We start from the raw sequence: 55,534 nt of genomic DNA, 5'->3' as shown, positions 1-55,534 counted from the left end.
TGCCGCAGGTTCTATGCCGCAGATAGTATAGACGTTCCTCGAACTCCATGATTCGGCCTCGTCGTACTCGCGCAACAGGTATCCCTTTCGATCGAGAGAGTCGAAGTGCTCCCTCATGATGTCCGGAGGGAATCCCGAGGCAGACGCGATCTCCTGAAAGGTCCCCGACCCCAGCTTGTTGATGACACGCATGATCTCGAGCTCGTACTTGTCCAGGCGATCGTTTCTGTAGACGCCGAGATAATGAGGAGCATCACTGGCCAGAACGTACCTGAGCCGCCCGCGAACAAACCTACCGAGGAGAATCTCGCCCTTCTTCCTCAGATCACCGAACTCCTCCATGTCGAAGTCCTGGACCCTCTGGAAGATGTCATAGATCATCCCAGCTTCTCCGAACTTCTCGAAATAGCCCTTGATGGAGCCTACCTTCGCGAACTGCTTCGCCTCGCTATAGGCCCTGACAGTCTCGCGGTCGAAGACCGGCTGGCCTTCCGACCTCAGACGGAGGTAGTCCTTGGCCAGCATGTACTGCTGTTGCTCGCCGACGATGAACCTCCCTGAGACGACGGTCTCATATGAGACTAGCTCGTGCAAGGTCTCCTCGGCCTCATGCTCCAATACGCCGACCTCGTACGCAACGTCTTCGACAGTGATCGGTGCGTGATAGGCGAGATGTCTCTCGATCGCCTCTCTGAGACAATCCCTGCGGGGCCTGAAACCTGTGTCCACCTTCGAGTAACGATAGGAATCACCCTTGACATCAGAGCGACATATCTGGCTGGCCGTCTCCAGGCGTCTGAGAGATTCGCGGACCGCTCCTCTGTCGAGGGCGAGCGCGCCTGCCAGCTCTTGGAGGTTCCCGTGGCTTTCCCCGAGGGCTGCCATGACCTTCTTCTCAACTGGGCCGTGGGTCAGGTCCTTGTGATGCAGGCACGAGTAGAGCTGGAAGTCCTCAGTCTCGATGTAAACGTCTTCGCCGATCCAGACCGAACGCACCTTTCCCTCCCGTAGAAGATCTCCAGCCCATGTTCTCAGCTCGTCAAATGGCTGCTGCGAGTGCGAGTATATGCTCTCGCCCTTCTCGCGGAAGAGATTCATCGGGCCTACCAGCTTGAGCGTGTCGAGTATGTCCTGCTTCGATGATATCTTCGGGAACTTGGCTGCGAAGTAACCCTCGACCTTCTCCGTGTCAAACTGATACTCCGTAATTGATTCCTCACCCAGAACCCTGGCGAGGACCTTCCTGTGCAGCTCCCTCAGGAGCATGCTCCTGTCCTCCATGAGCACGATGTCCGAGACTCCAACCAGGATTACATTGTGGGCGAAGGGAGAGGGCACGCCCGAGAACGGAAGATACTCTATCGTTCGCTCTCCCTTCTCTATGCTCTCCAGAACCTCCTTCGCATGTCCGAGGTCCATGACTTCAGTCAGTATTTCCTCGTACGTCTCGACCATAACGGGGAAGTCGTCGAGCTCGTGCAGCGCATCGAGGAGCCTGCTGGACCGCAGCTGCTGGCGGGCGACAGAGAGCTCCTTGCCCTTGTAGTTCCTTAGGACCATGAAGCTCCTGGTCGCGGTGTGCCTGAAGCGCTGGGAGAAGAGCTCGGAATCCCGGACCGCCTTCCTGAGGACCTTCTCCAGATCCTCGGACCTGAGCACGTCCCCGAGCTCCTCCAGCCTGAAACCTTTCGAGGCGGTCAGCATGAAGCTATCGTCCGTGACGGAGACCGTGACATTGCACTTCAGCTTCCCGGATAGAGAGAATGCGTATGCTCTGCTCATCGCGTCGTTGACCCGTCTGCCGAAAGGGAAATGGAATATTGCGCTCTTGTTCCCGGAGGCGTCGACATAGCCTTCGATTATTAGCCTTGTATCCGTCGGGATCTTCGCGACGATCCTTTGCTCTTTGAAGTAGTTGACGATGGTCGTCGCGGAACCCTCATCAACATCGAACTCCTCCATCAGCCAGGCTGCGATCTCTGACTCTGGCATCTTGCCCAGCCGTTGCTCCATCTCTTCTCGGAACCTGCCAATCATGACGGAAAGGTCGAAGCTCCTAGGCAACATCTCGCCCGTCCATGAAGGCACGGTAGGTTTCCTGCCGCTGGCGCTCTTCACGAAGGCCTTCGTGCCCTTCGACTTGATGAACTCGTAGCTCCTGCCCCCGAGCACGAATATGTCGCCCTGGGACAGCCGTTCCACGAACTTCTCGGAAAGGGACCCGACCGGCGACCCGCGCTCCGAGAACACCCTGTAGTCCGCCTCTTCGGGAATCGTCCCCTGGTTCAGATAGTATATCATCCTCGAGCCGCGCTTCTTCCCGAACGTCTGCTCCTTCTCGTCGTACCAGAGTTTCGAGTATATGCCCTGAAACTCGTTCTTCCCTCCTAAGAATCGGAGAACGCTCTCGAGCTGGCCCATTGTCAGGTCTTTGTAGTTATATGCCCGTTTTACCAGGGCGTAGGCCTCGTCTACCTTCCACTTGCGCTCGATCGACATACCGATGAGTGTCTGTGCAAGCACGTCCAGAGAGTTCATCGGGATGGTGACGCGGTCGATCGCCTTCCTATGGGCCGCACGGCACAGAACCGCGCACTCGACTAAGTCGTCACTCTCGAAGACGACAATCCTGCCCTTCGACGTGCCTCCATACTGGTGGCCTGCCCTGCCGACCCTCTGAAGACCTTTGGCGACGGACTTTGGAGAGCCAATCTGCACCACGAGGTCTATGGACCCTATGTCAATCCCGAGTTCAAGGGAGGTGGAGGAGACGACCGCCTGGAGCTCACCGTTTCGCAGGTTGCCCTCGACCTCCATCCTGGTCTCCCGGCTCAGGCTCCCGTGGTGTGTCCCTATATTCTCCAGGCCCCTCTCCTTGAGTTTGTACACAACGCTCTCGGTTCCGCTTCTGGTGTTTGTGAACACCAGAGTCGTCCTGTGCTGCTCGATCATCTCCTTGAGCAAATCGTACATCTTCGAGTTCACGACCTCGAACGACAGGGCCGTCATGTCCTTCGTCGGGCAGATGACTTGCAGGTCGAGGTCGCGCTGGGCGAAGACCTCGACGATGTTGACATCCCTCGGGCGTCCATCCTTAAGACCTGCGAGGTACTCGGCCACCTGCTCGAGAGGGGCCACGGTCGCAGACAGGCCTATCCTGACGAACTCTTTGGGACAGAAGCTCTGGAGGCGCTCAATCGCGACCGAGAGCGCGACGCCTCTTTTCGAGTCGCATATCTCATGGACCTCGTCCACTATCACGTAGTCGACATCCTCGAACTTCGTGCTGAAGACCGGCGTCGACAGCACGAGGGAGAGCGACTCTGGGGTTGTGATGAAGATGTGAGGAGGCACCCTTGCCTGCTTCTGTCTCTCGCTCGGGAGGGTGTCCCCCGTCCTTACCGCGACCTTGACCCCAGGCGGAGATAATCCTTTGACCCTGAACAGCTCGGATATCTCCGCCAAGGGCTTGATCAGGTTCTCGTTTATGTCGTTCGCCAGTGCCTTCAGGGGAGACACGTAGACCGCGTATATCCGGTCCTCGAGCGCGCCCTTCTCAGCCTGAAGGATGAGCTCGTTGAGAATGGATAGGAAGGCGGTGAGCGTCTTGCCCGATCCCGTGGGCGAGGACACCAACACATTCCTCCGCTCGTGAATCAATGGAACGGCCATGGACTGAGCTTCGGTCACATCGCCGAACTTCGTTCTGAACCACTCTGACACTATTGGGTGCATCAGGGACAGAACGCCCTCGGTTGACCGCTTATCTGTAGTCTTGGTAATCATGGTGCTTGACCGTCAATCTTGCTTCGTTATTCAGTGTTGATATTAAATGGTTGTCAGGGACTATGGAAAATGCGGGGACATCGGCAAACGTATTTATCTGAACTAGCCGATGAAGAACAAAAGTGGACCGAATGACTAGACGTGTGGTTTCAATGCTGGGCGCGCTGGCGCTTACGCTCGTCTTTCTGATGCTGTCGACAGCTTTGTTCTTCTCCTTCGACCCAGGAACAAACGAGGAGCCTGTGAAGAAGGCCGCAGCGATGCAGACCTGGCCTTCGGGGACACTCATAGTCAACGTCACAGACGATGTCGGGAGGCCATTGACCGGAGCGACCGTGAAGACATGGGGAGACGGCATATCGTGGCAGAACCTAACGGCAATCAACGGGACGGTCGCGCTGACGAACTTGACGGCCGGGGAGTCTGGGTCTCCTGTCACATACCAGCTTAACGCCAGTGCGGGCGGGTACAGGGATAGCTACCAGGCAACCGTCGACCTGATCGAGAACGAGACCGCATACATCGATCTCACGGTCTACGGCGGATTCATCCAAGGCACGGTCACGACCATCTCGGGAGGGTCGCCCAAACCAGTGACGGGAGCGAACGTGACCATAACCCCTCTCGGCTACTCGGCCGATGTTTCCCCCGCGGATGGGTTCTATCAACTCGCGGGAATACCCGCTAACACTTACTCCGTTACCGCGAATGCTTCTGGGTATGTCCCGAGCTCGCTCCAGGCCATCGTGGTCCCCCTGGGCGGTAGTGTCACGAAGCACTTCGTCCTGATATCCCAGAACGGGTCGATCTCAGGTCATGTCTACTGCGCCGACGATTTCTCCCCGCTCGACAACACGAATGTGTCAGTGCAGGTAGGGTCGGTCACCCTGACTGTCAGCAGCGGATCCGACGGCAGCTACAACATCACCAACATCCCTGAGGGCATCTACTCACTGACCGCGTCCAAGGACGGGTTCTTCTCCAATACCAGCGTCGACATCCGTGTGACAAGAGGGAATGTGACCGCGGGTGTAGACTTCAACCTCACCGAGAAACCGACGAGGCTCTACGGGATCGTCAAATCGGGCTCATTTCTCTTGGTAGGAGTGAACATTTCTGTCGTCGGAACCGAGTTCTACAGCATATCGGGTATCGATGGCAACTTCGCAATATGGAACCTCACGGCTGGAACATACACGGTCCTCGCCTCAAGAACTGGCTACTCCCCCAAGACTATCGAGGGAATCATGATCCCGGCGGGAGGGGAGACGCAGCTAGAGGTGAATCTAACCGCCATGCCCGGCTCCCTCCTCCAGGGCACCGTGATTGCGAGAGACTCCAATTCACCGCTCTCAGGCGTGTTGATCACGATTATCGCCGAGAACAAGAACACGCAGTCGACATACACGAACATCAATGGCGAATTCGTCTTCCCCGGACTCATGGACGGGAACTACACCATCCAGTTCGAGAAGGATGGTTACAGACCTCTCGAGATCGGTCAACTGGAGGTGAGAGAGAACGACACCACGAACCACAGGTTCTTCATGAATCCCCTCAGGAGGGGGGTGGGAGAGGGGTTCATCTTCGGATTCGACATGGCACACTCCATGATGATCCTGGCACTGTTCCTGACGATAGTGATTCTCGCAGTAGCGGTATACCTCAGGATACGCACCTTCCAAGCGCCTGAGTCCGCTCCCGCAGTCTACGATGAGGCTGAAGAGGAAGTGAAGAAGGAAGGTGAACAGACGGAGGACGCTGAGACAGCCGAGGAGTCCTCAGAAGCACCTGACTCGCAGGAAAAGAAAGTGAGGAAGATCAAGAAGGGCGGGGAGTAGGCCCGCTCGTCTGTCTGTATCTTCAGGCGAGGCCGAGCTTCGCACGGGCCTTCTTCTCGTTCTCTTTGACCTTCGCGTTGACATCTGCGAACAGGCTGTTGCCGCTCGCATCTATCGCAACGGTCAGTGGTCCGAAGTTCTCGGCGTTCAGGATCCAGATTGCCTCCGGCATCCCCAGCTCGAACCACTCGACGCCCTCCACGCTCTTGACACCCTTCGCGGCCAGAACGGCCGCCCCGCCGGTGATTGCGAGATACACAGCCCCGAACTTCTTCATGGCATCGACTGTCGGCTGTGACATGCCGCCCTTGCCTATGATCGCCCCGGGCCTGAACTTCTCTATGAACTGAGGTTCCAGAGAGTTCATCCTTGACGATGTCGTAGGACCTGCGGCGACTGCTTGCCACTCGTCCCCGACCTTCCTCATGATCGGACCACAGTGGAACAGCGCGGACCCTTTGAAGTCGACCGGGGGGTTCTTTCCCTTCTCCAGACCCTCGAGGGCATGTATGTGGACCTCATCCCTTCCTGTGTAGATGATGCCATCAAGATAGATGGTCTCTCCCAGCTTCAGCGCTCGGACATCGCTCTCCGTCAATGGGGTCTTCAACCTCTTTGGCATCTTGGATCACCTCTCATGGGTCGGGTAGGCGACTTTGCCGTCTGGATGTATCCTGACGGTGCCGCGTCTGCCGGCCCAGCACTGGACGTTCAAGCCAACGGGCAGGCTCGCCGTGTGGCAATACGCATATTCGATGTTCAGACCGAGGCACGTGGTCTTTCCACCAAGGCCCATCGGGCCGATGCCCAACATGTTGATGGCCTCGAGCAGTTCGCTCTCGAGCTTCGCGATCTCCGGGTCCTTGTGCCTCTCGTCGATCGGCCTCAGTAGCGCTTCCTTGGCGAGCTTCATCGCGATATCGGACGAGCCGCCTATTCCCACGCCCAGTATCGTAGGCGGGCACGGGTTGCTGCTGGCCCTCAGGACTGAGTTGAGGATGAACTCCTTGATCCCTTTGAGACCCTGGGTCGGCGTCAGCATCGCGAGCTGGCTCATGTTCTCTGAGCCTGCGCCTTTCGTCATCACCGTGATCTCGATGTAGTCCTTGTCGTGGATTTTCCAGTTGATGTAAGGGTGTCTCTCGCCAATGTTGTCGCCAGGGTTCTTCCTAGTGATCGGATGCACTGCGTTCGGCCTCAGCGGGACCTCCTTCGTGGCCTTCCTGACGCCCTCTACGATGCCCTTTGCGACATCGACCTTGCAGTCTTTGGGCAGCGTGGCGTAGAAGATCGTCACACCAGTGTCCTGACACATCGGGGTGTTCCCCTTGATCGCCATGTCCATGTTGTCCACGATCGCCTTGAGCTGCATCTTCGGTACCTCGTCGGTCTCAGCGGCGTAGGCCTTCCTGACGGCCGTCTCCACGTCCGCGGGGAGCTTGACGACTGTCTTCCGGAGCAGCTCGACGGTGGCATTCGAAACATCTGCTTCAGTAACCATAACTTGTCGGACCTCTCGGCCGGTGTATGAGACTAGATAATTAATGCCTTTTTGGTGGAACAAGTCAGAATCGAGACGATTACCAGCTGTCACTGATGGCGAACGTCCCGAGCTTCGTCTTCACGATCCTCACGTGTTCGCCTTTTCGAGAAAAGCCGATTGGCTTGCGCAAGTCGACAGGCGTGTTGGTCTCCGGGTCAAGGACCTGGAGCTCGCTCTCCCTCTCCACCAGCACGACTGCCTTCAGCACCTGAGCGCCGGTGCGGATCAGCGTGCAATCGTCTGCCTCCTTCATCCTGAGGGAGCGTTCCTCGCCCGTCTTGAGATCGACGCCGCGTATCATCCCTCTGGACATTCCGCGCACGAGGTATTCCCGTGACTGGTGCTCGACGATGTCGCCTCGGGAGAACCCTGGCAGCCGCACGAGGAAGGTCATCCTGTAGATCTCCTTGCCCAGGCGCCTGCCCCAGAGCTTCGATGATTCCTTGTACTCCGCGCAGAAGGACTCCCGTATCTCCTTCGCCAGGCTCCTAGCGGCAGGGCTGGTGCTGAAGTAGAAATCGAGCCCGCCCTTGACACGCTCGATCTTGCTGACGAATGCTCCTCTGCTTGACTTCCTCATTGTGGCGACCCTGTTCTGGACAAGGTTTTCGATGTCTTTCTGAGCGCTCTCTGTGAGATCACGACCCGGGCCCCTGACCTGGAGTATCGCCTCGTAGTAATTCCCCTGCTGTTTCGAGCACTCGGTGCAGGAACCGCGCTTCAACCTCACGATAGTGCCGAGCTCCCGCTCGAACTCATGGCCCAGAACGGTCAGCAGGACGCTCACCTTGGCATCCAGGTTCCTCTCGTCCTTCTCGCCGAGCTGCACGCGCATGTCCGAGAGCTTCGAATTCTTTGGGAGGACCAGCGCCTGCCTGAGAGCGCGCTCCGATGCCTCCTTGACGGAGCCGACATCCTCCCAGCCCTTCTCCGTCTGCATAGAGGAGCAGTGGGCGCAGAGCGTCACGTCGACATGGTCTGGCAGAGACGGCTGGACATGCCTTTTGGAATAGCACTCCTCGCATAGGGAGCCTATGAGCTCGCCTTCGCGGCCGCACTCGACGCAGAACAACTACATCATCCTCGCCATCTGCGCGTGCGGCACTCCTCCGATGACCAGGACGCTGGTAGGGTCGACGAACCCGTGCTTGATCGCTATCTCAAGGGTCTTCTCGCCGACGAGGTTGGCGATGGTCGCCATCTCGAGTCTGCTGACGAGCATGTTCTCGTCGCCCGTGTCGCCCTTGTAGAACCCTTCTGAGACATGTATCTTGAGGTCTTTGGACCTGAATGTCTTTCCAACTATGTCGGAGTCGCAGGCGGCAACGACAGTCTCAGTGCCCTGCATGTGGACCTTGATGCATATCATCCGATGCGCTCCTCGCTCGCCAGCTTGAAGTATCCTGGCTGAGGCGAATAGACTTCACCCGCATCGCTCAGCTTCTTCAGCAGCGCTCTCACTCTGTCCTCCGATATGTTCTCCGACCCGGCCTTCTGGACCAGCTCGGCCTCGCTCACGCCCCTCTTGGCATCTGCGAGCTGCTGCACGAGGTTCCTCAGCACATAGATCTGGTCCCTCTGAACCCTGCTCGTGCCTGTCGCGATGAGGTCTATGTCCCTCCTGCCGCCCTCGCTCGCAACCTTGCTGAGGTAGTACTCAACTATCTTGATCGCGCGATTCGCATCGTCCGTGTCGACGATCGTACTGAGCCTTGCCCTCGCGCTGGCTTCGGACATACGTATCAGCGCCTCTAGCTGCCTCGCGGTGATAGGCACGGAGGCCTCCTCGCCCTCGCCCAGCTTCCTGATGGAGACGTAATACCCCTGGAGCGTACGAATGGACTCGTCGCTCATGACGGGGGTGATGCGTTTGCTGTACGCGACGTACTTCCTAAGGAAGTCACGATCCATGGCCGGCACCAGGCCTGAGCTATCTCTGAGTATCTCAGCGACGTCAACATGTGTGATGCTCTCGGGCGACTCGTGCAGCATGACCTCGCCCCTCCTGTGCGCCTTGAGGATGTGTGCGGCCACTTTCTTGTCCTGCTCGGAATCCGGCCGGTCGGTCATTGTGAAGATGGCATCGAATCTGGACAGAAGTGCGGGCGGGAGGTCGATCTGCTCGGCCATGTTCCTGTTCGCATCGAACCTGCCGTACTTTGGGTTCGCTGCTCCGAGGACTGCGCACCTGGACTGAAGAGTGGCCGTGATCCCAGCCTTGGCCACTGAGATCGTGCCCTGCTCGAGGCTCTCGTGAATGGCGGACCTATCCTGGTCGTTCATCTTGTCGAGCTCGTCGATGCACGCGAGTCCTTTGTCCGCGATGACAAGAGCGCCCGCCTCGAGGGTCCACCTGCCTTCTCCGAATTCGTCCTTGACTGCAGCGGCAGTGAGGCCCGCTGCGGATGACGATTTCCCGGACGTATAGATGCCTCTGGGGGCAAGCTGCGCCATGTATCTCAGAATCTGCGACTTGGCAGTGCCTGGGTCACCGATGAGTGCGATGTGTATGTCCCCCCTGATCCTGGTGCCGTCATCCATCGTCTTTGGAACGCCCCCGAACAACTGCAGGGCTAGGCCCTCCTTCTCCTGATCGTAGCCGTAGATCGTGGGCGATATAGACGCTATGACCTTCTCGAAGATGTCCGGAGACTTCGCGAACTCGCGTATCTTCAGCTCGTCCTCGGGAGTGATAAGTATCTCCTCGTACTCGTGCTCCTCGTACTCCACCGAGTTGACATCCATGTGTATCTCGAACAGCGTCGATTTGACCTGCGTGCCCTTCTGCTGGCTTCTCAGGATCCCGTTGAGGATGACCCTGTCTCCGGGAGAGATACGACCCGAGAGGTCGTCCTCGATGTAGCCCACTAGCCTCTCGGGCTGAGCGCCTCCTCTCAGTCCTTCCGGTGGCTCCTGGGCCTCTATCTTCTGGGTGTCCACGAACTTGGACGGATCTGTGAGAAGCCTGAACTTCGTAGAGCCGGTGCCTCGGCCGCATCCGCCCTCTTCCTTGGAGCACTCGAGCGGCTCGTGAAAGAGCATGCCTTCCTGCTCGACCGTGATTTTGTGTCCGCACCTGGCGCACTCGAACTCCGCGATGGTCACCCTGGGCCTGACTTCCGTCGCCTTCCGCACCAGGCCCTCGATGGACACGAAACTCCCGAGGTGCTTTGCCCTCAGCTTTCTGACCTCTATGCGCGAATCGCGCGGAAGCCCGTTGATGCGGAAATGGACGAATGGGTTCGTGAGAGCATGTGAGACCATACGCTTGATGGCCTCCTCCGCCGAGCGCAGCGACAGGGTCGGATTCACGAGGGTGTAGTTGGCGAGGTCGGGATCGAACTTCTCAATGCTGGAGAAGTCCACGTATATGCTTCTAACATCGGGGTACAGGTCGGCGATAGTCGACACAAGGTGCCTCCGCTCCTGCCCTCCCAGGAACTCTTCCCAGATGGAGACTAGGTCTTCAGGAGTGTATTCTTTAGGCGTTCAGTTCCCCCCTCGAATCACGGTCGATGCTCTTGCCCTTCCCGATACTCTTGGCAAAAGGGGAGAGGGAATCGACCATGTGATACATAAGGCTACTCTGCTCGTGCATCTTTGTGCCTTTCGATTACCTTCAGTATTCTTGTCTGTGCCTCGACGACTTCCGCGCTCGTGTTCGCGGCCGCGTATGCCTCGAGCCGGTCCCTGTTGATCGAGATGAAGGTCTCTCCCCACTTGAACCTGCTCATGAGGTGCTCGGCCTGCTCCTTCTCTCCCAGGATGTACAGCGATGCGGAAAGGGCTTCCGCGGTTGAGAGCTTCTGCGCCTTGCCAAAGTTGGTCGGGTTCGCAGCGAGGAGGAATGGAAGGCCTCTGTGCCTCAGCCCCTTTCTCACCTTGGGGAACCTCGAGAGCTTGTTCCATGAACAGTCGAGCACTAGAATGCCCAGCTTCTTCGCCGAAGCGAGGTCCTCCCGCGAAAGCGCCTTCTCCGCCTCGGGGTCGAGGACCAGTGCACCCCTTGGGATCCGCCCGGCATGGATGACCTCCCGGACATCTCCCAGCCTGACCAGCTTTGCAGCGGTGCACTTCTTCGGGTCGTCCTCCCGCTCCATAAGAGCGAAGAGCCTTATCTCTGCCATCGCTTTGACCAGTAGTGCCAAGGCCAGCATAAAGTAATGGGCCTCGGCCGAGCGGACCTGGCCGATGGTTCTTAAGGCAGGGGATGCGATTATGCCCACGCCACGATGACGAGAACTTTCATGCTGACATGTGATGAAAGACGGGCGATCCGAGTGGCACCACGCTTTCCAGATGGAAAGTAATATACATGAGCGGGGCATCCGAGAAAGGAGGCTGATTTAGCATGGTAACAGGATTCGACTACCTGAGCCAGGACAAGGCGCTCCAGGAACACTGGGCCCGCAGGTTCGCGGCCATCATCATCGACGCGCTGATCATCTATGCACCAATTTCGATCCTTTTCCGGGTGCTGGGGACCCCTCTGTTTTACCCCTGGTTCTTCGCAGGAGGCCTGTTCTTCCTGTACTGCGCGCTCTTCGACGCTACGATAGGGGGAACGGTTGGCAAGATGCTGCTCCATCTGAAGACAGTTTCCACGACGGGGAAGGTGGATTTCGCCAAGGCGATTCTCAGGAACATATCCAAGATCTTCGTGGTACTCCTGCTCCTGGACTGGATCATCGGCATGGCTGTTGACACGAAGGACCCGAGGCAGAAGTGGACGGACCAGATCGCCAAGACCTCGGTCATGCTCTATTAGACCCGGACGTTCTCTTCGCTGTTCACTAGGGCACCCACCAGACCCAGCCTCGTTTCTCAATCGAGGCCTCGCCCTTGATCATGCCCTTCTTCCGCATCTTCGTCAAGAAAATGACCGTCTGGTCGGGACAACGCTTGTGCTCCTTGCGCGCGAGCTTCTCGATTTCCATTGTGCTGAGCGGGCCCCTCTGCCTGAGGAGCTCTATTACGAACGCCTCCGCCTCTGAGGCGTTCATGATGTCCAGACCAGGCCCTGGTGCGCTCACGCTCAGGCATATGCTAGATGGGCTGAAAAGCCTTGCTCGAGCTGCTCAGTCGCCCAGGAAGGGCATGGAGTCGATCAGGGACCCTGTCGGACCGTGCATCAGGAAGACCTCATAGGTCACCGCATTCGAGAAGTTCCCTCCGCTGGTAGTAAGCGAATATGAGTCTCCCTGGTTGGCGTAGCCGTTACCAGCGAGGTCCGTGACGTTCATGAACACCGTGAGCGAGCCAAGAGCCCGGCTGCCAAAGCTGACCGTTACCAAAGAACCCGTTGCCAGGGACTGTGTGGTCATGTTGTCGAAGGTCACGGTGTTTCCACTCCCGTCAACGAGGACAATGAACAGGTCGCCCCAGACCGTGTCCCTAGAAAAAGGTGTGAATGCGAACTTGAAGCCATCCGGAATTGATGACTTCGTGAAGCTCGCCACGGGAGGAGAGTTGGTCGAGTTGTTCCCGAATCCGAAGACCATGACGTACAGAGTAGCCGCCAAGACCACGGTAATGCCCACCAGCAAGATCGTTGCGATCACAGGCGAAACGCCTTCAGCATCGTACTTTCTCAACCAGCACTTCTTGCTCATGGAATCGAACCTTCCTGGAACGCGGGGCAGCGTCCCAACCCGTTCATAAACGCTTGTGAATATTAAAATGGTTGCATCAGGGATTCACTCGCTGGACGGCAGGTTCGAAAAGAAACGCTGAGAGATGAAATGCCGCCGCTACATGTTGAAGAATGAAAAGGGAAGGGAAAAGGTTTGATCGGTTTCTATCCACTTCAGATGCCCGCTCGTCTAGCCGTTGAAGCTGGCGTGGCATATCTCAGCGGACGATGGGTCGTGCATCACGGTCACTGTGTAGGTGACTGATGCTGAGTACGCGGTCCCAATTGTCTGGAAGGTGGCGAAATCACCCTGGTTCACGTAGCCGTTACCTGCAAGATCGGTGAACGTGCAGAACACGGTCAACGATCCCAATGCCTTGGACGTGCCATTCCAGACATCGGTAGTGCCGGCGTTCAGGTCCGTGGTCGCTGGCGCCCAGCTCTGTGTGTTGCCCGACTGGTCCTGGATGAGTAATGACACATCGCTCCATGGCGTGTCCTTGCTCATCGGGGCGAAGGTATACTTCACACCGTTGGTCACGGTCGACTTCGTTATGCTCGACGTTGGGGTTTGAGTAGTCGTCCCGCCAAATCCTAGGACCATGACATATAGCACGGCCGCTAGAACAACAGTGATCGCGACCATTAGGATGGTTGCGATGACTGGGGACACTGCCTCGGCATCCTTGCGGATTGCCCAGATCTTCTTCATTGTTTTGTCCTCCTGCAAGCCTTTCGGCCTGCGTGGAGACTAATACGACCGAACTGAGCTTAAATAGCTTTGCGGGTGATTATCAGGCGCGGTCGTTATCGGATTCGATAATTGCCGATTCGACACATCTGGCTATGTCGCATTATTCCTCGTAACAAGAAGACGTAGTCTTCTTTTCCACGTGAGTCAGTACGAAAACGACGACATTCACAGAAAGTGCGACCTGTCGAAGGACGCACTCATCCGGGCTTGATCCCAGTCTTGTCGAAGGTCGTGGGGATTATGCCCACCATTGCGGGCCTGTTCCTGACCTTCTGCACGATGATGAACTTCTTGAACTCGTGCCCGACCTTCTCCCTGTCCAGCTCGATTATGACATCCGCGAGGTCCTCGATGCTGCTCTGGATGCGCGAGTCGTGCACTCCCTTCAACATGGTCATCAGGGTGACGCTCTCGGAGTGCTGCGTGTGTGCCTTCACAGTGCGCATGGCCATGAGCACCTCGGAGCTGTCGTAGTTCTCGAGAAAGAAGTCGAGAGAGTTGATCACGACCCTGAACGGTGGCGTGAGCTTAGAGACCTCGTACGCAAGGAAAGTGAGGAAGTTCTCCTCTTTGGCGGCATCCTGCTCCCTAAAGCGTCTCACGTCGCCGAGGGTGATCCCTTCCTGCCTGAACCTGCTGATCTCCAGCTTCTTGGCGAGCACTCCCTCATAGTACTTGGTGCCCACGTTGATGATCCTCAGATCCGTCCTCCATCCGTATTCGCGCATGACCCCCAGAACGTCCTCGTCCCTCTCGGTGGATGTGAAGTAAGTGACGGTCTCGGTCCCCGCCGACGCGAACTGCTTGGCGAAGAACTCGGTCCCGGAGCCCGGGCTGCCCATGACGAGCACAGTGGAGCCCTTCTGAATGCCGCCACCCAGGTGTTCGTCCAGTGCCGGAATGCCGATCGTTGTGAGGTTCATCTCAACCCTCATGTTTCTTTCCCGCGTGTATGCCGTGATCGCACACGAGGTTGACCATGTTGTTTATGTCAGGGGTCGAGTGCTCCTCGACGGAGAGTATGATGGTGTACGCCTCCCTCGACCTTAGGCCCGAAACGAGTATGTGAAGGAACTCGGACAGGATCCAGTTGTTGTTGTGGATCGCGAGAGAGTTGATGGAGTCGATGACCACGAGCTTGTTCTTCGACTGGGACCTCCTGATCAGGTACTCGACCTTAAGCATCAAGTTCTCCAGCATGGTCGGGCTCTCGACGAGGGTCGTGTGTTCGTCCTGCCGCGCAGATTGAACGCCCATCATTATGTGGGATATGCAGTCCACGAAGTACACTCTGGAGGAGTCTATGTCCAGCGCTTCCAGCACCCTCTTGATGGCGTCGGACGATATCGTGGCTGTGACGTAGATCACATCCATGTCCTTCTTGTTGGCGAACAAGTCTATGACGCCCCTGATCACGTCCAGGTAGTTATCGACGCTCATCTGGAGCGACACGGCAGAGGCCGGAGGCGTCTCCGAGAGCTCATTGGCGATCTGCTGTGCGCTGATCATCTCCGGGCTCATCCAGTGCTACCTCCCTTAAGCAGTGGCACCAGGAGCACTCCCATCGGAGTAAGGTCCAGGACGTACTTGGCCCTCGAGTGCATCGTGCCCCGCATCTTGATCACTTGAAGCGTCCTGAGCAGATCGCCTCTCCGCTCCATGTTCGCCATCAGTATGATCCCGTCCGCGATGGCCTCCTCGACCCCGAAACTGGAGTAGGACGTCGATTCTGCGGGGACCTCGCCCACCAAGATCGACGTGCAGTTCAGGTCCGAGAGCGCCTTCCCGAGCTTCAGAATGAAGTCCCTGATCTTCTCAGATGTCTTGAGCTTGTAACAAACGGATGTTATCGAATCGATCACGAGCCTCTTGGTGCCGAGCTCTGCCGCCAAGTCGCTGATCGCGGTCGCGAGGAGGTCGATCTCCTCCATGCTCAGCTCGGCCTTCGTCATTCCCAGGCGCTCATACATGATTGGGAGATCGACGAATACCAGCCTTCCGGATTTGATGAGGTTCCTGTCGAAGAACTTGTACGGCATGATGTTTTGGAGAAGCTTCTCCGAGTTCTCCGTGACTGATATGAAAAGTGAGTTCTCGCCCTTGATCGCACCGTGTATGAGGAACTCGAGCGCCAGCGAGGTCTTGCCTGTGCCGCAGCTGCCTGTCAACAGGATCGTGTTGGCCCTGGGGATGCCGCCATATAGTATGGTGTCGAGGCCTTCCAGGCCCGTCGCGCACCTTTCCCTTTCACCCGGCTTCTGCACCATCTATTCTTGAGAATGACGTGAACCGCTTATTATTGTTTCTTTCTGGTTGCGGCAGAGAGAATGAGCCATCCTCTCCATCGATGATTCCTCGGGTGGTTCCGGCACTCGCAGGTCAGTACTGTCCCTTCGACAGGTTTTTACAGGTGGAATGAGGTGTTCGAACCGATGAAGCCAATCCTACAGGTCGCTCTCGACCTCGTGCATGGGGAACGTGCAATCCCGATAGCCACTGCCGCCGTCAAAGGAGGCGTTGACTGGATAGAGGCGGGAACGCCTCTGATCAAGAGCGAGGGCATGGAAATCGTCAGGCAACTGAAGAAGGCCTTCCCGACACACACAATCGTGGCCGACATGAAGACAATCGATGTCGGGGGAGCAGAAGTGGAGATAGCCGCGAAGTCTGGTGCAGATGTCGTCGTGATTCTTGGCGTGTCATCCGACCCTACGATCACGGAAGCCGTCCTGACCGCCCGCCAGTATGGTGCGAAGGTCATGGTCGACCTGTTCAATGTAAGAGATAAGGAGACTAGGGCCAAGGAGGTTGAACGCATGGGCGCGGACTACATCTGCGTCCATGTTGGCGTCGATGAGCAGATGGTTGGAGGCTCGCCGCTCTCCGAGCTGAAGGGGCTGGCCAAGGCCACCAAGCTTCCGATTGCCGTCGCTGGAGGCATAAACAGCGAGACTGCCCCCAGCATCGTGAAGGCAGGAGCATCGATAATCATCGTTGGCGGAGCCATAATCAAAGCGAAGGATGTGGCCGGGGCAGCCCGGAAGGTCAAGAGATCCATTTCCACGGGTAGGAAGGTCAGCACGGACCTGTTTAAGAAGTACCGCGAGGACGAGCTCTTCGTCGCGTTCTCCAAGGTGTCTTCACCCAACGTCGCAGACGCCCAGCACAAGAAAGGGGCGATGAAGAGGATCCATCCTAGGATCGAGCACGGTGTCAAGATGGTCGGACGCGCATTGACGGTTCACACCATCAACGGTGATTGGGCCAAGTCCGTCGAAGCGGTGGACCGGGCCAAACCCGGTGACGTTATCGTTGTCGACGCCGGCGGAGGCGAGATCGCTGTTTGGGGAGAACTCGCCTCCTGGAGCTGCAAGACCAAGAAGGTCGCCGGTGTAGTAGTCGACGGGGCGGTCAGAGACATCGAAGCTATCATCGACATGGGCTTCCCATGCTTCTCGAAACACATAGCATCCAATGCGGGGGAGCCGAAAGGCTACGGCGGCATCGGACACGAGATCCTCTGCGGTGGAGTAACTGTGAGGACCGGCGACTGGATAATCGGCGATGAGAATGGTGTTGTCGTCGTACCTCAGGAGAACGCAGTCGAGGTCGCGAACAGGGCCTTGGATGTCCTCGAGAAGGAGAACAGGCTGAGAGAGGAGATCAAGAAGGGCGGCACTCTGTCTAGCGTCATGAAGCTTGAGAAATGGGAAAAGATTGGCTGACGCCTGTGTGCACAAGCTTCTTCTTCGGGGAGTAGCTTTCTGAGGCGTGGTCGCTTTCAAATTCAGGGCCAAGGACGGCACGCGGGTTCTTTTCAGGGAGCCGAGGCCGAAGGACGCAGTCCAGCTGATGAGGTTCATTAACGCCTTAGTCGTGGAGAAGAGGTCTGGACTACTCATGAACACGAGTGTGGGCCTTGAAGATGAAAGAGCCTGGCTCAAATCGTGGCGGGCGGACATCAGAAGGAGGAAAGGGGTGATGCTCCTCGTCGAGGTCGACGGGAGGATCGTGGGCAACTGCACGGTCAGCCGTCTGCCCTGGAAGACTTCGCACGCAGCGGACGTCGGCATCGCCCTGAGCCGCGAGATGCGCGGCAAGGGGATCGGGGAGGCGTTGATGATCAATATCATCGAGCTTGCGCGCAGGCGCATGCGTGGCCTGGAGATGCTTCACCTCAAGACGTTAGACTACAACGAGAGGGCTCAGGCGCTCTACAAGAGGATCGGATTCATCGAAGTGGGCCGTATCCCGAAAGCCAACAAAGAGGGCAAGGAGTACCACGACGACGTGCTAATGGTCAAGTTCCTGCAAGAATGAATTGGAGAGCGAAGGAGGTTCCTTCAATCATCCTATGAACCCGGTCTTGTCCGCGAGGTCCTCGAGCCTCTTGACCCTCTTAGCGATCGGGGGGTGGGTCATGAACAGGGTAACGAAGGTCCCGCCCGTGAAAGGATTCACGATGAACAAGGATGATGACGAAGGGCTTCCCCTGGTCATCGGTCTCCGCCTGTTGCCCTCCTCCAGCTTCTCAAGAGCTCTGGCCAGGGCCAACGGCCTTTGGATCATGAGCGCGCCCTCCTTGTCCGCCTTGTACTCCCTGCTCCTAGATATCGCCAATCTCAGCAAGAGAGCGGCGAGTGGAGCGGTTATCGCGACAAGCAGAAGGATTAGAATGTTCCCATTACCCCTGCGGCTCCCCAGTGAGCTCCAGAGGGCCATCCTTGTGGCGAAGGATATCGCACCCGCTATCGTTGCTGCGACGGACATCAGCAGTATGTCCCGGTCCTTGATGTGAGCCATCTCGTGAGCTAGCACGCCCTCGAGCTCGTCGTCTGTCAGAAGGGACATGAGGCCCTCAGTGGCTGCTATGACCGCGTTGTTCTTGTTCCTCCCGGTCGCGAAGGCGTTTGGCGTCTGGGTCGGTATAATCGCAATCCTCGGCATTGGTAGATCGGCCTTGAGGCACACCTTGTTCACGATGCTATATAGCCTGGGTTGCTCGGCCTTAGAGGCTGGCTTTGCCCTATACGACCACAGGACGATCTTGTCGCTGAAGAAGTAGCTGATGAAGTTGATCAGACCAGCAAACACCAGGAACATGAGAGACCCCAATATCCAATCCCCGAAGAACACGGCCCCTAGCACGTAACCGATGGCGACGAATATCGCTGTCAGGGCCATGAACAGCGCCATCATTCTAAGTGTCGAATGCATTCTGTCTCCCCTCTCCCGACGCTATACGCGTCGTGCGTGGACTTCCACTCACTACCAAGCGAGATAAAAGGATTTCGCCGGGATGCCGTTTGGTTGTGATGCATCTAGTTGCCCTCTGTGAACAGACCAGGTGTTACACATCATAAAGGTTATTGGCAATGAGGGCTTACCTTGCCCAGGGGAGGACCGGCAGACCTCCCACTCATCGCATGCCAGTAGGTGTTAACGATGGAGACCACGGATGACAAGATGGAAAGAAGGCTCTACAGCCACGATCTCGCACCGCTTCCGAAAGAAATGGATCTCATTTTCAAGACCATGCCCGACCAGGTCGTAAGACCGGCGTACACGCAGGATGTCGTCCAGATCGTTAGGAAAGCCATCTCGACCAACAAACCAATAGTCCCGAGGGGGGCGGGTTCCTGGGGCCTTGGCGGTTCCGTCCCGGTCAAGGGCGGCATCACGATCGATATGACCGGAATGAACAAAATCATCTCTATCGATGAGACGAACCTCGTCGTGACGGTCCAAGCAGGTATCACTTGGAAGGCGCTGGCAGATGCGCTGGACGCCAAGGGCCTTTTCCTGCCATGCTACCCCAGTAGCGCGCCGTCTGCAACCTTGGGCGGATGGATCGGCACTGGCGGGACAGGCATAGGGGCGTTCAAGTACGGCAGCGCGGGCGACATTATCAGAGACCTGGAGATCGTACTGCCGACCACCGAGATAGTACACACTGGCGACAAGCTGGTCCCACAGAACGGTGCCGGTCCGAACCTGAACTGGCTGTTCGTCGGTTCGGAGGGCACGATGGGCATCGTGACTGAGGTCACGTTCTCCATCCTTCCCAAGCCTGAGGAGCTCAGGCCCGTCAGCTATTCGTTCGATGACATCATGAAATTCCAGCCGGCCCTCAAGAAGCTGGTGAGGTCCGGCGTTGCCCCGATGCACATTATGTTCGGCGACAGGCTGCACTTCGATTACCTGAGAGCAATTGGCAAGCACGCACCCGAGGTCGGGTGTATGGTGACCATGGCGCTCACTGGCACCAAGGCCCAGGTCGACTACGAGGAGAAGACCATCGACGACATATTCACCGCCGCAGGTGCCAAGAAGGAACCGAAGGAGACCGCCGAACACGAGTGGTCCGAGAGGAACTACGAGTTCAGAGTTAGAGAGCTTGGAGTGGGAGCAATCCCAGGCGAGATTCTTGTCCCGATCGACAGGATGAACGTCGTCCTCGAGGGCACGGCGAAGATCATCAAACAGCTCAAGATGAACGCGCCTCTGATAGGCACTGTCGCGGACAACAACACTGTCATGCTCATGCCATATTACCTGACGGATGAGCGCAAACTTGTGGCCTCAACCGCGGCAATGGGTTTCGCCAAGAGACTGGGCGATCTCGCGTTCGACAACGGCGGGAGGCCGGTTGGGCTCGGGATATTCTTCGCGGGCAACTTGGCCAAGGTCCGGGGGAAGGAGGGCGCGAAGCTGATAAGATCGCTCAAAGAGACGCTCGACCCGCATGGCATCATGAACCCCGGCAAGATGGTCGAGACCGGCACCAGATGGGGCATCTCGATGCCGGCCTTCCTGATGAACTTCGGCATGCAGATGATGGGCTCAGTCAAGAGGATTCTGCCCAGGGATAAGATAGGCGAGAAGGAGCTGTCGAAGCTCAAAAAGTAGAGAGCTCTTGCCCAGGCTCAGGGTGTCTTGGGACGCTGATTCCTGTACTGAGATATGGCTTGGGAGAGCGCAAGACCAATCAGGCCTCCAAAGAGCACCTGGCCGATGTTCAATGGCAGCTCTAGGGCTGCGTTGCCGAAGCCATACAAGACCCATTCGCCGACGAAGTATGTCGTGACCATGCATGAGCCGCCGGCCCAAATACCAAGAATCTTCATCCGTGTCGTTCCCCTGTAGGCCGGTCCGAGAAGACCCGCGACCAGCCCCTCGGAACCTTTTGCAACCAGTGTTATTGGAGCGAAGTATCCGAATCCGAGCAGAAGGTCCGCCGCCGCCGATCCAATGCCGCCACAGATCATACCTGCGCGCCAGCCAAAGGTGAAGGCGCTGAAGAAGACCATCGCATCTCCAATGTTGAAATAACCTCTGGTGGGGAGAGGAATAACAAGAGTCATCGTGACTGCGGTGGTCAGCGCGGTGAGGACAGCGTACAAGGCCACTGTTCTGGGCGAAACGAACTTCGCAGGTGTGGCCCCCACGGTCTTCGGGGGAGTCTGAGATTCCATGCTAACGCTTGCCAAGACTACTAACTCCTACTTATATTCTCCAGGGTTCGATAGCTGAATCATGTACATCACAGAGGAATTGAGAAGATGTACTTGGCGGTGACGGGTAATGCAAACACGGCGACTGCAATGAACAAGGCGACATAGTCGGCTGCGCGCATCTTCAGTTCGCGCATGTAGGTTCTGTCTGTTCTCGCACCGTACGCCCTTGATTGCAGGGCGAGGGAGAGCGTGTCAGCCATCTTCAATGCGGTGATGACGGTGGGAACCAGGACCGCCACATAGTCCCTAGCCCTTTTTCTGAAATTGCCCTTGTCCAGCTCCAGTCCTCTTGCACGCTGGGCATCTTTGATCGACGCCACTATTGCACTGAATGTAGGCAGGAACCTGAGAGCCATCGCGAGTGAAAGGCCGAAATCGAATCTCAGGCCCATTTTCACGAGGCCGCGAACGAGATCCCGCTGGGAGGTCGTGAACATCAGAAGGTACCATGCTGCGGCGAGACAGAAGATCCTGACTGCTGTGGCGATGCCGGCCAAGATGCCCGGCTCAGTTATCGTTATCGGCCCGAGCTCGAAGAGCACGGGAGTCCCGCCGGGGTTGAATAACGGCCACAGGACGACTATGAGCGCCATCACCCTGAAGACATAACTGAAGGCGAGCATCGTCTTCTTGAAGCTTGCCCTCCCGAAGAGGATCAGGACTACCATGACAGCCGCCAAGATCAGAAGGTAGGCGAGATGGCTCATGATGAGAGCTAGAAGGCTGAGCGTAGCCACGGCGACAATCTTCACCCTCGGGTCCATCCTGTGCAGGAACGTGCCAACCTCGGTGTAGAGGTCGATGAAGCCCGTCATTTGCCAGCACCTCGCCTGGACATGAGATGGAACACGAGCTCCTCTGGAGAGAGCACCTCCCTAGGCACTCCCAAGGAGGAGAGTCTGTGGGCCAGCTGAGCCACGGGAGGGGGTACGAGCTTGCTACGCAGCAGCAGCTCCAGGTCGGTGAAGACCCCTCCTGGGTCGGAGTCCAGGACTATCCTCCCCTCTGACATCACGACGACCCTCTTGGCGTGCTTCGCTACCAGTTTCATGTCATGGGTGATCAGCACCACCGTGTGGCCGTCGCGGTTTAGCCGATCTATGCAGTCCATAAAATCGTCAGTTTCGCGGGCGTCAAGACCGGTTGTCGGCTCATCCAGAATGAACACCTGAGGATCCATGGCCATTATGGATGCGATGGATACTCGCCGCCTCTCGCCCAGAGTCAGTGAGAACGGTGGCTGGTCCTTGACCGCCGATAGGCCCATCGCCTCGATCGAAAGCGCGGTCTTTTTCGCCACCTCCGCTTCAGGGAATCCGAGATTGAGCGGGCCGAACCTGACCTCCTCAACCACGGAAGAGCAGAACAACTGATGATCCGGGTTTTGGAAGGCGAATCCGATGACCTTCGCGAGCTCGGCCACCGTCAGCCCGGACGTTGAAATGCCATTGATGGTTACGCTCCCACTAGTAGGCCTGAGGAGCCCGATCAGGTTCTTCGCGAGGGTCGTCTTCCCAGAGCCGTTGCCTCCGACGATGGCCAGGTAGTCGCCCCTTCTGACATCTAGATTGATCCCTGCGAGTGCCTGCACGCCCCCGTCGTAGACGAACTTCAACCCGTGAACTGAAATGATCTTGTCCCGGTCCGCCGACGCGGGAGCTCTCGGGATCATGGTCCTCTCCCTCGCTTGCGATTCGTGAACTTCTCTTTGATCGAGCGTTCGGCCTCGTCAACACTGATGAATGAGAAATCCGAGCCTTTAAGGCGTTCTTTGAGGAGGGCAGAGACCTCGGACACTTGTGGAGGCACTACGCCGAGGGAGCGCAACCTCTCAGGGTCCTTGAGCACCTCACGTGGTGCCCCATATGAGATAACTCGACCATCCTTCATCAAAGCGGCCTTGTCAGAGTACTTGGCTGCCTCTTCTGAGTCGCACTCGGCCAGGAGCACGGTCATGCCATGCTGCTCCTTGAGCTGCATGAGAACTTGGTAGAGCTCCACCCTGCCAACCGGATCCAATGCGTACGCGGGTTCGTCGAGCACGAGCATGTCCGGACGCATCGAGAGGGCTGCGGCGATAGCCACGCGCTGCTTCTGGCCGCCGGAGAGGCTGAAAGGTGAACGATCGTTGTAACCTTTCATGCCCACGAGCTCCAGGGCCCATTCGACCCGCTCCCTGAGCTCCTCCCGAGGCACGGCAAGATTCTCTGGTCCGAATGCAACCTCTTCCTCGACGCTCATGCAGAACAGCTGGCTCTCTGGTTCCTGGAAGACTATCCCGACCTTCGTCGAGAATTCAGCGACCGAATGCTCCTTCACATCGAATCCGAAGATCTCGGCCTTGCCCTGCAGGTCGCCCGGGAGAGCGTGCGGTATGAGCCCGTTTGATAACATGCAGATGGTGGATTTGCCGGAACCGTTCGAGCCAAGGAGCGTGACGAACTCACCTTTCTCCACTTGGAGAGATACACCGTCAAGGGCCCAATGATCCGAACCCCTGTGCTTGAACCGTACATCCTGCAGATCGAACGCGCGCATCAGTCACCCTGTGAACGCCGCTCAATCGGGCAGTTCTCTATTAAACCTTTGGAACGATGGCCAGCATACTCGTCGAGGCGGCGGTTCATGTCTGAGAATAATACTCCTTCTTGGCCCTGAGCTCTTTCCGTATCTTCTCCTTCTTGATCAGGGCGTCGATGGCTTTCGCGAGCTGTTCCCTGGGCAATTTCGCGATCCTGACGAGGTCCTTTAAAGAGATGCCGTCCGAATTGATGGAGGCATAGACCCTCTCCTCGGCTTCGTCCTGGTCCATCGCGGGCACCACTTGCAGAGCCTTCCTCACGGGCGGTGCAGGCGGAGGTATCAGACAGTAGATTTCCACGGAATCCCGCTGAACACGCCGTGCGCTCTCGGACGAAATGAGCCGCCCGAGCGAGAGGGTGACCGTATCCTCCGAATAGCCCGTCACGGACATGATCTGCCTCAGGGTCTTCCCATTCTCATCAAGGAGAGCGAGAATCTCACCGTCGATCTGGTTGTCCGGGACACGCTTGTCCTTCACCACTGACAGGTGGTTCAGATGTGTCCTCAAGAATTCCTTGCTCGCAGCCTTGAAATGAGCGAGATCCTTCTCTAGGAGCTCCTCGAGCTCGGAGACATCGAGGCCCATGTCACGCCATCGTTCCAGCTTGGCCTTGTACAACGATTTCTTCAGCTCGATCGGCTTCTGGTCCACGTAGTGTATGATCTCGTGCCTGCTCCTGGCCACGGAGGCCGCTTCGGCATCGGTGCGGGTTGTGAGTGTGTATCTAACGTTCGAGCCTTTGAGCGCGAGATGTATCTCCTCGAGCTTGTCGAACAGCCTCTCATCATCTTCCAGATCCATCTCGAAATCGTAATCGCCTACGATGGGGACAGCACCCATCCTTCTCATCCGTTCGATGATCTGCTTGGGCGATTCTCCCTCGCTGCTCAGCTCGACGCGAATGTATGTCTTGATCATCAGATACCCACGCTGGCAACGCTGATGGAGCTGGGGCCTTTTTATTGTTTCTGATGCTATCGGATACGTGTAGTGGTCGGGCAGATGTGAGCTTAATATACAGGTCAGTCACATGACTCGGCAGGATGCCTTCGGACGAGTCAGTGCGATTCGTAATGGATAGGTTCTCCAAGTACTACAGGGAGACCGCGCTTTTCATGCCGGAGCGTTTCTCGAAAAGGGAATTCGGATTCATGTTCTTCGACAGGCAGTTCGTCATGAGGCACCTGGGTTTCCCGACAAGGGCTGCGCTCAAGAAATACCTAGTAGAGCAGGCGCCCTCACACGTCTACTACTCGTGTGCATACTATGAGAAACCGAACGCGCCGACCATGGTGGAGAAAAAGTGGCAAGGCGCAGACCTCATCTTCGACCTCGATGCGGACCACGTCGAGGGCGCCCAGAACCTTCCCTATGAAGAGATGCTGAAGAGGGTGAAGCAGGAAGTCATTCGGCTAATCGACGAGTTCCTTCTGGGCGATCTCGGATTCGACCACGACGAGCTAAGGATTGTCTTCTCCGGTGGTAGGGGCTATCATGTCCACATCAACAGCCCGAGGGTGATCAAGCTCTCGAGCCACGAGAGGAGGGAAATCGTGGACTACGTCACAGGGACCGACTTGGACATGGACTGGGTATTTCCGGCGACCGTGTTCGAGCTCGGGAGATTCAAGGACCGGGTGGGCTCAGATCACAAGCGGACCATGCCGGCTCTCGATGAGGGCGGGTGGAGGGCGCGGATAAGGAGGGGGATCGATGCGCTCTTGGTGGATCTTGAAAGCGTGCCTCGAGCAGATGCGACTTTGAGACTGCAGACCATGGTTTCGGAATCGAAGAGGGACATAGGCAAGAAGACGATTGATGGACTCTACAAGGACCTGTTCACCGGTCCTAAGGGGAAGCGAGGGGTTGACAGGATGCGTTCTGACAACACATTCGAGATATTTTCTGAGAAGAGGCATGCGGACGCGTTCATCGATATCGTAGAGATGAAGGTCAAGATGAAGATGAAGGGAGAGACCGACGAGCCAGTGACATCCGACATCAAGAGACTGATAAGATTGCCGAGCTCGCTCCACGGAAAGACGGGGTTCAAGGTCGTACCTCTTGAAAGGGAGGAGCTTGACAAGTTCGACCCCTTCAGAGATGCGGTCCCCGAAGCATTCGGCGATAGGGATGTCCATGTGATCCTCGAGAAGCCAGCTGAGCTCCGCCTCAGAGACCAGACGTTCTCTTTGGACGCCGGAAAGAGCGCAGTGCCCGAATTCGCAGCTGTCTACCTAGTGTGCAGACGGCTGGCTTCAATCGAGAACCACTAGCAAAACTATTTATCAAGACCTCGTCATTTAAACAATCGATGCCAGCATCAGGAAGGGTCCTCGAAGATTCTATCAGGCTAAGCAGGATCAGGAGGATCAAACTGACCCTTTACATCGTTCAGGCAGTGATGCTGATAGCCCTGGGGTTTCTCCTAATATTCGTGGTCGGTGGAGCGACCCTGAAGCCACATCTGTATGTGCCGCTCGACTCGTTCTTGGCGGTCCTTGTCCTTCTTCTGCTGATCATCTGTCTTGAGAGTTTCTTCTTCAGGATGCTGGAGATCAAGTTCGCGAGGAGCTCCAGCGCGCGGCACCTGATGGCCAAGAACTCGATGAAGAGGGCGGTCCTTATTGCAATAGTGGCGGGGATCGCTGCCATGGTTCTGGCGGTCCCTTCCATAGTGAATGCAGTCGAGAGCTCGGTCCAGCAGAGGATTGTAGTAAGCCCGGGCGTGGAACCTCCCAGTTTCTACTCATCCGATATCATGAATCTGGTCAAGACGAACGAGGTGGATGTGACTGCCGCGAAACAGGTCGAGGTCTATCTCCTGGAAGACAAGATCTTCTCAGACTATTGGGAGCCGAACAGTCCAGAATCGATGAACCTCATGTCCTCCTACCGGCTGAATAGAGAGAATTTCGAAGTCCTAGAGAACCAGGTTCTGGTGATCGAAGTGCCCTATTCTGGCTTTGTTTTGTACCACCTAGTTCTGAACGACATGGAAAACCCGAACACGAGCATCAGGGTGGATGTCGTGAAGGAGCTCTCGGGCACATTCACGGGAATCATCTCTCTGCTGATGAGCGCTTTCGTCGTGACCAACATCGCATGGGTCACCTATCTCATCCCCATCGAGCGCAAGTATGGGGCAAGCTCGATTTACAAATGAGATCAGACGAGCGAGCAGCAAACGGACCGCTTCTTGATGGTGTAGCCCCCACTCTTCAGTCTTTCGACGGTACTCGAAGCGGGCAACACGATCCCGTTCAGACCCGCCTCCACGAAATCGAACTCTGAGGACCTGTCAAGCTTGGACCGCATGCAGCCGAGCAACAGCTTCGTGTCGGGCAAGTCGGCCCTAGCCTTCCTGATTACGGACAGGACCATGTCCTTGCTGGGAGGAGAAACCGAGTCATACTCGGTGTCCTTGTTGGGGATGAGCGATATCAATATGAGGACATCTAGCTCGACTTTCTTCAGTCGCTCGATGGCCGCGTTCTCGCCCCCGAGACGACCACCATGGATGCCGACACATATGTGCGGAGCGACAACACTCGCTCCTGACCTTTGGAGGGCCTCAACGACTCCTATGTAGTCCTCCGGACAAGCGTTGAGCCCAAGCACTTCGTGGATGGTTTCCTCCGAGCCATATACATCTACGGAGAAGGAATCGATCCCGCACCTGACAAGCCGCTGGATCTCGTCAAGCGGCGTCAGCCCGATGTGCGCATTCACTCTGAGATCGGTCGTGCTCTTGATCTCTTCGATCGCCTCCGCGAAGTCGACCATTCTCACCTTGCCCGAGCTGTCGAATCCTCCACTGAGCAGGAAACCTTGCGCTCCGCGCTCGGCAAGCGCCTCGGCCACCTCCATCAACTCTCCGGGAGTTGTAGCCGAAACCATCCCCTCGAGATACTTTTTGGAGCAGTGTTTGCAGTTGAGGGCACACGACCGCCCGGTGACGGATATCGCCGGGAAGCTACTTCCTGGATAGAAACAGTCGATGGTCCTATGCACAAACAGTTCTCATTGTGGCCATCGGTTATGAAGGTTGCGCATCACCGGGTCAGCAGGCCGGTGTCCCGGCAAAAGCTTTATCTGAAGTGCTATCTCTAGGGCGGGCTGGTCCAAATGAAAGCTTTCGAAGTCAGCGGCGAATTCGTGATGTCGCGCCGCAAGTGGCAACCGTTCACGCTCGAGGTTGCAGCTGTGGATGAGAAGGCCGCTATCGAGAAGACTATGGCGCTGATAGGGAGCAGGCACAAGATGAAGCGCAAGTTCATCAAGATCTCCGGCGTGAAATCACTCAAGGCAGCAGAGGTCTCCGACCACGCGGTGAAACATCTGCTGGAGGCGAAGAAGTGAATCCGAAGCAGATGCCAACAGAGCAGGAACTCAGAGACAATTACGTCATGATGGAGACCGCTAAGGCCCAGCTTGAAGGACTGGCAAAACAGCAAGAGTTGATACAGCTGGCAGTAGAGGAGCACGTCCGGGCACGAGAGACCATCAAGCAGATGGCTCAGGGGAACCCCGGAGATGATATCCTTGTTCCGTTGGGGGCTGACTCTTACATTCATGCGAAGATATCGGACAACAGGGACGCCATCGTGGGCGCCGGCTCTGGTGTGTCGATCAAGAGGGAGCCCGACGAGGCAGAGAAGATACTTGACTCGAAGATCGATGATTTGTCCCGCGCGTTCAAGTCCATCTCAGACAAGGCCGCCGAGACGGAGGCATTGGTCCAGGAGCTCACACAAAGGGTCCAAGACCAGATGGAGCTTCTTCAGTCAGCTGGAAAGGCTTGAGGGCGATCATGTTCAAAGGTCTCAGAGAGAAGTTCTTCTCCGTTTCTCACGAGGCCAAAACCAAATCGATCGATTACATCTCAGAAGTTGTTGACGAGTCAGGGCGAAGGTTGAGGGAGGGAGTTCTGGACGGCCTCTTGCATGACCTGGAAATCGGACTTCTGGAAGCAGATGTTGCCCTTCCAGTCGCCGAGGAGCTCACCAAGAGCGTCAAGGAATACCTGCTTGGAAAGAGTATAGACAAGGCCTTCGACATCGAGGATGCCGTCAAACTAGCACTGAAGGCCGCGGTGAAGGGAGTGCTCGCTGGCCAGACTTTGGCTCTTACCGACAAGATCAAGTCGAAACCGCCGCCGTTCGTGATCATGTTCGTGGGCATCAACGGCGGAGGAAAGACGACGGCGATCGCCAAGTTGGCATACAGGATGCAGAAACATGGCCTGAGCTGCGTCCTCGCTGCAGGAGACACATTCAGAGCTGGAGCTATCGAACAGCTGACATTGCACTCAGAGAAGCTCGGGTGCAAGATCATCAAACACCAGGAGGGGAGCGACCCCGCAGCGGTCGCCTACGACGCCATAGAGCATGCCAAGGCTAGGAGGAAGGACATCGTGCTCATCGACACGGCGGGGCGCATGCAAACAAACACGAACCTGATGGACGAGATGAAGAAGATCCGGAGGGTCGCGAAACCGGACCTCGTATTCTTTGTGGGAGACGCTCTTGCCGGGTCCGACGCCGTCGAACAAGCGAAGAGGTTCGACGCCGCAGTTGGCATAGACGCTGTCATTCTCACGAAGATAGACGCGGATGCCAAGGGCGGTGCGGCATTGTCGATTGCGAAGACCATCGGGAAGCCAATAGCATATGTGAGCATCGGTCAGGAGTACGATGAATTCAGGAAGTTCGACCCCGACTGGATGGTGGAACGAATCTTCGGCGACAAGCAGTCGATGGCCGCCCAGGACCTCTAAACGTTCTTCACGTTCTTGCCTGCGAACAGAAGTGCATACACCTTCGTGTCGGCTACGAGGTCTTCGATCTTGGCGTATTCGTTCGCGTCGTGCGCAGTTCCGGGTATGGTCGACCAAACAACCGCATCGATCCCGGCTCGCCTGAACGGTGCTGCACATGTGCCTCCACCCACTCCAATCGGGTGCGGCTTGATGCCTCTGACCCTCTCTACGGCCTTTGAGAGCCTCTTGACGATCTCGGCATCGGTGGCCGTCCTCGGAGCGGCATCCGCCCTCTGAAGGAAGGATATGTTGATCTTCGCTCCTGTCGATTTCTCGAACTTCTTTGCGATGTGCCGAAGCTCCGACGAGACATCATCCAGACTGTATTCAGGCAGCACTCTGAAATCGAATGCAAACACCAGCTTCCCGGGGACAGTGTTGATGTTCAGGCCATTGGCTTCGCACTTCGTCGGAACGAACGTGCTCACCGGCGGCTCGAACAGCGGATTCTTGATAGGGAATCTCTTCCGAAGAGAATCGACCGCTGCGATCATATATCGGGCGGCGACCTCGAAGGCGTTTATGCCTTCGTCTGGGGTGCTGCTGTGCGTCTGCTTGCCGATGACTTCGACATTCAGCCATGCTATGCCCTTCTCAACGATGGATATCGCGTCTCCATCCGGCTCACCATGGTCGGGCACGACGACCAGGTCACCCTTCTTGAAAACTCTCTTGGGGATGAGGAAATCGATCCCATGTACGTTCCCATGCTCCTCGTCAGATACGAAGACCAAGCCTATGTTGCACTCGGGAGTCACGCCCTTCTTAACGAGGGTGGCGAGTCCGAACAGGGAAGCCATCAGTTCCTGTCCGTTGTCCTCGGAGCCTCTCCCGTAGATCCTGCCCTTGACGATCTTCGGTTCGTACGGAGGATATTTCCAGGCACTCAAATCCCCCTCTGGAACGGTGTCCATGTGGGTCACTACCCACATGTTCTTGGAGGTGGCTCCTTTCACCCGCACGATGATGTTCAGCCTCTTGCCCTTCAGGACGCTCGGGTCGCTCGATTCGAGAACCTCGATGTCTTTCAGGCCAAGGCCCCTCGCCAGGTTCACAAGGAATTTGCCTCTCTCTGCCTCACCTGGGCCGCCGTTCTCAGGTCCAACTGCAACATGCCTAATCATAGAGCAGAGGCTCTCGACGATCTTGCCCTTGTCCTCTGCGACGGCATCCATCAATTCCTTTGCGTCCATTGCATCATTCCGCGGATGATATGGGCGGGGGTAGACCGTTCCCCCATATGTTGGTTTTGAGTGGACCCTGATAGACTACCGCTCCACAAGCATCGCTACTGCGTTCCCGCCGCCGAGGCAGAGCGTGGCTATGCCGCGCCTTGAGCCGTGCGCGCGCATGGCGTAGATGAGGGTGGTGAGAACTCGCGCGCCGCTGCACCCTATCGGATGACCGAGGGCGACAGCGCCGCCGTTGACGTTGAACTTGTCCTCGGGGATCCCGAGGACCTTCATGATCGCAACTGATGCGGTAGAGAACGCCTCGTTGTGCTCCCAGAGGTCGATGTCCTTGACCTCGAGCCCGTTCCTCTCCAGTAGCTTCCTGACTGCGTGTATGGGCGCCTCCATCAGGAGCTCTGGCTTTACGCCTGAGGTGACGTAGTCCACGATCTTTACGAGAGGTTTGATCCCTCTCTCCTTCGCGAGCTCGGAGTCCATGACGACAACCGCTGATGCGCCATCATTGATGCTCGACGAGTTCCCGGCAGTGAGAACACCATCGTTCTTGAAGACGGGCTTCAGCTTGGCAAGGGCCTCAAGAGATGTGTCCTCTCTTGGACCCTCGTCGACTGAGAAGATCGAGACCTCCTTCTTCAAAGGAAGCTCGACATGAACAATCTCTTCCTTGAACGCCCCCGATTTGATCGCCGCAACGGACTTCTGGTGGCTCCACAGGGCGAACTTATCGGCATCGGCCCTTGTGACGCCGTTTCTCTGGGCGACGATCTCGCCCGTGTTGCCCATGTGATAGTTGTTGTAGACCTCCCAGAGGCCGTCCCTCACCATCGAATCCACGAGCGACGAGTCGAACAACTTGTAGCCGAACCGGGCTTTCTCTAGAAGATACGGAGCATTGGTCATGTTCTCCATGCCGCCCGCGACGATTGCCTTTTCCTTGCCCGCGAGTATCGCGTCCGCGGCGAGCATGACTGCCTTCAGACCGGAGCCGCAGACCTTGTTGATCGTCAGCGCCGCAACCTCATCCGTCAGGCCACCCCAAAGGGCCGCCTGTCGCGCGGGATTCTGTCCGAGCCCGGCAGTGATGACGTTTCCCATGATGCATTCTTCGATGTCCTTTGGTTCGATCCTAGCCCTTCGCACGGCTTCTCTGACGGCTATCGCACCGATCTTCGGGGCGCTCAGGTCCTTGAGGGCGCCGCCGAACTTGCCGACGGGCGTTCGGGTAGCGCTTACAATGACTGCTTCCTTCATCATCCATCACACGCCCAGCACCCGATAACCATGGTGCTGCCGATGCCTGGGCTGATGATTTGCCTGAGCGTATTTATAGATTGTCTATGTTCACCCTCGACATTCGCCGTAGTGGTTTGTGAAGGTGGCGACGCGAGGCGACAGGGGGCTCGAACCATCCTTTCCCGATCTTCCGATCGAACTTCTGGAACTTCGCAGCGGACTCACTAGCTTTCTCGCCACACCTCTTGCACCGGTAGCCTTGGCCTGAACCCATGGATCCCATGCTCTTCTTGCACTTCTTGCAAACGGGGTTGTGCACCTTCCTGACGTCTTGGACCAGTCGGTTCACGATCATCTTCTCCACATTCAGACTCCTGGGTTCCTTCCTCACAGATCCGAAGAGGACGACATCGTCACCTGGAATAAGCTCGCGAGCCACCTCTCTGAATCCCTTGGAGGGTTCGTAGAACGCGGCGTCCATCTCGTCGCCGTCCGAAACCCTCACGATCACGTGGCCTCCCGGGATAGTCACTGGGACTGCGGCCACGCGGACGTGGATTCGAGCCGATCCCCACGGCCTGAGATCGGAGACGCGCCTGCGGACAATGTGATCCTCCGTCGCCTGATTGGTCAGGAACAGGAGCCATTTGTCCGACCGTTCCCCCCTGATCATCCTCCTGGCCTTCAGCAGCTCCTCCGCCGAATCGCCCCTTATCCCGAAGAGGATGGGACATGGGGAACCTGGCGCTATTGCGATGTGGCCGTTCTCGTAGTCATAGTTGTTGAAAGTCATTCGCGTTGACTTGTCCATGGCGATGACGCTCTTCGGAGCGATCTGCCTGGGGGTCCCGACCATGGTTGGCAATCTGTATGCAATGACTTCCCAAGTCCGGTCTTTCGGCCGCCACGACATCGCCGCAGAGGCGCCGATCACCCCGCGGCCGGACTTGTACTTCTTCCAAACAGCTCCGCACGATCTGAGTGTGGATTCGACTTCCTTGAGGGACACGACCTCCCGGACGGCTCTCCAGTAGAGTGACGGTGGAGGCCTGGTATTGGATGACACAATCCCTGGGTTTGTCTTTTCGCACTCGAATCTAGCGACCCTCTCTACCACCTTAGATGCGCGGCGGAGGATATCTTCTGGCTCGGCCGGCCTTCCGCGCTCGTAATACTTCAGAGAGGTGCCGTCGAGGTTGCCGCACACCCTGCCCTTGCCGGCAGCATGCCCGAACGAAAGGCATATGGCGGCGTTCCCCCTGGTCTTCCAAGGGATGTTTGGGTTCAGCCGTACAAGCCGAGGAAGGCCCATCAAATCGTAGTCGGCTAGTGCCTCGATGACCAGGGTAGCCAGGTATGTAGTGCACATCCCGTCAGGTGCATCTGTGTCATCGAAGGCGAGCAACGTGGATGCCACGGAAACGCTCATCGCTGGACGTCCAGAAAAGGGTTGTCATGGGCAATTGATATGGAGCCAGCATCGATGTAGAAGCCCATGGAGTTCGAATCGAACCTTAGGATCCCTCCGACCATGACCTTCTTCGACATGAGGCGCGAGACGTCCTGTCCGCCGCTCCGAAGCGATATGCTATGATCCATGTCCGAGTCAAAGAGCCGAAGAGTCTCGTTGGAGGTATCTGCCGCAAGGAACCCACATATGCGGAACTCGTCCCCTTGGAACAGCAACCAGTTCCTCGACAGTATCTCAACGGTGAGGACGTATTCGGATGCCCTCATCAGATTGATACGATCGCTGCTGCAGTACATGATGGATAAAACCCTCGAATTGGATACCTCGCCCAGAACGCGAATCTCGTCCCCGATGTCGACATAGCTGCTGGGCTGTGGCCTGATGCCGGGCGAACTGATGACCTTGAGAACGGCTCCGTCAGTATCATCAGTGAGCAAGAGCGCCTCGGCTCCGCTGTCAAAGACGCGGATGTCCACGAGGATCCCGGAAGTGGAGGCTTCCTGACCGTCGTCCAGCAACGATACCTCTGATATCCGTACGGATGGCGCAGACGATGCCGATGCAAGGAGGACCATTGCGCCGAGGAGAACTGAAAGCAGTGCCGCTATCTTCCGTGTGTCAATTACGCTGATTCGCACACACCGACATCCTGTCGTTTTGTTCATGTGAGCTAGGATTACATGTAGCGAACGCCAAAAGACACAAAACCATTTTAACAGGTTACCGTTTTATCGGGACTCAGGTGTGAGTTTGTCAAAGAGCTTCTTGACGGAATACAGGCTCGAGCTTGGGAGCCTCCTGGCTCTTTTGTTCGGCTTCCTCACCATCGTCAGCATAGTGGGAGTGCTTGCGCTCCACGCAGAGGCCCAGGAACCACCGCAAACGGTCCCCTCGTACCTGCTTCCAATCAAGAATTACCTCTCAGACCCGTTCGGGACCTGGGTCTACTGGCTCGTGGTAGCTGCGCCGATCGGCCTGGTGGTGTGTGCCTGGTGGGTCTACGACTATGTGAAGAAGATCAGAGAGCTGGCTGGACTCGTTGACACGTCGAGCAAGGCCAAGTTCGTCAGGAACATGGATGACATCGAATACCTGGCTTGGTCCTTGCCGAAGAAGTTCGAGGATCATGTCATTGAGAAGAAGAAGGAGTTCAAGCTCTGAGTCAGTGGAGGGGGACCCCTTCGCTTCCGGTGGAAACCGATTCGCCTTGGTTGGCACCCTCAGAGGCGTTCGTGCGCAGTTCGGCTCTGATTGCTCCGATTGTCCTCAGGTGGCCCATGATCTTGTCCGATTCTTCTGGCTTGCATCGAATCACGACCTTGACCGAGTCCTTCAGAATCATCTGTGATACGTCAGCCTTTGTTCGGAGTCTGGACAAGAAGCCGAAGACCTCGTTCGTCAACGGAACAATCGCTTCAATCACGGATGAGTAATCTTGAATACTGGCAATCCTCTCTTTGAGCATCTCTAGACCTTCGTCGGTCAACGAGGAAACCATCACGAGCTCATAAGGTCTAATCATTGGAGTTACAAACGAGCGCATCTCTTTCACTCTCTCTTTGGAGATGAGGTCGGTCTTATTGCCAACGACTACCAACTTCCTGTTTTCGATGTTTGGAAGGAGGATGTTAAGCGAAGTTGACAGTTTCATCTCAACAGTGCTTCTGTCTTCGCTTGAATCAAAGACTAGGAGGATCAAATCGGCATAGAAAATCTCCTCCAGCGTCGAGTTGAACGCATTGATCAGATCTGGAGGAAGGTCCTTGATGAACCCAACGGTGTCGCTCATCAGCATGTTCCCATGGACCCCTTTGATTCGTCTGGTAGTTGTAGCAAGAGTGGAGAATAGGCGACCATCGACTTCAACGCTCGCTGAGCATAACCTGTTCATCAAGGCGGATTTCCCAGCGTTGGTATACCCGGCAAGAGACACGAGAGAATACCCCTTCTCTCTTCTCTTCGTTCGAGTGATTTCCCTTTGCTTTGATAGCTCCTCAAGATCCTCCTCAATCCGTCTAGTATGGGTTTTCGCATGCTGGAAGTACACATCCGTAGCGTAGGCTCCTCCTGCCAAGAATCCAGGCCTCTCGCCGCTCTTTGCTTTGTGTATCCACTCGCGAAGGAAGGGGAGCTCATATCTGAGCTTGGCCAGAGTGACTTGAGCGATTGCCTCTTGCGTGTGTGCATGATCAGTGAATATCCTGAGAATCACTCCCAGCCTGTCAATACACTCCTTCTGGAACTTCATCTCCAAGAAATGGTGTTGAGAGGGTTTGAGGACTCCATTCACAACAATCAAGTCGACGTCCATCGACTTCATCTCGTCAAATATCCCGTCGATTCTACCGGGACCGAGGAACCCTGTCCTATGAGCAGCAGTTCGCCTCTGAACATATTCCTTCACGACTCCGATATCTATGTTACTCAGAAGCGATCGTATCTCTTCTGTCTCTTCACTGGTGGCAAATATCACCGCGTTCTTCATGTGTGCCAAATGCTTAGGGTCTTTCGGGAGATAATGGTATTTGCCGACGATTCCCGGCAGTTTATGGGGCCGGGAAACCCCGGGTTCCGTTGGAGGCCCACTCAATTGCCCGCCAGAGCTCGTCGAAATTCAGTTCCACCGGAAGCGAAGGGGTCCCCCTCATGAAATGCGCACGCTTGTGCATCCAAACCTTTTATTCTGACCACTCCATTCTCCATTCTTACTGGCTCAAACAAATCTCGAAAATATCCGGGCTGCGGAAAAAATGATATCTCACAATAAAATTAACGCTTAAGTAGCCTCTATTGCATTCCATAATCCCCTCTGTTTCAAGTGGATTCCGAGAGCGGCTTCCATAGGAAACCAAGGGGGGGAAAGGAGCCTTTTTGCTTCAGCGGGGGACGGAGATGCAGGATACTATATTCCAGCGATATGTCAGCTCGAAGACTATCTTCAAAGGGGACAAGGACGTCCTGAGGTCATCGTATATCCCAGGCGTGTTGCCTCATAGAGAAGAGCAGATCAATCAGCTGGCATCTATCCTCGTCACAGCACTCGAAGGGCAGAGGCCCTCCAACGTCTTGCTGTTCGGGAAGACCGGCACCGGCAAGACGGCGTGCATGAAATACATCGGCAAGGAGATAGAGCGCGCCACAACAGACCTGAAGAGGGTCCACTTCATCTACATGAACTGCGAGGTCATCGACACACAGTACGGAGTCCTGCAGAACATCGGGAACAGGTTCATCGAGAACTTCGAGGAGAAGATCCCGTTCACAGGTTGGAGCACCGAGCGAGTATACAGCATCCTCAGAGAGAAGATCGATCAGGAGAAGCGCGTGATTGTGATCGCTCTCGACGAGATAGATCAGCTAGTATCCAAGAGCGGGGACGACGTCCTCTACCACCTGTGTAGGATCAACGACGACCTCAAGAACGCGAAGGTGAGCGTGATCGGCATATCTAACGATCTCAGGTTCATGGAATTCCTGGACCCCCGAGTGAAGAGCTCCCTGAGCGAGGAGAAGATGGTGTTCCCACCGTACAATGCGGAGCAGCTGAAGGACATCCTGGAGCAGCGCTGCAAGGTTGCATTCGAGGACGGGGTGCTCGAACCATCCGTCATCCCGCTCTGCGCCGCCCTCGCGGCACAGGAGCACGGAGATGCTAGGCGCGCACTCGATCTCCTGAGGGTAGCAGCCGAGATCGCCGACCGGAGTCATGTTCCCGTTGTCACGGAATCAGATGTCGTCAAGGCTAAGAACAAGATCGAGCTGGATTGCGTCACCGAGGCCATACGGACATTGCCCGTGCAGTCAAAGCTCGTCCTGATGGGCGTGCTGCTCAACAACGAGCGGGGCGACAGCAAGTTGACAACGGGCGACCTGTACGAGACTTACAAGGAGCTGTGCCAGTGCACGTCGATGGCCATTCTCACACAACGCAGGATCACTGACCTGATTTCGGAGCTCGATATGCTCGGGATAATACACGCCCGTGTGAAGTCCTTCGGAAGGGGGGGGAGAACGAAGGAGATCGAGCCGAGCGTGCCCGTGGTGGAAGCACGGACGATCCTGGAAGAGGACGAGATACTGAATCAGCTGAAGAACTATAAGCTGCGGTGCCAGACAACTCTGATGTGAGCTCTAGGGCCGTTTCGGGGGTTCCTCGGTTTTCTCCCACTTCTTCTCGGGCTCGATGAACACGGCGCCGCAGCCAGGGCAGGATTTGGCGTCCACGCTGACAAGAGTATTGCAGGCAGGGCACTGGAACATCTCCGCGCCCTCCTCGGCGAACGCAACTCCACATTTCGGACATTGGGTCGCGGTAGCTTCGATTGAAGTACCGCACTGAGGACACTCGAAGTGCTCGGCCGCAGCCGCCGCTCCCTCATTCTCTTCATCTTCCTCTGTGGACCCTGTAAGCAGGCCGACTCTCTTCTTGGCGATCTTGCGTCTCTCGATGATCGTCATCGAGATGTCTATCGCTATCGGTATGACGACTATAGCGCCCAAGGCGATCCACAGATTCGTCACACTGTTCGGGGGCGCAGGGCTGCCAAGTGAATCAGTGGTCCAGAGCTTGAGAAGACCGAACCAAGGGATCTCCCCGCGTGCCTTGCCAACGATCCACGTGAGGTCGACAGGCTCGCCCCTGGCGTACTGGTCAGTCTGTGAGTTGTGGTCACCCTTCGTGATGAACCCACTTCTGTGCGATGATATCATGTTCCCTATGTCGACTGCGACCGTGAGATCCTTGTAGCCGACGTGGGTGATTGACAATGTGCTCGTGAGCCTATCCCAAGTGTCTGCAGCATCTGCCGTCCACCACCTGTCTGATGGTGCAGAGCTCAACGACTCCGACCTGTAGCTCTGTCCGTCAGCGTTGATCTCGAGATAGATGATGGCCCTGTGGATGATGGGGGTGATCGTGTCGGATCCGCCTCTCTTGTAGATGACGACGTCCCCGTAATCGCCGTAGGTCTTGTGCCCGGACGACAGCCCATCGACGTAAGTTTCTACCTCAGAAACCTTGTCGACCTTCTTGACGAGCACAAGGTCGCCGGTGTCTATTGTGCCGATGTGGCTAAGGTTGTCCTCTCCGTGCATCATGCTGTTCGACTCGACGACGACTAAGGGCGGCCAGAGGCCGGTGTACGCGAACATCGCGAGAAGCACAAGAATGACGAATAGCAGTGCCACACCCGCGTCCCGCAAGAACAGGATCACACCCCTGTACTTGGTGCGTGCCCGATTGTCAGGCTCTTCCTTATCAGCCACGGCGCTCAGAGAGGGAGGCGGGTATAAAATAAATATGGTGTGATCTGGCCTTGAAGAAAGGGTGCTAAGGGGTTTAGTTCGATGAGATCAGCCCATACATGGGCAGCGGTCCTCATCGTAGTCGTAGGTGTGGTTCCGGTCGTAGTCCATGGGGCACATGCCAGGGCTGCCAGAGTTCTGATACTGATATCCGGAGCCCCATTGATGCATGTTGCCGGCCATCATTCCAGACCCGCCACCCATCATGCCATTGTCGGTTCCAGACCTGGTCTGCGAACTGTAGACGCTCGCGCCTGTCGATGATGCGACTGCGAGGCCTGCAACTGCGAGGACGGCTCCGACCGCTATGACTGCAAAGAGCACTGATGTCTTCATCCTTGTTTCACCTCCGTATTCTTTCGGGTTCTATGTACCCAGAGTGTCTGAGATCACCTTTGGGTGAAATGGTATAAGGACGTGTGCTGAAAACCACTCGAAACGTTTTCACTTTTCTGAAAAGCAGACGAAAAGGCTCAGTCCCCGGAACTCACCCCGGCTTAACCCTTACCTTGTTCGTCGCCCCATGCCTCTCCTTTGTGACGACACCCTTTTGCGAGAGGCGGTCCAACAGGCGAGAGACCTTCGCGTTGGACATCTTGGTCCGGACAATTAATTCCTTCTGGAGCGCCTCGCCGCCGGAATCCATGATCGCCTTGAACATCGTCCGTTCGTCCCCGGACAGGAGCCTCAGCACCAGGTACTCCCTGGCCATCGCTTCGTCTGCGCCCACTTCGCGCGTCTGGGCGTGCGACTGTTCTTCCGTCTCTGTCTTCTTCTCCTCCTCGGGGGCCACGCGTATTCCACTTGCCGGAGGTATGAGGGGCATCAGGTTCGGCGGCAGAGGTTCATACTCTTGCCACAGGATCATAATCATCAGAGCAAGGACGATCAAAGCCGATGATATCGCGATGAGGCCCACATTGCCGGAGCTGTAGCTCGTGTGGTTGCCCCACATGCCCATGTGGTCAGTGCTGTCCGTGTCAGTCTGAGGCGTCAGCAGCGCATACGCCAGTATCACGACGGCGACTGCGACTATCACGACTGCAAGTATCTTCATTCGTTTGCTCATATTCCGCTCTCGATGGTCATCTCAGTTGTACCAAGCTATTTCTAGGCTTCCCCACTCCTGAATGGTCCATCTGGTCTGCGCCCATGGACAGAAAGTTAGAAATGCCACAAGAGGCTTGGGTCCGGCGAGGGTGCGCTTGGTCGAGCAGAGGAACTCCAGGATCTCGAAAGATCATTATTTCATGAACATCGCCATCGAGGTCGCCCGCAGGAGCACATGCACTAGGAGGCAGATAGGCGCAATCATCGTAAGCGATGTTGGTGAGATCAAGAGCACGGGTTACAATGGGAACCCACGCGGACTGCCGCATTGTCACGAGATTGGATGCATCAGAGACAAGCTTGGAATCCCTTCGGGCACCAGGCTCGAGACGTGCACGGCTGTTCACGCGGAACAGAATGCCCTCATCCAAGCAGGAACGAACTCGCGCAGATCCACACTTTACTCCACGATCGTTCCTTGCCCAATATGCGCGCGCATGATACTGAACGCGCAGATAGCTCGTGTGGTGTTCATAGATGACTATTCCGATCTGACAGGCGTTGAGCTGCTCAAGCAGGCCGGGATCAAGCTCACGCGCCTGGATAAGAAGAGCTTCGCGGACAAGTTGAAGAAGTAGGTCCGTTGCCTTCTCTAGCAAATGTCGTTAACTGTCGGAATAGCGACCAAAGAAGTCGAAAATGTCAGACCCCGTAGCCTATTTATATCGAAACCCGCATCAACGAGCTGGACGTGTCTGACTTGGGCAAGGCCGCGATCCTTCACGAGATAAAAACCACTGAGGAGAAGGTCCGTTCCATGAGCAAGGAGGCCGAGGAGAGGCGGAAGCAGCTCCAGGCCGAGGGGAAGCGCATGGCGATACAGAAGATAGACTCCTCGGATGCGGTTCTCAGGAAGGAGCACGATGCGAAGGTCGCAGAAGCCCGGTCAAGGATCGACAGCCGTAAGAGGGCCCTCCTGGAGGATGGTGCTCGGAAGGCTGCGTCGCTGACATCCAGCGCCCGCAAGAGAATGGGCGAGGCGAAAGAATTCGTTCTTTCGGAATTTGAGAGGGCAGTTGATGCTTAGGCCTGAAGAAATGACCCGTGCGGTGGTCGTCGGGTCCATGGACAGCCTCGACGCAACCATCGAGTGTCTCTACGAGCTCGGGATACTGCACCTCATAGACTTCACAAAGCAGGACGAGGAGTTCAAGCTCGGCCAGCCCCTGCCGAGAGCATCTGATTCCTCACAGAAACTCCTGAAGCTGAGATCGATGATCCGCACCCTCAACATCGAAGAGCACGAGCCTTCTGACAAACTCCACGTCAAAGACATCGACAAGAAGATCGAGCACGCCCTTGTGACGCTGGATGTCAATACATCAAGCAAGGCGGAGGCCAGACAGAAGATCCAGTCTCTTATCCGCGAAAAGGAAATCGAGATCAAGGCACTCGAACCATTCGTCACTTTCGGAATCCCGGTCGAGGATTACGAGGGCTTTGACAGTATCGCATCCTTCGCCGGCGTATGCAAGAATGATCCCGAGACCGCGTTGAGATCAAGGATCAAAGGCATCGAACTCTTCAAGGAAGTCAGGAAGGGCAGCATCGCGGTCGCGGTTTTTGTTAAGAATGTCGATAGGCTGGAGGCTTCCCGGATACTCTCGGAGCACAATCTCCAGGAAGTCAGGCTGCCAAAACTGGTGGGACAGCCGGCCGATATCGTCTCTAAGCACCATGCTGAGATCAAGGAACTGCAAGCGGATCTTAAGCGTGTAGAGACCGACATCGAACACATAAGGAAGCAGTTCGCCGATCTCATCATCTCATCAGAGGAGCACCTCGCCATCGATGTGCTCAAGTCAGAGACCCCGCTCAGGATCGCCACTTCGGCGAATGCGTTCGTCATTGATGGTTGGGTGCCGAGCTCGATGTTGCCAGACATCAACATCGCACTCGATACCATGTGCTGCGGATTGGCATTCATAGAAACGGTCTCCCCCGAGAAGGAAGAGGAACCACCGGTCAAGCTGAAGAACCCGAAGCTGGTGAAGCCCTTTGAGTTCTTCATCAATCTCGTATCGACCCCTAAATACAAGGAGGTCGACCCCACATTGATTCTCTTCATCACGTTCCCGCTTTTCTTCGGCTTCATGATAGGTGATGTCGGCTTCGGTTTGGGACTTGTGGCCCTTGGCGCGGTGATGCTGATGAAGCTGAAGAGGTATCCCGACCTCTATCGTCTCGGGGCGATCGTGCTCGTGGGCGGTCTTCTTGCAAGCATCTTTGGCCTGTTCGTATTCGCGGAAGCATTTGGAGTGCCGTTCCATCCTCCGCCACAGAGCCCTGATGAGGCCTCTTGGGAGTCTGTCGGTAACATCCCTATCAACCCCATCCTTGACAAGATGCATGATACCAAGGAGATGCTGGCAATATCTCTCTTGGCCGGATGGTTGCACCTGACGTTGGGTTTAGTGTTCGGTTTCGTCAACAGCTACCATCACAGCAAGAAGCACGCCCTCGGCAAGATCGCGTGGATGGTTATCCTATTCGGGCTGTTCCAGGAGATCATGGTGATAGCTGGGAGCGCAACTGAGACGAGTCACTTCATCAACTCGACCTTGTTCTCCCCGATACCCTCGATGATCACAACGCTCTCGGGAATCAAGCTATCGATTCCAGCCATTGCGTTCATCGTCGTTGGTGTCGCCGGCCTCCCGTTCTTGGAAGGTCCCTTGGCAATGACAGAGGTCGTCGGCATTTTCTCCAATCTCGTATCTTATGCCAGATTGGCCGCGCTTGCCGTCGGCAAGGGCGCGATGGCCCTTGCGTTCAATTCCATGCTCTTCCCACTGATATTCGATAGCGGCAACATCGGTATCGCGATTGTGGGCATCATCGCACTCTTCGTCACTCAGATGTTCTTCGTGTTCTTCCTGGGAGCCTTGTCCGCAGGGATCCAGGCTATCAGGTTGAACTATGTGGAGTTCTTCCTCAAGTTCTTCGAGGGCGGAGGCACGGACTTCGCCCCCTTGAGCTATGAGAGGAAGTACTCTGTAGCAACAAAACAGGAGGCATAAAAAATGGACATAGGAACCGGGCTAGCCCTCATCGGTGCGGGCATCGCGATAGGCGTCGCGGGCTTGGGCACTGGTTGGGCACAAGCACAGGTAGGTGCGGCAGCAGTGGGCGCGACCGCTGAAGACCCCAAGATGTTTGGTAAGGGCATCGTCATGATGGTGCTCCCTGAGACCATAGTCATCTTGGGCTTCGTCGTGGCGTTCCTGATGATGAACAAGTGAGAACTGGAATTTGGGAGTCGGCGGAACGACCCAGTCGCAACAGGAGTTGAGACGCTATGAGCTTGAACAAGGTAGTCGAGGACATACTCCGAAAGGGAGAGGAGAAGCGGCGCGAGATCATCCAGCTCGGCCAGAGGGAGCGTGACGAGCAGGTCCTACAGGCGGACAAGAAGATACAAGAGAACCGCCAGAAGGCCGAGAAGAGGGCCGAAGCGATGCTCGCTCAGATGGAGCAGCAGGAGGTCTCCAGCGCAGAGCTCGAATCGAAGAAGATGCTTCTTGCCGCAGAGAGGCAGGCCATGGAAGAGCTGAGAGAACAGGCACTCGAAGAGCTGGCGAGCTATCCTCCAGACAAAAGGAAAGAGATATACTCTAAGCTCGTCTCGAGAGCGAGGACAGAGCTCGGAGACTGCTACGTCTACTCCAACAAGGACGATAAGGCGCTTCTGCAGCTGCCCTCCGGGATGACCAGCGGAGGCATAATCCCGTGCAGGGGAGGATTCGTCTTCGAGAGCAAGGACAGGAGCGTCCGGCTGGACTTCCGGTTTGAGAGCGTTCTTGACGATGTCTGGAACAAGAGCATGAAGGAGATACATACAAGACTGTTCGGGTGAGCAAGCAGATGTTGTTTGGTGGCAGCAAGGGCAACTTCGCATATGCGTGCACGCGCGTCAAAGCAAAGAAGCGATTCTTGATGGCGCGCGACACCTACTCGAGGGTGCTACTGATGGACGTACACGAGATCGCCAGGTTCTTGGGTGAGACACAGTATCGCGAGGAGATGAGCAGGTACGGCTCAAGGTACTCCGGGGCGAACCTGATCGAAGTCGCGGTCACACGCAACCTTGCGAGGACTTACTCCGACATCCTGGCATTCACCACGGGCCATCTCAGAGTCATGGTCGGGGACTACCTGAGGCGGTGGGACATGTTCAATGTCAAGACCGTCCTGAGGGGGAAGACCACCGATGTCAGAGACGATGAGATCATCGAGACGCTTGTACCCGCTGGCGCCTTCTCTGATGAGTATCTCAGGTCTCTCGTGCAGATGTCTTCGATCCAGGAGATCATGGATGCTCTCTCCAAGGAACCCTCACTGGGCATCACGCCCGAGCTCGCGAGAGAGGTCGTGGACACCAAGAGGTTGGCTCAGTTCGAGGACCACCTTGACCAGCTCCTCTACTACGATTTGCTACACGTGGTCAAGGGGACTGACACTGCGCAGCAGATACTCAGGCAATTCATACGAAGAGAGGTCGATGTCACCAATCTCAAGGTGCTTCTGAAGTTGAAGGCGGAGCATATACCGGAGGACAAGATCGTCACGTACCTCATACCTGGCGGGATGGACTACAGCATGGACCGGCTCAGGAGTCTCGCGCAGCAGGAAGGCTTGGCCCCAGTCATTGAAGAGCTCGAGAAGTCCTCGATGCACCAGGATATCAAGCCCGCGCTTGAGAAATTCAAGGATGACAAGAAGCTCTCGGGCATCACTATTGCGCTGGACAAAGCGCTCATACGCACGAGTGAGAAGTTCGCCCACTTCTACCCTCTCTCTGTGCTTCCCATCGTCAATTACATAATACGTAAGAAGGTGGAAGTGGACAACATCAGGATCATTGCGAGGGGCAAACAGAGTGGCCTCTCTACCAGAGTGATCGAGGACCTGTTGGTGATGTGAAGTGGAGATCGCGGTGGTAGGCTCGGAGGAGTTCGTCACGGGCTTCAGGCTGGCCGGCATCAGGAAAGTGTACGCCGTCTCGCAGGAGAAGCTGCTGGAGACCATCGTGAAGGTGATGGACGAGGCCGAGGTCGGCATACTCGCCGTGCACACACCGGATCTCGAGAGACTGCCTCCACAGCTGCGCGCTAAGATGATGGAGAGCGTGGATCCAGTCGTCATCCCGGTGGGCATTGAGGAGGGCGACTTGAGGGACAAAGTTCGAAGGGCGATGGGTATCGACCTTTACAAGACGAAGTAATGGGAGAGCGTTCGATATGGCGGAAAAGAAGAAGGGCAAGATAAGCAGGGTTGCAGGACCAGTCGTCACGGCGGAGGGCATCTCGCCGAGGATGTACGATGTCGTCTTCGTGGGCGAGCTGAAGCTCATGGGGGAGGTCATCAAGCTCATTGGCAACAAGACGGTCATCCAGGTCTACGAGGACACCTCAGGCATCAGGCCGGGGGAGGAAGTAGTCGACACGGGCGCTCCTCTGCAGGTTGAGCTTGGGCCCGGACTGCTGTCGAGCGTCTATGACGGTGTCCAGAGGCCGCTCCCGGTCCTCAGGGAGAAGCAGGGGGATTTCGTGTCCAGGGGCGTAACTGCCCCGGGACTCGACAGGACGAAGAAGTGGAAGTTCACGCCAAAGGTCAAGAAGGGCGATGATCTGCAACCGGGGGCGATAGTCGGTGAGGTCCCCGAAGGCAACATCGTCCACAGGGTGTTGCTTCCACCAGACGTCAAAGGCAAGGTCAAGAGCATCTCTGAAGGAGAATACACAGTCGCTGACGTGATCGGAGAGCTCGATACTGGTCACAAGTTGAAGATGATGCAGAGCTGGCCCGTGAGGCACTCAAGGCCATACGTCGACAAACTTCTTCCGGACATCCCACTCGTGACAGGCCAGCGCGTCCTCGACACTCTGTTCCCTCTCGCGAAGGGTGGCACGGCCGCGATCCCTGGAGGTTTTGGGACTGGCAAGACGGTCACGTCCCAGCAACTGTCCAAGTGGAGCGATGCCCAGATCGTCATCTATGTGGGATGCGGAGAGCGAGGGAATGAGATGACAGAGGTGCTGACGACATTCCCGGAGCTCGAGGACCCAAAGACGGGGAAGCCGTTGATGGGCAGGACAGTCCTGATTGCCAACACATCAAACATGCCTGTCGCGGCGAGAGAGGCGTCCGTCTACACAGGCATCACAGTTGCAGAGTACTACAGGGATATGGGCTATGACGTCTCGCTAATGGCCGACTCGACATCGAGATGGGCAGAGGCGATGAGAGAGATCTCCTCAAGGCTCGAGGAGATGCCAGGTGAGGAAGGATACCCAGCATACCTCGCATCTAGGCTGTCGGAGTTCTACGAGAGATGCGGCAGGGTCCAGACGCTATCAGGTGCCATCGGGTCTATCACAGTGATTGGTGCAGTATCGCCATCGGGGGGCGACTTCAGTGAGCCTGTCACGCAGAACACCCTGAGGATTGTGAAGGTGTTCTGGGCGCTCGACTCGAAGCTCAGGGAAAGAAGACATTTCCCCGCCATCAACTGGCTGACTTCGTACAGCCTGTACAGCCCGATCCTCGAGGATTGGTACAGGAAGAACGTCGCAGAGGACTGGAATTCGGTGCGACTATGGGCCATGGAGACCCTTCAGAAGGAGTCTGAACTCCAGGACATAGTCCAGCTTGTCGGTTCTGACGCTCTCCCGGAAGAGCAGAGACTGACTCTCGAGGTCGCAAGGATGATCAGGGAGTTCTTCCTGCAGCAGAGCGCATACCACCCGGTCGACACCTACAGCCCGCTCAAGCGGCAGTACGAATATATGAACGCCATAAGGAAGTTCTCTGAGCACGCGAAGAAGGCCATAGCGCTCGAGATGCCTTTGGAGAAGATCGTATCGCTACCATGCAGGGCGGACCTGGGTAAGCTGAAGTTCGAGGAAACGATCGATGAGGATCTGAAGACCGTGACTGCTGCGATGGACAAACAGTTCGCGAGCCTGGGGGCGTGATGCGGATGGCAAAGGAATACCACACCATAAATCAGATCGCAGGACCTCTGGTGTTCGTTGAGAAAACCGAACCCGTCGGATTCGGGGAGCTCGTGACAATAGCCTTGCCAGATGGATCGACGAAGAGGGGACAGGTCCTCGACACATCCGACGATGTTGTCGTCGTTCAAGTCTTTGAAGGCACGGGCGGCATCGACAGGGCCTCCGGCGTGAAGTTTCTAGGCGAGACCATCAAGATGCCTGTGTCGAAGGACATGCTTGGAAGGATACTGAGTGGTTCAGGCGACCCGTTGGACAAGGGACCGCCTATCATTCCTGAGAAGCGGCTCGAGATCATCGGCGCCGCAATCAACCCGTGGGCGAGGGACAATCCGAGGGAGTTTATTCAGACAGGAATCTCATCGATAGACGGCATGAACACACTCGTGAGAGGTCAGAAACTTCCGATTTTCTCAGGCTCAGGTCTGCCTCACAACGATATCGCACTTCAGATTGCGAGACAGGCGAAGGTCCTCGGGGAAAAGGAGGAGTTTGCCGTCGTGTTCGCTGCCATGGGCATCACTAGCGAGGAGGCCCAGTTCTTCATGAAGGATTTCGAGAGGACTGGCGCCCTCAAAAGGGCGGTAGTTTTCCTGAATCTCGCGGATGACCCAGCGATCGAAAGGCTTCTGACTCCGAAGCTGGCGCTCACGACAGCAGAGTACCTCGCGTTCGACCTTGACATGCACGTGCTCGTCATTCTGACGGACATAACGAACTACTGTGAAGCACTGAGACAGATAGGAGCTGCGAGAGAAGAGGTGCCCGCAAGGCGTGGCTACCCGGGCTACATGTACACCGACCTTGCGAGCCTGTACGAGCGTGCGGGCAGGATCAAGGACAAGAAGGGCTCGATCACCCAGTTCCCGATCCTATCGATGCCTGGCGACGACATAACACACCCGATCCCTGACCTCACGGGCTACATCACGGAAGGACAGATTGTGGCATCCAGGGACCTGCACAGGAAGGGAGTGTTCCCGCCGGTCGCAGTTGAGCGCTCCTTGTCGAGGCTGATGGGTCAAGGAATCGGTCCTGGGCATACTAGGGAAGATCACAGGGCGGTCTCGGACCAACTGTATGCTGCATATGCCGAGGGAAGAGACCTCAGAGGCCTCGTATCGATCGTCGGCAAGGAAGCCCTGTCCGAGAGGGACAGAAAGTTCCTGGATTTCGCCGACGCCTTCGAGGACCGGTTCATCCGCCAGGGCAAGGACGAGGACAGAGGCATCGAGCAGACTCTGGACCTAGGTTGGGAGCTGCTTTCATCTTTGCCGGTCGACTCGCTGACGAAGATTGATAGAAAGATCATCGAGAAATATCATCCGCTCATGAAGAAGAAGTGATTGACAGATGTCAGTGCGCGAGATACAGCCGACCAGATCAGAGCTGCTCGAGGTCGGGAAGAAGATCAAGCTGACCAAGAACGGGCACAAGATTCTGAAGCTGAAGAGGGACGGCCTTATCTTGGAGTTCTTCAAGATACTCGACCAGGCGAAGGACCTGCGGCAGGAGATTGCCATGAGATACAAGGAGGCTAACGAGAAGATTGCCATCGCCACTGCGATTGACGGTGCGATCGCCGTCCGATCTGCGTCATATGCGCTCACCGGTCACCCGGAGATACAGCTCCGCAGCAGAAACCTCATGGGCGTGGTCGTTCCGATCATCCAATCATCGACGATCGTCGCGCCGTTGAATGAGCGCGGGTACGGCATAATCGGGACATCGCCCAGGATCGACGAGGCGACGGATGCTTATGAGAAGCTCGTCGAGACAGTCGTCAAGGCGGCGGAGCTCGAGACCACGATTAAGAAGCTCCTGGAGGAGATCGAGAAGACCAAGCGACGGGTCAATGCGCTCGAGTTCAAAGTGCTTCCAGAGCTTGAGGAGATTGAACGGTTCATCAGGTTCCGGCTAGACGAGATGGAACGCGACAATACCTTCAGGCTCAAGAGGATAAAGGACAAGAGCACTAAGACGGCAGAGGCGTGAGTCCTTGGCGCTGTTTGACATCCTTCAGGACAGGGCGAAGCTGACGAAGCTCGTCTGGTTGGCTTACATATCAAGCCTTGCGATCATGGGGATCGGCCTCTTCATAATGCTCAAGGACCTGTTCGGATAAGACGCTACTTGATCAGGCCCTTCTTCTGGAGGTACTTACCTCTGAGCGACAGCGCATGCAGCGCTGTAACCGCCCTCTCAGGGACAGGCATGACAGGCACGCCTCTAGAATCCAGGAACCGCTCTGATTCGGGGTCCTCTATCCCGGCAAAGCAGGCAACAGTCGGCTTGCCGCTTAGCTTCGAGGTTATGGAGATCCATTTTGCGATCTGGTAGAGGTTCGTTGCCGCCTGTCTTGCAGCTATCACCATTATCCCCTTCACCTCAGGGGCCTGGCCCACGACCTTCAGAACGTTCGCATATCGCGCAGTGTCGGCGTCCCCGATGATGTCTATCGGGTTTCCCCAGCTCCAGGTCGGCGGACAGACCTTTCCGATCGCGTCCAAGGTCTCCTCGGAGAGGTCCGCGAGGTCTAGCCCCATATACTCCGCACAGTCGGTCGCAATAACGCCCATGCCTCCTGCATTGGTGACAATGACGACCCCATCCCCCATCATGGGCGGTTGGCTCGCGAGTGCCTGAGCCGCGTCGAAAAGCTCGAACATCGTCTTGGCGCGGAACACACCCGTCTGCTTGAACGCGGCGTCGAAGGCGGCATCAGAGCCGGCCAACGCTCCGGTGTGGGATCTCGCGGCCTTTGCCCCCCTTTTGGACCTGCCAGCTTTCAGGATGACTATTGGCTTCTTCTTGGAGGCCTTATCGAGCGCTCGGAACAGTTCCTGCCCCCTTCTGGTCGATTCCATGTACGCGGCGATGCACTTGGATTTCGGGTCCTGACCGAAGTAGCGCACGAGGTCAGCATCGTCTATGTCCGCCTTGTTGCCCGAGCTCACGAAGGCTGAGAATCCTAGCATCTCACCGATCGAGTATTCTATGGCTGCTGTGCAGAATGCGCCGCTCTGCGAGAAGAACGCGATGGAGCCATCGATGGGAGATGTCCGCGCAAACGACGCGTTCAGGTGGTGATGGGGGGAGATGACGCCGAGTGAGTTCGGGCCGATGATGCGCATCCCGTACTTGTGAGCGATCTCCAGAACTTTCCTCTCGCGCTCCTTTCCATCGGCATCCCCTTCCGAGAACCCCGCAGATATGATGGTGACGGATTTGGTGCCCTTCTTCCCGATCTGCTCCATGATATCCTGCACGAGGTTGGCAGGCACGACCACGATCGCCATGTCCACTGGGCCAGGCGTGTCGAGGATCGTGGGATAGCAGGGCATTCCCAGGATCTCCTTGTAGTTAGGGTTCACGAAGTATATCTTGCCCTTGTAGCCGTCGCTGAACAGATTCTCGATGATGATGTTCCCGATCTTCCCGGAGGTGGGCGTCGCCCCTATGACGGCCACTGATTTCGGCCTGAAGAACGCATCCAGATTGTTCACGACGGGCAATCCCGTTCAGTGGATATCAAACCTTTTGTGAACCATCAGCTCGAGAAATCCTCGATCCATGCCTCACCGGTTCCCAGATTCACCATCGGGACCTTCGCCGGGTCCGGAGTCTGGTTGTGCATCCTCTGGAACGCGGTCTGGGACTGCCATGCAGAGGCATTTATGAGCTTGATTCCCCTGTATTCTGCGATCCCGCATGCGTGCACGTGCCCTGTGACGAATATGTCTGGCACCCGGTCGATGACCATGTAGTCCTTCTGTTCGGGCGCGAGCGGGGTCTTTTCTCCATACGTGGGAGCCAAATGCCTCCTCTTCAGCATCTCCTTCATGATCTCGGTCGGCTCCGAGTAGCTCAGGTTCCTGACGCTCGCGATGAAGTCGTCCATGCTTCTCCCATGGTATGCGAGGATGGTCCTTCCCTCGATCTCGAGATAGCACGGGTTCCCGACGAAGGTCACCCGCGAATCGAACATGGATGTGACCTCTGTAGGCAGAGCCGGTTGCGGCTCCGCAAGCCTTACGGCATCGTGATTGCCGGGCATCATCACCAGCTTGATCCATCCCGGGATCAGGTTCGCGAGCCTCGCAAATTCGGTGTATTGATCATAGATGTCTTCGATCAGTAGCTCGTCCTCTTGGCCTGGGTAGATTCCGATGCCATCCACGAGGTCTCCTGGCATGATGATGTACCTGATATCCTTGGCTGACGGGTCCTTCGCCAGCCAGGCGACGAACCTGCTCCAAGCATCTGGCAGGAACTCAGTGCTCCCTACATGGATGTCAGAGACAAATGCGACGACCGATCTCGAACCGTTCGGCGTCATGCCGCTGTTGTACGGCACTTCTGGCCTGATGACCTCCTTCGCGACAACTATCTCTCCGTCCTTGCTGAAGGACCCGATGACTCCAATGACCTCGTCCTTGATGAACGAGTCCATTCCTTTCTTCGAGCCCTTCATGATGAGGACCTGTATCTTGTCCTCCTCGTCCTCAAGGTCAATCATAGTGTGACCGTTCTTGGTGGTCCGCACATCGTTGACTATGCCGACGAATCTGATGTCCTTCTTCACCTTCTTTGCTTTCGAGATGGGCATCAGACCCGACAGCTCCCTTCGCTTTACGAGGATTCTTTTGATGTTCGAGAACCGGTCATTGAACAGCTTCGCGAAATCGATGATATTCCCTACGCAGGTCGAATCGCCAGTTATGTCCTTCAGGATCTTCAGGTCGCCCGTGCTCTCAAGGTGCTCGCTTTTCGCCACATTCTCCGATCTCGGAGGAGCAGATTCCCTCTTGGGCTGGCAGGTCAGATAGTCATTCACATCCGTCTTGGTCAAAACAAGCGGTCTGTTCGAATCGTTGAGGATCGTGTTCGCGCATTTGATTGCGTCAGGTGCCCCGGCAAGTGCGTCGATGGCGTCGGGCTCGACTAGTATGCCCTTCTCCTCAAACATCTTCAGAATCCGTTTCTTCATTCCGCCAATCCTAGCGCGGACGTCTTTAAATATCTTTTCCAACATGGCTGGCACATGGTTCTCGTCCGGCTCGCGTCTCGATACTATCCAACGGAGGACAAGGCCCGAGTCATGGGAGCTATCACCCAGATCTTCCCGGACGCTGAGATCGTTGGCGAGGAGACTCTCACAGCAACCTCAACGTCTATCGAACTATTCGGAGAGATCCTCAAACGGTATAGAATCAGGGATGCGGCACGGAAGGTCATGAGGCGTGGTATCAAGGGCAACAGCACAAGCTTCAGGCTGAACAAGCAGGTGGCCGCGATCGGCAAGATATCGTTCTCCGAAGAGAGCCACGCTCTCGGCGACATCGAGGTCACCATAGAATCGGAGGACATAGAAGCTCTGATAGATTCAATCGCACCAAACACTCGCATGGAGGGTCGGCGATGATAGGCATTGGGTCCCCAGCATTCTGCATGTCCCCGTTCATGAACACGCTTGAGCAGATCTCCGAGCGCTTCAAACTGTGGGAGGTCCTCTCAGAGGGAGAGAACAGGCTCGAACTGATACGAGACGGCATCAAGTACGGGCGTGAATCCTTGGGGATGCGGTTTCAGGTCCACGCCCCCCTGAGCGACGTCAACATCGGGAGCGTTCATGAACCGATGAGGATCGCTGCAGTAAACGAAATCAAGCAAACAGTCGTGATGTGCAGGCAATTGGAGATTCCTCTGGTGACCGTGCATCCCGGATTCGTCCAGGGCATCGCGTTCCTGAACAGGCACAACGCGCTCGAGAGAACCAAGCAGTCGATCAAGGAGATAGCCTCGTTCGCAATGGATCAATCGGTGTCGATCGCCGTCGAAAATCTCCCGGCGAACATCAATGCCACCTGTACCCAGGCTGCGGAACTTCTCGAGGTCGTCGAAGGTACAGACCTCGGGATCTGCTTCGACATGGGCCATGCCAATACGGCTGGTCAGCTCGACGAGATGCTCGCGCTCGTCGACAGGTTCAGGAACGTGCACATGCACAACAACGAGGGCGACTGGGATCAGCACAACAAGGTAGACGACGGGTCCGCCGACCTCGGGAAGGTGGTCTCCGTCCTCAGAAGATGGTACAAGGGAAACATCATCATTGAGGCGACGGACCTCGACAGCGGCTCAGAGAGCAAATGCGTTCTTGAGAAGATGTTAGCCTAAGTGACCGCACCCTAGGCACTGGAACTTGCCATCTATCCAACGTGCTTGTGTATTGCCACAGATGGGACATACGTATCCTCCCCCGAAGCCTTGCCGGGGAGGAGGTGCATGCGGTGCCCGCCCCGAAGCAGGACCGTAATGAACCTGGACAGTGTGTTGTGTGTCTGGGGGCTGATAGTAGGCGTGCATCTGCATCCTAGGATCACTCCATGGGGTTGGAGCTGGAGCAGATCCTCCGTCCAGATATTTCTTGCCTGAGAAGAATTCGCCGATCCGGACGGCATAGTAGACGAAGAATAGCAGTCCGAAGCCAAGCCATACGAGGATTGCCAGGCCCAACAGTAGGGTCAACCCGTTGGAATTGAAGACATCCATGGGCATGCTCAGGTAGTCGGTTCCGAAGTGCAGCATGATCGAAGCAGCTATGCCGTACCTCAGGAACAGGTATCCGAATGCGAACCCGCCCACTGCCGCGGGTACGATCTTCCATGAGCCCCATCCGCCGAGGTAGTGAGCGAACCCGAATATCGTGGCGGAGATGATGATGAGCGACACCTCCGGAATCCCCAACTTGAACCCGCCTCCCAGAAGATAGGAATAGGCCTTTCTCCGATAGTTCCTCCGCGCGAGATCTACAACGACCATTGGCAGTCCGATCAGAAGGACGCGGACCGCGATCTCCTCCCAGACAGATGCATTGGCTAGCAGGAACAGGTTCTCCGTAAGCGAACCCGTGCTGGGGGCATCAGCCGCCGATGGTCTCAGCAGTATCACGACTAGGACGGAGAAGAAGAGCGTCGCGAACATCAGGCCGCAGGTCTCGAAGATGGCGCTGTGTTCGCGCGACTTCGCGTTCATGCCGAGTTCCTTTGCGAAGCCTTTGTATCCGCTCAGCAGAACCCAAGTGCATGCGGCCACTATGGCTCCGACGAGGAACAAGTACCAGACAAGCAAGGCATAGCCCGAGATGGAAACGATATCAACGATGACAGGGAGGACTAGGAAGAGCGTGAATCCTGTCCAGACGTCTAGTATGTCGGGAACCACGAGATGGATTCCGTAGATCAGTGTGAAGAGCGAGACGAGAATCTGGATGATGAAAGTGACCATCACGAATGCCGATATCCCCTTGATGACAACCCTCCAATTCATCCTTGTTGGCCGATAGTAGGTAGGTTGAGGCGCCCAATGGCGTCTGTCTCCGGCCGTGGGCAGGCCGGCATATCTAGCGGATGGCTTCAGCGCGCCGCATCTGGGACAGTAGTGCCCCCTCGGTGGTATCTCCGCGCTGCAATTCGTGCAGTACTCCGGCACAGGTGATGTGGTGACTGGCTCAGGACCCACAGACACAGGGCGCGCAAACCATGTCCTTTCTATATTACATTATCGTGGTTCTGTAAGAAACCGGGTGGTGAGCATGCACGAGCGGATGGATGGGTACATGTGCTGTGTTCGACGCTACATGTAGTGGCGAGAAGCAAGTATCAAGAGAATCGTGAAGGACCAGATGCTGACCAAGGGAGTGGTATTCCGCTTGGTAGGTGAACTCCCATTTGAAGCGAAGTCACTGCTCGAGGACTTCCGCCTCTCAGCAAACAGCGCAATCCGGATCGGCCTCCTGGCGCGTGTGACTTCTCGGAATGCCATTTGCAAGCTGGCCTATAAGGGTCTTCGGGAAGATCATCCTCGGATGTATGCCCAGCATCTCGTCTCCGCGTTCGAAGTGGCTGGCTGCATCCTGAAGAACCATCGCAGGCGGCTTCGGAAGGGTAACGGTGGCCATGTTCCCTATATCCGGCGATTGTTCATGAAGACCGAGAATCAGGCATACAAGCTTGACCGTGCGAACGGCGTCATCGACCTGCCGATCAGGGCAGGATGTCATGTCAAGCTCAAGCTGGTCCTCAGCAACTACCATCGGAGATATCTGGATGACGCGGGCTACAGCCTCGGTTCGCTGACCCTCTTTCCAGACCGCGCCATAATCGCTTTCAGGAAAGACGCACCTAGACCGTTTGTGCCTGAATCCGCACTTTCACTCGACACGAACGAGCGCAGTCTGGATGGCGTGTTCACCAAAGGCGGTGACGTCACGGTCGTCAAGGCGGAGTTCCCTGATGTCGCCATCATACAGCAAAGACATCATGACCGGCGCAGGAGGCTCCAGAAGAAGAAAGCACACGACCGACGGACAGCGAGAGATCTCTGCAAGAAGGAGGGGGCGAGAGAGCACCACCGAATCGAGTACAGACTCCACCAGGTGGCGGATGCAGTGCTCTCCTTTGCCGAGGGCAAGAAGTCGGCCGTGGTGCTCGAGGACCTGACAGGAATCCGATTCAAAAGGGGAAAGGATATGAATCGTCGCCTCAGCCTGTGGCCGAGAAGGAAGCTTCACAGCATCATCGAGTACAAAGCTCAGTGGAGAGGAATCCCTGTCGTCAAAGTCGATCCAAGATACAGCAGCGGAAAGTGCCCGATATGTGGGAAAATACAAGATTCCCGAATGGGCACGGAGTTCGTATGTGAGTGCGGCTGGCACCTCGACAGGC

56 protein-coding genes are annotated in these 55,534 nt (G+C 56.4%); 25 read left to right on the top strand and 31 right to left on the bottom strand.

Annotated features, from left to right (window positions below; all coding sequences use genetic code 11):
* A partial coding sequence (locus KJ653_08995; GenBank protein ID MBU0685964.1) for an ATP-dependent helicase occupies window positions 1-3,786 on the bottom strand: 3,786 nt, incomplete at its 3' end.
* A gap of 122 nt (window positions 3,787-3,908) precedes the next feature.
* On the opposite strand from KJ653_08995, the gene KJ653_08990 reads away from it, so the two are divergent.
* The gene (locus KJ653_08990) at window positions 3,909-5,627 is read left to right on the top strand and encodes a carboxypeptidase-like regulatory domain-containing protein (protein ID MBU0685963.1); all 1,719 of its coding nucleotides are present in this window, start codon (window positions 3,909-3,911) and stop codon (window positions 5,625-5,627) included.
* Window positions 5,628-5,649: 22 nt separating this feature from the next.
* On the opposite strand, the gene KJ653_08985 is transcribed toward KJ653_08990, so the two are convergent.
* The 6 genes from KJ653_08985 to KJ653_08960 all read right to left on the bottom strand — a co-directional run bounded on the left by KJ653_08985 (window position 5,650) and on the right by KJ653_08960 (window position 11,297).
* Window positions 5,650-6,249, bottom strand: coding sequence for a FumA C-terminus/TtdB family hydratase beta subunit (locus tag KJ653_08985; GenBank protein MBU0685962.1), 600 nt, complete (start codon window positions 6,247-6,249; stop codon window positions 5,650-5,652).
* Window positions 6,250-6,255: 6 nt separating this feature from the next.
* Window positions 6,256-7,128: a fumarate hydratase gene (locus KJ653_08980; GenBank protein ID MBU0685961.1), complete on the bottom strand. Its 873-nt coding sequence runs from the start codon at window positions 7,126-7,128 to the stop codon at window positions 6,256-6,258.
* A 79-nt stretch (window positions 7,129-7,207) separates the two neighbouring features.
* The gene (locus tag KJ653_08975; protein ID MBU0685960.1) at window positions 7,208-8,242 is read right to left on the bottom strand and encodes a hypothetical protein; all 1,035 of its coding nucleotides are present in this window, start codon (window positions 8,240-8,242) and stop codon (window positions 7,208-7,210) included.
* On the bottom strand, window positions 8,243-8,539 hold the full coding sequence (locus KJ653_08970) for a DUF424 domain-containing protein (protein ID MBU0685959.1): 297 nt from the start codon (window positions 8,537-8,539) through the stop codon (window positions 8,243-8,245).
* A complete protein-coding gene (locus KJ653_08965) occupies window positions 8,536-10,623 on the bottom strand; it encodes a minichromosome maintenance protein MCM (GenBank protein ID MBU0685958.1) in 2,088 nt (695 codons plus the stop codon). The genes KJ653_08970 and KJ653_08965 overlap by 4 nt, the downstream gene beginning before the upstream one ends.
* A 128-nt stretch (window positions 10,624-10,751) precedes the next feature.
* Window positions 10,752-11,297, bottom strand: a complete 546-nt coding sequence (locus tag KJ653_08960; GenBank protein MBU0685957.1) for a DUF367 family protein — start codon at window positions 11,295-11,297, stop codon at window positions 10,752-10,754.
* Window positions 11,298-11,521: 224 nt separating this feature from the next.
* Between KJ653_08960 and KJ653_08955 the strand changes: the two genes are divergently transcribed.
* Window positions 11,522-11,938, top strand: coding sequence for an RDD family protein (locus KJ653_08955; protein MBU0685956.1), 417 nt, complete (start codon window positions 11,522-11,524; stop codon window positions 11,936-11,938).
* A gap of 25 nt (window positions 11,939-11,963) precedes the next feature.
* On the opposite strand, the gene KJ653_08950 is transcribed toward KJ653_08955, so the two are convergent.
* The 6 genes from KJ653_08950 to KJ653_08925 all read right to left on the bottom strand — a co-directional run bounded on the left by KJ653_08950 (window position 11,964) and on the right by KJ653_08925 (window position 15,823).
* On the bottom strand, window positions 11,964-12,203 hold the full coding sequence (locus KJ653_08950; GenBank protein ID MBU0685955.1) for a hypothetical protein: 240 nt from the start codon (window positions 12,201-12,203) through the stop codon (window positions 11,964-11,966).
* 45 nt (window positions 12,204-12,248) lie between these two features.
* Window positions 12,249-12,782, bottom strand: a complete 534-nt coding sequence (locus tag KJ653_08945; protein ID MBU0685954.1) for a type IV pilin N-terminal domain-containing protein — start codon at window positions 12,780-12,782, stop codon at window positions 12,249-12,251.
* A gap of 210 nt (window positions 12,783-12,992) precedes the next feature.
* A complete protein-coding gene (locus KJ653_08940; GenBank protein MBU0685953.1) occupies window positions 12,993-13,514 on the bottom strand; it encodes a type IV pilin N-terminal domain-containing protein in 522 nt (173 codons plus the stop codon).
* Between the two features lie 239 nt (window positions 13,515-13,753).
* The gene (locus KJ653_08935) at window positions 13,754-14,479 is read right to left on the bottom strand and encodes an RAD55 family ATPase (protein ID MBU0685952.1); all 726 of its coding nucleotides are present in this window, start codon (window positions 14,477-14,479) and stop codon (window positions 13,754-13,756) included.
* Window position 14,480: 1 nt separating this feature from the next.
* Entirely contained in the window at window positions 14,481-15,065 is a 585-nt protein-coding gene (locus KJ653_08930; protein ID MBU0685951.1) for a hypothetical protein, read from the bottom strand.
* Between the two features lie 8 nt (window positions 15,066-15,073).
* Entirely contained in the window at window positions 15,074-15,823 is a 750-nt protein-coding gene (locus tag KJ653_08925; protein ID MBU0685950.1) for an AAA family ATPase, read from the bottom strand.
* A 165-nt stretch (window positions 15,824-15,988) separates the two neighbouring features.
* Between KJ653_08925 and KJ653_08920 the strand changes: the two genes are divergently transcribed.
* Together KJ653_08920 and KJ653_08915 are read left to right on the top strand one after the other, a co-directional pair.
* Window positions 15,989-17,281, top strand: a complete 1,293-nt coding sequence (locus KJ653_08920; GenBank protein MBU0685949.1) for an orotidine 5'-phosphate decarboxylase — start codon at window positions 15,989-15,991, stop codon at window positions 17,279-17,281.
* A 46-nt stretch (window positions 17,282-17,327) separates the two neighbouring features.
* A complete protein-coding gene (locus KJ653_08915; protein MBU0685948.1) occupies window positions 17,328-17,876 on the top strand; it encodes a GNAT family N-acetyltransferase in 549 nt (182 codons plus the stop codon).
* A 27-nt stretch (window positions 17,877-17,903) separates the two neighbouring features.
* Here the strand turns inward: KJ653_08915 and KJ653_08910 are convergent, their stop codons facing one another.
* A complete protein-coding gene (locus tag KJ653_08910; GenBank protein MBU0685947.1) occupies window positions 17,904-18,773 on the bottom strand; it encodes a zinc metalloprotease HtpX in 870 nt (289 codons plus the stop codon).
* Between the two features lie 228 nt (window positions 18,774-19,001).
* Between KJ653_08910 and KJ653_08905 the strand changes: the two genes are divergently transcribed.
* Entirely contained in the window at window positions 19,002-20,465 is a 1,464-nt protein-coding gene (locus tag KJ653_08905) for an FAD-binding oxidoreductase (GenBank protein MBU0685946.1), read from the top strand.
* Window positions 20,466-20,482: 17 nt separating this feature from the next.
* On the opposite strand, the gene KJ653_08900 is transcribed toward KJ653_08905, so the two are convergent.
* The 5 genes from KJ653_08900 to KJ653_08880 all read right to left on the bottom strand — a co-directional run bounded on the left by KJ653_08900 (window position 20,483) and on the right by KJ653_08880 (window position 24,575).
* Window positions 20,483-21,031: an ECF transporter S component gene (locus tag KJ653_08900; protein ID MBU0685945.1), complete on the bottom strand. Its 549-nt coding sequence runs from the start codon at window positions 21,029-21,031 to the stop codon at window positions 20,483-20,485.
* Window positions 21,032-21,099: 68 nt separating this feature from the next.
* Window positions 21,100-21,888, bottom strand: coding sequence for an energy-coupling factor transporter transmembrane protein EcfT (locus KJ653_08895; GenBank protein MBU0685944.1), 789 nt, complete (start codon window positions 21,886-21,888; stop codon window positions 21,100-21,102).
* Window positions 21,885-22,745 (bottom strand): energy-coupling factor ABC transporter ATP-binding protein, encoded by an 861-nt coding sequence (locus KJ653_08890; GenBank protein ID MBU0685943.1) that lies wholly within the window; start codon window positions 22,743-22,745, stop codon window positions 21,885-21,887. The genes KJ653_08895 and KJ653_08890 overlap by 4 nt, the downstream gene beginning before the upstream one ends.
* A complete protein-coding gene (locus KJ653_08885; protein ID MBU0685942.1) occupies window positions 22,742-23,611 on the bottom strand; it encodes an ATP-binding cassette domain-containing protein in 870 nt (289 codons plus the stop codon). The genes KJ653_08890 and KJ653_08885 overlap by 4 nt, the downstream gene beginning before the upstream one ends.
* Window positions 23,612-23,696: 85 nt before the next feature.
* Complete coding sequence (locus KJ653_08880; GenBank protein ID MBU0685941.1) at window positions 23,697-24,575, bottom strand: hypothetical protein; 879 nt, start codon at window positions 24,573-24,575, stop codon at window positions 23,697-23,699.
* A gap of 125 nt (window positions 24,576-24,700) precedes the next feature.
* Between KJ653_08880 and priS the strand changes: the two genes are divergently transcribed.
* On the top strand, window positions 24,701-25,933 hold the full coding sequence (gene priS / locus KJ653_08875; GenBank protein MBU0685940.1) for a DNA primase catalytic subunit PriS: 1,233 nt from the start codon (window positions 24,701-24,703) through the stop codon (window positions 25,931-25,933).
* Window positions 25,934-25,971: 38 nt separating this feature from the next.
* Window positions 25,972-26,823, top strand: coding sequence for a hypothetical protein (locus KJ653_08870; GenBank protein MBU0685939.1), 852 nt, complete (start codon window positions 25,972-25,974; stop codon window positions 26,821-26,823).
* A 2-nt stretch (window positions 26,824-26,825) separates the two neighbouring features.
* Here the strand turns inward: KJ653_08870 and KJ653_08865 are convergent, their stop codons facing one another.
* Entirely contained in the window at window positions 26,826-27,671 is an 846-nt protein-coding gene (locus tag KJ653_08865) for a radical SAM protein (protein ID MBU0685938.1), read from the bottom strand.
* A 114-nt stretch (window positions 27,672-27,785) separates the two neighbouring features.
* Here KJ653_08865 and KJ653_08860 point away from each other — a divergent pair, with 114 nt between their 5' ends.
* The 3 genes from KJ653_08860 to ftsY are packed head-to-tail and all read left to right on the top strand — an operon-like array spanning window position 27,786 to window position 29,436.
* Window positions 27,786-28,019 carry a 50S ribosomal protein L18a gene (locus KJ653_08860; protein MBU0685937.1) on the top strand — a complete coding sequence of 78 codons (234 nt, stop codon included), beginning with the start codon at window positions 27,786-27,788 and terminating at the stop codon, window positions 28,017-28,019.
* An 11-nt stretch (window positions 28,020-28,030) separates the two neighbouring features.
* A complete protein-coding gene (gene pfdA, locus KJ653_08855; GenBank protein MBU0685936.1) occupies window positions 28,031-28,462 on the top strand; it encodes a prefoldin subunit alpha in 432 nt (143 codons plus the stop codon).
* An 8-nt stretch (window positions 28,463-28,470) separates the two neighbouring features.
* Window positions 28,471-29,436 carry a signal recognition particle-docking protein FtsY gene (ftsY, locus tag KJ653_08850; GenBank protein MBU0685935.1) on the top strand — a complete coding sequence of 322 codons (966 nt, stop codon included), beginning with the start codon at window positions 28,471-28,473 and terminating at the stop codon, window positions 29,434-29,436.
* Here ftsY and KJ653_08845 read toward each other — a convergent pair.
* The 4 genes from KJ653_08845 to KJ653_08830 form a co-directional block, all read right to left on the bottom strand.
* Window positions 29,433-30,671: a M20 family metallo-hydrolase gene (locus KJ653_08845; protein MBU0685934.1), complete on the bottom strand. Its 1,239-nt coding sequence runs from the start codon at window positions 30,669-30,671 to the stop codon at window positions 29,433-29,435. The two genes, ftsY and KJ653_08845, sit on opposite strands and share 4 nt — an antisense overlap.
* Window positions 30,672-30,746: 75 nt before the next feature.
* Complete coding sequence (locus KJ653_08840) at window positions 30,747-31,922, bottom strand: acetyl-CoA C-acetyltransferase (GenBank protein ID MBU0685933.1); 1,176 nt, start codon at window positions 31,920-31,922, stop codon at window positions 30,747-30,749.
* Between the two features lie 73 nt (window positions 31,923-31,995).
* On the bottom strand, window positions 31,996-33,321 hold the full coding sequence (locus KJ653_08835) for a tRNA(Ile)(2)-agmatinylcytidine synthase (GenBank protein ID MBU0685932.1): 1,326 nt from the start codon (window positions 33,319-33,321) through the stop codon (window positions 31,996-31,998).
* A gap of 8 nt (window positions 33,322-33,329) precedes the next feature.
* On the bottom strand, window positions 33,330-34,013 hold the full coding sequence (locus KJ653_08830) for a hypothetical protein (protein ID MBU0685931.1): 684 nt from the start codon (window positions 34,011-34,013) through the stop codon (window positions 33,330-33,332).
* A 112-nt stretch (window positions 34,014-34,125) separates the two neighbouring features.
* Between KJ653_08830 and KJ653_08825 the strand changes: the two genes are divergently transcribed.
* Window positions 34,126-34,536, top strand: coding sequence for a DUF3198 domain-containing protein (locus tag KJ653_08825; GenBank protein MBU0685930.1), 411 nt, complete (start codon window positions 34,126-34,128; stop codon window positions 34,534-34,536).
* A 1-nt stretch (window position 34,537) separates the two neighbouring features.
* On the opposite strand, the gene hflX is transcribed toward KJ653_08825, so the two are convergent.
* The gene (gene hflX, locus KJ653_08820; protein MBU0685929.1) at window positions 34,538-35,860 is read right to left on the bottom strand and encodes a GTPase HflX; all 1,323 of its coding nucleotides are present in this window, start codon (window positions 35,858-35,860) and stop codon (window positions 34,538-34,540) included.
* A gap of 407 nt (window positions 35,861-36,267) precedes the next feature.
* Here hflX and KJ653_08815 point away from each other — a divergent pair, with 407 nt between their 5' ends.
* Window positions 36,268-37,503, top strand: a complete 1,236-nt coding sequence (locus KJ653_08815) for an ORC1-type DNA replication protein (protein MBU0685928.1) — start codon at window positions 36,268-36,270, stop codon at window positions 37,501-37,503.
* Window positions 37,504-37,506: 3 nt separating this feature from the next.
* On the opposite strand, the gene KJ653_08810 is transcribed toward KJ653_08815, so the two are convergent.
* The 3 genes from KJ653_08810 to KJ653_08800 form a co-directional block, all read right to left on the bottom strand.
* On the bottom strand, window positions 37,507-38,640 hold the full coding sequence (locus KJ653_08810) for a zinc ribbon domain-containing protein (GenBank protein MBU0685927.1): 1,134 nt from the start codon (window positions 38,638-38,640) through the stop codon (window positions 37,507-37,509).
* Between the two features lie 87 nt (window positions 38,641-38,727).
* Window positions 38,728-39,015, bottom strand: a complete 288-nt coding sequence (locus tag KJ653_08805; protein ID MBU0685926.1) for a hypothetical protein — start codon at window positions 39,013-39,015, stop codon at window positions 38,728-38,730.
* Window positions 39,016-39,166: 151 nt separating this feature from the next.
* Window positions 39,167-39,748 (bottom strand): hypothetical protein, encoded by a 582-nt coding sequence (locus tag KJ653_08800; protein MBU0685925.1) that lies wholly within the window; start codon window positions 39,746-39,748, stop codon window positions 39,167-39,169.
* A 61-nt stretch (window positions 39,749-39,809) separates the two neighbouring features.
* Between KJ653_08800 and KJ653_08795 the strand changes: the two genes are divergently transcribed.
* From KJ653_08795 to KJ653_08750, 10 genes are all read left to right on the top strand, one after another.
* Window positions 39,810-40,367, top strand: a complete 558-nt coding sequence (locus tag KJ653_08795; protein MBU0685924.1) for a cytidine/deoxycytidylate deaminase family protein — start codon at window positions 39,810-39,812, stop codon at window positions 40,365-40,367.
* 113 nt (window positions 40,368-40,480) lie between these two features.
* Window positions 40,481-40,816, top strand: a complete 336-nt coding sequence (locus KJ653_08790; GenBank protein MBU0685923.1) for a hypothetical protein — start codon at window positions 40,481-40,483, stop codon at window positions 40,814-40,816.
* A complete protein-coding gene (locus KJ653_08785) occupies window positions 40,809-42,809 on the top strand; it encodes a V-type ATP synthase subunit I (protein MBU0685922.1) in 2,001 nt (666 codons plus the stop codon). The genes KJ653_08790 and KJ653_08785 overlap by 8 nt, the downstream gene beginning before the upstream one ends.
* 3 nt (window positions 42,810-42,812) lie before the next feature.
* Complete coding sequence (locus tag KJ653_08780; GenBank protein MBU0685921.1) at window positions 42,813-43,031, top strand: ATPase; 219 nt, start codon at window positions 42,813-42,815, stop codon at window positions 43,029-43,031.
* Between the two features lie 56 nt (window positions 43,032-43,087).
* Window positions 43,088-43,645 (top strand): hypothetical protein, encoded by a 558-nt coding sequence (locus KJ653_08775; GenBank protein MBU0685920.1) that lies wholly within the window; start codon window positions 43,088-43,090, stop codon window positions 43,643-43,645.
* Window positions 43,642-44,712 (top strand): ATP synthase A1 subunit C, encoded by a 1,071-nt coding sequence (gene ahaC, locus KJ653_08770; GenBank protein MBU0685919.1) that lies wholly within the window; start codon window positions 43,642-43,644, stop codon window positions 44,710-44,712. Before KJ653_08775 ends, ahaC begins: the two co-directional genes overlap by 4 nt.
* A gap of 1 nt (window position 44,713) precedes the next feature.
* Window positions 44,714-45,013, top strand: coding sequence for a V-type ATP synthase subunit F (locus KJ653_08765; protein ID MBU0685918.1), 300 nt, complete (start codon window positions 44,714-44,716; stop codon window positions 45,011-45,013).
* Between the two features lie 16 nt (window positions 45,014-45,029).
* Window positions 45,030-46,766 (top strand): V-type ATP synthase subunit A, encoded by a 1,737-nt coding sequence (locus KJ653_08760; protein MBU0685917.1) that lies wholly within the window; start codon window positions 45,030-45,032, stop codon window positions 46,764-46,766.
* Window positions 46,767-46,771: 5 nt separating this feature from the next.
* Window positions 46,772-48,151 carry a V-type ATP synthase subunit B gene (locus KJ653_08755; protein MBU0685916.1) on the top strand — a complete coding sequence of 460 codons (1,380 nt, stop codon included), beginning with the start codon at window positions 46,772-46,774 and terminating at the stop codon, window positions 48,149-48,151.
* Between the two features lie 7 nt (window positions 48,152-48,158).
* Window positions 48,159-48,800 carry a V-type ATP synthase subunit D gene (locus tag KJ653_08750; GenBank protein MBU0685915.1) on the top strand — a complete coding sequence of 214 codons (642 nt, stop codon included), beginning with the start codon at window positions 48,159-48,161 and terminating at the stop codon, window positions 48,798-48,800.
* Window positions 48,801-48,934: 134 nt separating this feature from the next.
* On the opposite strand, the gene KJ653_08745 is transcribed toward KJ653_08750, so the two are convergent.
* Together KJ653_08745 and KJ653_08740 are read right to left on the bottom strand one after the other, a co-directional pair.
* Window positions 48,935-50,311 carry a CoA-binding protein gene (locus tag KJ653_08745; GenBank protein ID MBU0685914.1) on the bottom strand — a complete coding sequence of 459 codons (1,377 nt, stop codon included), beginning with the start codon at window positions 50,309-50,311 and terminating at the stop codon, window positions 48,935-48,937.
* 44 nt (window positions 50,312-50,355) lie between these two features.
* The gene (locus KJ653_08740) at window positions 50,356-51,795 is read right to left on the bottom strand and encodes a DNA-directed DNA polymerase II small subunit (GenBank protein ID MBU0685913.1); all 1,440 of its coding nucleotides are present in this window, start codon (window positions 51,793-51,795) and stop codon (window positions 50,356-50,358) included.
* A 54-nt stretch (window positions 51,796-51,849) separates the two neighbouring features.
* Here KJ653_08740 and KJ653_08735 point away from each other — a divergent pair, with 54 nt between their 5' ends.
* Together KJ653_08735 and KJ653_08730 are read left to right on the top strand one after the other, a co-directional pair.
* Window positions 51,850-52,230, top strand: coding sequence for a hypothetical protein (locus tag KJ653_08735; GenBank protein ID MBU0685912.1), 381 nt, complete (start codon window positions 51,850-51,852; stop codon window positions 52,228-52,230).
* The gene (locus tag KJ653_08730) at window positions 52,227-52,985 is read left to right on the top strand and encodes a sugar phosphate isomerase/epimerase (GenBank protein ID MBU0685911.1); all 759 of its coding nucleotides are present in this window, start codon (window positions 52,227-52,229) and stop codon (window positions 52,983-52,985) included. The genes KJ653_08735 and KJ653_08730 overlap by 4 nt, the downstream gene beginning before the upstream one ends.
* Here the strand turns inward: KJ653_08730 and KJ653_08725 are convergent.
* The gene (locus KJ653_08725; GenBank protein ID MBU0685910.1) at window positions 52,977-54,335 is read right to left on the bottom strand and encodes a CPBP family intramembrane metalloprotease; all 1,359 of its coding nucleotides are present in this window, start codon (window positions 54,333-54,335) and stop codon (window positions 52,977-52,979) included. The genes KJ653_08730 and KJ653_08725 overlap by 9 nt on opposite strands.
* A gap of 145 nt (window positions 54,336-54,480) precedes the next feature.
* Here KJ653_08725 and KJ653_08720 point away from each other — a divergent pair.
* A partial coding sequence (locus tag KJ653_08720) for an IS200/IS605 family accessory protein TnpB-related protein (protein MBU0685909.1) occupies window positions 54,481-55,534 on the top strand: 1,054 nt, incomplete at its 3' end.

This window comes from Candidatus Thermoplasmatota archaeon (genome assembly GCA_018814355.1).
GTDB lineage: Archaea > Thermoplasmatota > Thermoplasmata > UBA10834 > UBA10834 > COMBO-56-21.
The sequence above is the reverse complement of the archived record's forward strand: the minus strand, read 5'-3'. Positions and strand labels throughout refer to the sequence as shown.

Excerpts from the sequence above, each read along its gene's own strand:
- KJ653_08985 (MBU0685962.1), bottom strand. The coding sequence starts at position 6,249 with ATGCCAAAGAGGTTGAAGACCCCATTGACGGAGAGCGATGTCCGAGCG.
- KJ653_08980 (MBU0685961.1), bottom strand. The coding sequence starts at position 7,128 with ATGGTTACTGAAGCAGATGTTTCGAATGCCACCGTCGAGCTGCTCCGG.
- KJ653_08970 (MBU0685959.1), bottom strand. The coding sequence starts at position 8,539 with ATGATATGCATCAAGGTCCACATGCAGGGCACTGAGACTGTCGTTGCC.
- KJ653_08960 (MBU0685957.1), bottom strand. The coding sequence starts at position 11,297 with ATGGCAGAGATAAGGCTCTTCGCTCTTATGGAGCGGGAGGACGACCCG.
- KJ653_08955 (MBU0685956.1), top strand. The coding sequence starts at position 11,522 with ATGGTAACAGGATTCGACTACCTGAGCCAGGACAAGGCGCTCCAGGAA.
- KJ653_08945 (MBU0685954.1), bottom strand. The coding sequence starts at position 12,782 with ATGAGCAAGAAGTGCTGGTTGAGAAAGTACGATGCTGAAGGCGTTTCG.
- KJ653_08940 (MBU0685953.1), bottom strand. The coding sequence starts at position 13,514 with ATGAAGAAGATCTGGGCAATCCGCAAGGATGCCGAGGCAGTGTCCCCA.
- KJ653_08935 (MBU0685952.1), bottom strand. The coding sequence starts at position 14,479 with ATGAACCTCACAACGATCGGCATTCCGGCACTGGACGAACACCTGGGT.
- KJ653_08930 (MBU0685951.1), bottom strand. The coding sequence starts at position 15,065 with ATGATCAGCGCACAGCAGATCGCCAATGAGCTCTCGGAGACGCCTCCG.
- KJ653_08925 (MBU0685950.1), bottom strand. The coding sequence starts at position 15,823 with ATGGTGCAGAAGCCGGGTGAAAGGGAAAGGTGCGCGACGGGCCTGGAA.
- KJ653_08920 (MBU0685949.1), top strand. The coding sequence starts at position 15,989 with ATGAAGCCAATCCTACAGGTCGCTCTCGACCTCGTGCATGGGGAACGT.
- KJ653_08910 (MBU0685947.1), bottom strand. The coding sequence starts at position 18,773 with ATGCATTCGACACTTAGAATGATGGCGCTGTTCATGGCCCTGACAGCG.
- KJ653_08905 (MBU0685946.1), top strand. The coding sequence starts at position 19,002 with ATGGAGACCACGGATGACAAGATGGAAAGAAGGCTCTACAGCCACGAT.
- KJ653_08900 (MBU0685945.1), bottom strand. The coding sequence starts at position 21,031 with ATGGAATCTCAGACTCCCCCGAAGACCGTGGGGGCCACACCTGCGAAG.
- KJ653_08895 (MBU0685944.1), bottom strand. The coding sequence starts at position 21,888 with ATGACGGGCTTCATCGACCTCTACACCGAGGTTGGCACGTTCCTGCAC.
- KJ653_08890 (MBU0685943.1), bottom strand. The coding sequence starts at position 22,745 with ATGATCCCGAGAGCTCCCGCGTCGGCGGACCGGGACAAGATCATTTCA.
- KJ653_08885 (MBU0685942.1), bottom strand. The coding sequence starts at position 23,611 with ATGCGCGCGTTCGATCTGCAGGATGTACGGTTCAAGCACAGGGGTTCG.
- KJ653_08880 (MBU0685941.1), bottom strand. The coding sequence starts at position 24,575 with ATGATCAAGACATACATTCGCGTCGAGCTGAGCAGCGAGGGAGAATCG.
- priS (MBU0685940.1), top strand. The coding sequence starts at position 24,701 with ATGCCTTCGGACGAGTCAGTGCGATTCGTAATGGATAGGTTCTCCAAG.
- KJ653_08870 (MBU0685939.1), top strand. The coding sequence starts at position 25,972 with ATGCCAGCATCAGGAAGGGTCCTCGAAGATTCTATCAGGCTAAGCAGG.
- KJ653_08860 (MBU0685937.1), top strand. The coding sequence starts at position 27,786 with ATGAAAGCTTTCGAAGTCAGCGGCGAATTCGTGATGTCGCGCCGCAAG.
- pfdA (MBU0685936.1), top strand. The coding sequence starts at position 28,031 with ATGCCAACAGAGCAGGAACTCAGAGACAATTACGTCATGATGGAGACC.
- ftsY (MBU0685935.1), top strand. The coding sequence starts at position 28,471 with ATGTTCAAAGGTCTCAGAGAGAAGTTCTTCTCCGTTTCTCACGAGGCC.
- KJ653_08845 (MBU0685934.1), bottom strand. The coding sequence starts at position 30,671 with ATGGACGCAAAGGAATTGATGGATGCCGTCGCAGAGGACAAGGGCAAG.
- KJ653_08840 (MBU0685933.1), bottom strand. The coding sequence starts at position 31,922 with ATGAAGGAAGCAGTCATTGTAAGCGCTACCCGAACGCCCGTCGGCAAG.
- hflX (MBU0685929.1), bottom strand. The coding sequence starts at position 35,860 with ATGAAGAACGCGGTGATATTTGCCACCAGTGAAGAGACAGAAGAGATA.
- KJ653_08815 (MBU0685928.1), top strand. The coding sequence starts at position 36,268 with ATGCAGGATACTATATTCCAGCGATATGTCAGCTCGAAGACTATCTTC.
- KJ653_08805 (MBU0685926.1), bottom strand. The coding sequence starts at position 39,015 with ATGAAGACATCAGTGCTCTTTGCAGTCATAGCGGTCGGAGCCGTCCTC.
- KJ653_08800 (MBU0685925.1), bottom strand. The coding sequence starts at position 39,748 with ATGAGCAAACGAATGAAGATACTTGCAGTCGTGATAGTCGCAGTCGCC.
- KJ653_08795 (MBU0685924.1), top strand. The coding sequence starts at position 39,810 with ATGGTCCATCTGGTCTGCGCCCATGGACAGAAAGTTAGAAATGCCACA.
- KJ653_08785 (MBU0685922.1), top strand. The coding sequence starts at position 40,809 with ATGCTTAGGCCTGAAGAAATGACCCGTGCGGTGGTCGTCGGGTCCATG.
- KJ653_08780 (MBU0685921.1), top strand. The coding sequence starts at position 42,813 with ATGGACATAGGAACCGGGCTAGCCCTCATCGGTGCGGGCATCGCGATA.
- KJ653_08775 (MBU0685920.1), top strand. The coding sequence starts at position 43,088 with ATGAGCTTGAACAAGGTAGTCGAGGACATACTCCGAAAGGGAGAGGAG.
- KJ653_08760 (MBU0685917.1), top strand. The coding sequence starts at position 45,030 with ATGGCGGAAAAGAAGAAGGGCAAGATAAGCAGGGTTGCAGGACCAGTC.
- KJ653_08755 (MBU0685916.1), top strand. The coding sequence starts at position 46,772 with ATGGCAAAGGAATACCACACCATAAATCAGATCGCAGGACCTCTGGTG.
- KJ653_08750 (MBU0685915.1), top strand. The coding sequence starts at position 48,159 with ATGTCAGTGCGCGAGATACAGCCGACCAGATCAGAGCTGCTCGAGGTC.
- KJ653_08740 (MBU0685913.1), bottom strand. The coding sequence starts at position 51,795 with ATGAAGAAACGGATTCTGAAGATGTTTGAGGAGAAGGGCATACTAGTC.
- KJ653_08735 (MBU0685912.1), top strand. The coding sequence starts at position 51,850 with ATGGTTCTCGTCCGGCTCGCGTCTCGATACTATCCAACGGAGGACAAG.
- KJ653_08730 (MBU0685911.1), top strand. The coding sequence starts at position 52,227 with ATGATAGGCATTGGGTCCCCAGCATTCTGCATGTCCCCGTTCATGAAC.